At 74.6% G+C, this 54407-nt stretch carries 58 protein-coding genes and 1 pseudogene (2 of these 59 running past the window's edge); 31 read left to right on the top strand and 28 right to left on the bottom strand.

Going from position 1 to position 54407, the window contains the following annotated elements:
- A protein-coding gene (locus NFX44_RS01640; protein WP_262281665.1) for a helix-turn-helix transcriptional regulator crosses the window boundary here: on the top strand, positions 1–802 show its 3' portion. Its footprint begins 44 nt before the window's first position; only the last 802 of its 846 coding nucleotides appear in the window; its start codon lies off the left edge, out of view; it ends in the stop codon at positions 800–802.
- Between the two features lie 42 nt (positions 803–844).
- On the opposite strand, the gene NFX44_RS01635 is transcribed toward NFX44_RS01640, so the two are convergent.
- The 4 genes from NFX44_RS01635 to NFX44_RS01620 all read right to left on the bottom strand — a co-directional run bounded on the left by NFX44_RS01635 (position 845) and on the right by NFX44_RS01620 (position 4612).
- A complete protein-coding gene (locus tag NFX44_RS01635; protein WP_262281664.1) occupies positions 845–2053 on the bottom strand; it encodes an ABC transporter permease in 1209 nt (402 codons plus the stop codon).
- Entirely contained in the window at positions 2050–2742 is a 693-nt protein-coding gene (locus NFX44_RS01630) for an ABC transporter ATP-binding protein (RefSeq protein ID WP_262281663.1), read from the bottom strand. Before NFX44_RS01630 ends, NFX44_RS01635 begins: the two co-directional genes overlap by 4 nt.
- Entirely contained in the window at positions 2739–3881 is a 1143-nt protein-coding gene (locus NFX44_RS01625) for a peptidoglycan-binding protein (protein WP_262281662.1), read from the bottom strand. The genes NFX44_RS01630 and NFX44_RS01625 overlap by 4 nt, the downstream gene beginning before the upstream one ends.
- 176 nt (positions 3882–4057) lie before the next feature.
- On the bottom strand, positions 4058–4612 hold the full coding sequence (locus NFX44_RS01620) for a hypothetical protein (RefSeq protein WP_262281661.1): 555 nt from the start codon (positions 4610–4612) through the stop codon (positions 4058–4060).
- Between the two features lie 132 nt (positions 4613–4744).
- Here NFX44_RS01620 and NFX44_RS01615 point away from each other — a divergent pair, with 132 nt between their 5' ends.
- The 4 genes from NFX44_RS01615 to NFX44_RS01600 all read left to right on the top strand — a co-directional run bounded on the left by NFX44_RS01615 (position 4745) and on the right by NFX44_RS01600 (position 8201).
- Entirely contained in the window at positions 4745–5401 is a 657-nt protein-coding gene (locus tag NFX44_RS01615) for a response regulator transcription factor (RefSeq protein ID WP_262281660.1), read from the top strand.
- Entirely contained in the window at positions 5398–6651 is a 1254-nt protein-coding gene (locus NFX44_RS01610; RefSeq protein ID WP_262281659.1) for a HAMP domain-containing sensor histidine kinase, read from the top strand. The genes NFX44_RS01615 and NFX44_RS01610 overlap by 4 nt, the downstream gene beginning before the upstream one ends.
- Positions 6652–6819: 168 nt before the next feature.
- Positions 6820–7527 carry a hypothetical protein gene (locus tag NFX44_RS01605; protein WP_262281658.1) on the top strand — a complete coding sequence of 236 codons (708 nt, stop codon included), beginning with the start codon at positions 6820–6822 and terminating at the stop codon, positions 7525–7527.
- A gap of 269 nt (positions 7528–7796) precedes the next feature.
- Complete coding sequence (locus NFX44_RS01600; protein WP_262281657.1) at positions 7797–8201, top strand: hypothetical protein; 405 nt, start codon at positions 7797–7799, stop codon at positions 8199–8201.
- 4 nt (positions 8202–8205) lie between these two features.
- On the opposite strand, the gene NFX44_RS01595 is transcribed toward NFX44_RS01600, so the two are convergent.
- Positions 8206–8526 carry a GYD domain-containing protein gene (locus tag NFX44_RS01595; RefSeq protein WP_262281656.1) on the bottom strand — a complete coding sequence of 107 codons (321 nt, stop codon included), beginning with the start codon at positions 8524–8526 and terminating at the stop codon, positions 8206–8208.
- Between the two features lies 1 nt (position 8527).
- Positions 8528–8749 carry a hypothetical protein gene (locus NFX44_RS01590; protein WP_262281655.1) on the bottom strand — a complete coding sequence of 74 codons (222 nt, stop codon included), beginning with the start codon at positions 8747–8749 and terminating at the stop codon, positions 8528–8530.
- Between the two features lie 221 nt (positions 8750–8970).
- Here NFX44_RS01590 and NFX44_RS01585 point away from each other — a divergent pair, with 221 nt between their 5' ends.
- Entirely contained in the window at positions 8971–12321 is a 3351-nt protein-coding gene (locus NFX44_RS01585; protein ID WP_262281654.1) for an AAA family ATPase, read from the top strand.
- A gap of 82 nt (positions 12322–12403) precedes the next feature.
- Complete coding sequence (locus NFX44_RS01580) at positions 12404–13402, top strand: hypothetical protein (protein WP_262281653.1); 999 nt, start codon at positions 12404–12406, stop codon at positions 13400–13402.
- Positions 13403–13454: 52 nt separating this feature from the next.
- Here NFX44_RS01580 and NFX44_RS01575 read toward each other — a convergent pair whose 3' ends face one another.
- The 3 genes from NFX44_RS01575 to NFX44_RS01565 are packed head-to-tail and all read right to left on the bottom strand — an operon-like array spanning position 13455 to position 15902.
- Complete coding sequence (locus tag NFX44_RS01575) at positions 13455–14309, bottom strand: ABC transporter permease (protein ID WP_262281652.1); 855 nt, start codon at positions 14307–14309, stop codon at positions 13455–13457.
- On the bottom strand, positions 14306–15319 hold the full coding sequence (locus NFX44_RS01570; RefSeq protein ID WP_262281651.1) for an ATP-binding cassette domain-containing protein: 1014 nt from the start codon (positions 15317–15319) through the stop codon (positions 14306–14308). The genes NFX44_RS01575 and NFX44_RS01570 overlap by 4 nt, the downstream gene beginning before the upstream one ends.
- Positions 15320–15347: 28 nt before the next feature.
- The gene (locus tag NFX44_RS01565; RefSeq protein ID WP_262281650.1) at positions 15348–15902 is read right to left on the bottom strand and encodes an NADPH-dependent FMN reductase; all 555 of its coding nucleotides are present in this window, start codon (positions 15900–15902) and stop codon (positions 15348–15350) included.
- Positions 15903–16032: 130 nt separating this feature from the next.
- On the opposite strand from NFX44_RS01565, the gene NFX44_RS01560 reads away from it, so the two are divergent.
- Positions 16033–16533: a GNAT family N-acetyltransferase gene (locus tag NFX44_RS01560; RefSeq protein WP_262281649.1), complete on the top strand. Its 501-nt coding sequence runs from the start codon at positions 16033–16035 to the stop codon at positions 16531–16533.
- 40 nt (positions 16534–16573) lie between these two features.
- Here NFX44_RS01560 and NFX44_RS01555 read toward each other — a convergent pair whose 3' ends face one another.
- Both NFX44_RS01555 and NFX44_RS01550 read right to left on the bottom strand, forming a co-directional pair.
- On the bottom strand, positions 16574–17557 hold the full coding sequence (locus NFX44_RS01555) for an aldo/keto reductase (protein WP_262281648.1): 984 nt from the start codon (positions 17555–17557) through the stop codon (positions 16574–16576).
- 64 nt (positions 17558–17621) lie between these two features.
- Complete coding sequence (locus NFX44_RS01550; RefSeq protein ID WP_262281647.1) at positions 17622–18371, bottom strand: SDR family oxidoreductase; 750 nt, start codon at positions 18369–18371, stop codon at positions 17622–17624.
- 102 nt (positions 18372–18473) lie between these two features.
- On the opposite strand from NFX44_RS01550, the gene NFX44_RS01545 reads away from it, so the two are divergent.
- A complete protein-coding gene (locus NFX44_RS01545) occupies positions 18474–19310 on the top strand; it encodes a helix-turn-helix transcriptional regulator (protein ID WP_262281646.1) in 837 nt (278 codons plus the stop codon).
- Positions 19311–19356: 46 nt separating this feature from the next.
- On the opposite strand, the gene NFX44_RS01540 is transcribed toward NFX44_RS01545, so the two are convergent.
- A complete protein-coding gene (locus NFX44_RS01540) occupies positions 19357–20211 on the bottom strand; it encodes an aldo/keto reductase (protein ID WP_262281645.1) in 855 nt (284 codons plus the stop codon).
- Positions 20212–20352: 141 nt separating this feature from the next.
- On the bottom strand, positions 20353–21339 hold the full coding sequence (locus NFX44_RS01535; protein WP_262281644.1) for a LysR family transcriptional regulator: 987 nt from the start codon (positions 21337–21339) through the stop codon (positions 20353–20355).
- A gap of 48 nt (positions 21340–21387) precedes the next feature.
- On the opposite strand from NFX44_RS01535, the gene NFX44_RS01530 reads away from it, so the two are divergent.
- Both NFX44_RS01530 and NFX44_RS01525 read left to right on the top strand, forming a co-directional pair.
- A complete protein-coding gene (locus NFX44_RS01530) occupies positions 21388–22269 on the top strand; it encodes a serine hydrolase (protein WP_262281643.1) in 882 nt (293 codons plus the stop codon).
- 154 nt (positions 22270–22423) lie between these two features.
- Positions 22424–23410 (top strand): MBL fold metallo-hydrolase, encoded by a 987-nt coding sequence (locus NFX44_RS01525; protein ID WP_262281642.1) that lies wholly within the window; start codon positions 22424–22426, stop codon positions 23408–23410.
- A 44-nt stretch (positions 23411–23454) separates the two neighbouring features.
- On the opposite strand, the gene NFX44_RS01520 is transcribed toward NFX44_RS01525, so the two are convergent.
- Entirely contained in the window at positions 23455–23994 is a 540-nt protein-coding gene (locus NFX44_RS01520; protein WP_262281641.1) for a DUF1697 domain-containing protein, read from the bottom strand.
- 369 nt (positions 23995–24363) lie between these two features.
- Between NFX44_RS01520 and NFX44_RS01515 the strand changes: the two genes are divergently transcribed.
- Positions 24364–26487, top strand: a complete 2124-nt coding sequence (locus NFX44_RS01515; protein WP_369015316.1) for a hypothetical protein — start codon at positions 24364–24366, stop codon at positions 26485–26487.
- A gap of 110 nt (positions 26488–26597) precedes the next feature.
- Here the strand turns inward: NFX44_RS01515 and NFX44_RS01510 are convergent, their stop codons facing one another.
- From NFX44_RS01510 to NFX44_RS01490, 5 genes are all read right to left on the bottom strand, one after another.
- The gene (locus NFX44_RS01510) at positions 26598–27092 is read right to left on the bottom strand and encodes a hypothetical protein (protein WP_262281639.1); all 495 of its coding nucleotides are present in this window, start codon (positions 27090–27092) and stop codon (positions 26598–26600) included.
- A 72-nt stretch (positions 27093–27164) separates the two neighbouring features.
- Positions 27165–27728, bottom strand: a complete 564-nt coding sequence (locus NFX44_RS01505; RefSeq protein WP_262281638.1) for a heme-binding protein — start codon at positions 27726–27728, stop codon at positions 27165–27167.
- A gap of 145 nt (positions 27729–27873) precedes the next feature.
- Positions 27874–28488, bottom strand: coding sequence for a hypothetical protein (locus tag NFX44_RS01500; RefSeq protein WP_262281637.1), 615 nt, complete (start codon positions 28486–28488; stop codon positions 27874–27876).
- Positions 28489–28490: 2 nt separating this feature from the next.
- Positions 28491–29273 carry an ABC transporter permease gene (locus NFX44_RS01495; protein WP_262281636.1) on the bottom strand — a complete coding sequence of 261 codons (783 nt, stop codon included), beginning with the start codon at positions 29271–29273 and terminating at the stop codon, positions 28491–28493.
- A complete protein-coding gene (locus NFX44_RS01490; RefSeq protein ID WP_262281635.1) occupies positions 29270–30169 on the bottom strand; it encodes an ABC transporter ATP-binding protein in 900 nt (299 codons plus the stop codon). The genes NFX44_RS01495 and NFX44_RS01490 overlap by 4 nt, the downstream gene beginning before the upstream one ends.
- Before the next feature lie 132 nt (positions 30170–30301).
- Between NFX44_RS01490 and NFX44_RS01485 the strand changes: the two genes are divergently transcribed.
- The 3 genes from NFX44_RS01485 to NFX44_RS01475 all read left to right on the top strand — a co-directional run bounded on the left by NFX44_RS01485 (position 30302) and on the right by NFX44_RS01475 (position 32771).
- Positions 30302–31540 carry a sensor histidine kinase gene (locus NFX44_RS01485; RefSeq protein WP_262281634.1) on the top strand — a complete coding sequence of 413 codons (1239 nt, stop codon included), beginning with the start codon at positions 30302–30304 and terminating at the stop codon, positions 31538–31540.
- Entirely contained in the window at positions 31537–32214 is a 678-nt protein-coding gene (locus NFX44_RS01480; RefSeq protein WP_262281633.1) for a response regulator transcription factor, read from the top strand. The genes NFX44_RS01485 and NFX44_RS01480 overlap by 4 nt, the downstream gene beginning before the upstream one ends.
- A 104-nt stretch (positions 32215–32318) precedes the next feature.
- The gene (locus tag NFX44_RS01475; RefSeq protein ID WP_262281632.1) at positions 32319–32771 is read left to right on the top strand and encodes a hypothetical protein; all 453 of its coding nucleotides are present in this window, start codon (positions 32319–32321) and stop codon (positions 32769–32771) included.
- Between the two features lie 87 nt (positions 32772–32858).
- On the opposite strand, the gene NFX44_RS01470 is transcribed toward NFX44_RS01475, so the two are convergent.
- A complete protein-coding gene (locus NFX44_RS01470; protein ID WP_262281631.1) occupies positions 32859–33635 on the bottom strand; it encodes a D-Ala-D-Ala carboxypeptidase family metallohydrolase in 777 nt (258 codons plus the stop codon).
- Positions 33636–33924: 289 nt separating this feature from the next.
- On the opposite strand from NFX44_RS01470, the gene NFX44_RS01465 reads away from it, so the two are divergent.
- Positions 33925–34566 carry a hypothetical protein gene (locus NFX44_RS01465; RefSeq protein WP_262281630.1) on the top strand — a complete coding sequence of 214 codons (642 nt, stop codon included), beginning with the start codon at positions 33925–33927 and terminating at the stop codon, positions 34564–34566.
- A 32-nt stretch (positions 34567–34598) separates the two neighbouring features.
- Positions 34599–35063 carry a PPOX class F420-dependent oxidoreductase gene (locus NFX44_RS01460; RefSeq protein ID WP_262281629.1) on the top strand — a complete coding sequence of 155 codons (465 nt, stop codon included), beginning with the start codon at positions 34599–34601 and terminating at the stop codon, positions 35061–35063.
- A 2-nt stretch (positions 35064–35065) separates the two neighbouring features.
- Here NFX44_RS01460 and NFX44_RS01455 read toward each other — a convergent pair whose 3' ends face one another.
- Complete coding sequence (locus tag NFX44_RS01455; RefSeq protein WP_262281628.1) at positions 35066–35707, bottom strand: NAD(P)-dependent oxidoreductase; 642 nt, start codon at positions 35705–35707, stop codon at positions 35066–35068.
- Positions 35708–35775: 68 nt separating this feature from the next.
- The gene (locus NFX44_RS01450; protein ID WP_262281627.1) at positions 35776–37008 is read right to left on the bottom strand and encodes a serine hydrolase; all 1233 of its coding nucleotides are present in this window, start codon (positions 37006–37008) and stop codon (positions 35776–35778) included.
- Positions 37009–37074: 66 nt separating this feature from the next.
- Between NFX44_RS01450 and NFX44_RS01445 the strand changes: the two genes are divergently transcribed.
- From NFX44_RS01445 to NFX44_RS01410, 8 genes and pseudogenes are all read left to right on the top strand, one after another.
- Positions 37075–37668 (top strand): pentapeptide repeat-containing protein, encoded by a 594-nt coding sequence (locus NFX44_RS01445; RefSeq protein ID WP_262281626.1) that lies wholly within the window; start codon positions 37075–37077, stop codon positions 37666–37668.
- A 52-nt stretch (positions 37669–37720) separates the two neighbouring features.
- Positions 37721–38173: a pyridoxamine 5'-phosphate oxidase family protein gene (locus NFX44_RS01440; RefSeq protein ID WP_262281625.1), complete on the top strand. Its 453-nt coding sequence runs from the start codon at positions 37721–37723 to the stop codon at positions 38171–38173.
- A gap of 119 nt (positions 38174–38292) precedes the next feature.
- The gene (locus NFX44_RS01435; protein WP_262281624.1) at positions 38293–39435 is read left to right on the top strand and encodes a hypothetical protein; all 1143 of its coding nucleotides are present in this window, start codon (positions 38293–38295) and stop codon (positions 39433–39435) included.
- Positions 39436–39555: 120 nt separating this feature from the next.
- The gene (locus NFX44_RS01430; RefSeq protein ID WP_262281623.1) at positions 39556–40434 is read left to right on the top strand and encodes a hypothetical protein; all 879 of its coding nucleotides are present in this window, start codon (positions 39556–39558) and stop codon (positions 40432–40434) included.
- A gap of 95 nt (positions 40435–40529) precedes the next feature.
- A pseudogene (locus tag NFX44_RS01425) lies at positions 40530–41108 on the top strand (IS607 family transposase).
- On the top strand, positions 41098–42486 hold the full coding sequence (gene tnpB, locus NFX44_RS01420; protein ID WP_262281622.1) for an IS607 family element RNA-guided endonuclease TnpB: 1389 nt from the start codon (positions 41098–41100) through the stop codon (positions 42484–42486). The pseudogene NFX44_RS01425 and the gene tnpB overlap by 11 nt, the downstream one beginning before the upstream one ends.
- A gap of 55 nt (positions 42487–42541) precedes the next feature.
- The gene (locus NFX44_RS01415; protein WP_262281621.1) at positions 42542–42979 is read left to right on the top strand and encodes a nitroreductase family deazaflavin-dependent oxidoreductase; all 438 of its coding nucleotides are present in this window, start codon (positions 42542–42544) and stop codon (positions 42977–42979) included.
- A 122-nt stretch (positions 42980–43101) separates the two neighbouring features.
- A complete protein-coding gene (locus tag NFX44_RS01410) occupies positions 43102–43413 on the top strand; it encodes a hypothetical protein (protein WP_262281620.1) in 312 nt (103 codons plus the stop codon).
- Positions 43414–43419: 6 nt separating this feature from the next.
- Here NFX44_RS01410 and dacB read toward each other — a convergent pair whose 3' ends face one another.
- Positions 43420–45003, bottom strand: coding sequence for a D-alanyl-D-alanine carboxypeptidase/D-alanyl-D-alanine-endopeptidase (gene dacB / locus NFX44_RS01405; protein ID WP_262281619.1), 1584 nt, complete (start codon positions 45001–45003; stop codon positions 43420–43422).
- Between the two features lie 309 nt (positions 45004–45312).
- On the opposite strand from dacB, the gene NFX44_RS01400 reads away from it, so the two are divergent.
- On the top strand, positions 45313–45594 hold the full coding sequence (locus tag NFX44_RS01400; RefSeq protein ID WP_262281618.1) for an iron-sulfur cluster assembly accessory protein: 282 nt from the start codon (positions 45313–45315) through the stop codon (positions 45592–45594).
- A 1-nt stretch (position 45595) separates the two neighbouring features.
- Here NFX44_RS01400 and NFX44_RS01395 read toward each other — a convergent pair whose 3' ends face one another.
- The 4 genes from NFX44_RS01395 to NFX44_RS01380 form a co-directional block, all read right to left on the bottom strand.
- Positions 45596–46699 (bottom strand): beta family protein, encoded by a 1104-nt coding sequence (locus NFX44_RS01395; RefSeq protein WP_262281617.1) that lies wholly within the window; start codon positions 46697–46699, stop codon positions 45596–45598.
- A 138-nt stretch (positions 46700–46837) separates the two neighbouring features.
- Positions 46838–47401 (bottom strand): PepSY domain-containing protein, encoded by a 564-nt coding sequence (locus NFX44_RS01390; protein ID WP_262281616.1) that lies wholly within the window; start codon positions 47399–47401, stop codon positions 46838–46840.
- Between the two features lie 79 nt (positions 47402–47480).
- Entirely contained in the window at positions 47481–48755 is a 1275-nt protein-coding gene (locus tag NFX44_RS01385) for a HAMP domain-containing sensor histidine kinase (RefSeq protein WP_262281615.1), read from the bottom strand.
- The gene (locus NFX44_RS01380) at positions 48752–49444 is read right to left on the bottom strand and encodes a response regulator transcription factor (protein ID WP_262281614.1); all 693 of its coding nucleotides are present in this window, start codon (positions 49442–49444) and stop codon (positions 48752–48754) included. The genes NFX44_RS01385 and NFX44_RS01380 overlap by 4 nt, the downstream gene beginning before the upstream one ends.
- Before the next feature lie 103 nt (positions 49445–49547).
- Here NFX44_RS01380 and NFX44_RS01375 point away from each other — a divergent pair, with 103 nt between their 5' ends.
- The 5 genes from NFX44_RS01375 (at position 49548) to NFX44_RS01355 (ending at position 53595) form a co-directional block, all read left to right on the top strand.
- Positions 49548–50021 (top strand): septum formation initiator, encoded by a 474-nt coding sequence (locus NFX44_RS01375; RefSeq protein ID WP_262281613.1) that lies wholly within the window; start codon positions 49548–49550, stop codon positions 50019–50021.
- Positions 50022–50145: 124 nt separating this feature from the next.
- A complete protein-coding gene (locus NFX44_RS01370) occupies positions 50146–50550 on the top strand; it encodes a hypothetical protein (RefSeq protein ID WP_262281612.1) in 405 nt (134 codons plus the stop codon).
- A 37-nt stretch (positions 50551–50587) separates the two neighbouring features.
- Positions 50588–51370 (top strand): hypothetical protein, encoded by a 783-nt coding sequence (locus tag NFX44_RS01365; RefSeq protein WP_262281611.1) that lies wholly within the window; start codon positions 50588–50590, stop codon positions 51368–51370.
- A gap of 201 nt (positions 51371–51571) precedes the next feature.
- On the top strand, positions 51572–51964 hold the full coding sequence (locus tag NFX44_RS01360) for a cupin domain-containing protein (RefSeq protein WP_262281610.1): 393 nt from the start codon (positions 51572–51574) through the stop codon (positions 51962–51964).
- A gap of 263 nt (positions 51965–52227) precedes the next feature.
- Positions 52228–53595, top strand: coding sequence for a pectate lyase (locus tag NFX44_RS01355; RefSeq protein WP_262281609.1), 1368 nt, complete (start codon positions 52228–52230; stop codon positions 53593–53595).
- Positions 53596–53635: 40 nt separating this feature from the next.
- Here NFX44_RS01355 and NFX44_RS01350 read toward each other — a convergent pair whose 3' ends face one another.
- Positions 53636–54407: the 3' portion of a threonine synthase gene (locus NFX44_RS01350; RefSeq protein WP_262281608.1), read on the bottom strand. 416 nt of this gene lie beyond the right edge of the window; only the last 772 of its 1188 coding nucleotides appear in the window; the start codon falls outside the window, past its right edge; it ends in the stop codon at positions 53636–53638.

Below are 54407 nucleotides of genomic sequence, written 5' to 3'. Positions count from 1 at the left end.
GGCGCTGCAGCCCGGAGACGTCGGGCTGGCCACCGGCGTCCGCCGCCGCGCGCCGGGGCTGCGGCGCGAGGAGGTGGCCGCCCTCGCCACCATGTCGACCGACTACTACACCCGCCTCGAACAGCAGCGCGGCCCGCAGCCGAGCCCGCAGCTGCTCGCCGCGCTGGCCCGGGCGCTGCGGCTGACCGGCGACGAGCGCGACTACCTCTTCCGGGTGGCGGGTCACCACCCGCCATCCCCGGTATCCGCGGCGACGCACGTCGCGCCGGCGCTGCTGCGGGTGCTGGACCGGCTGGCGGACACACCCGCGCTCATCCTGTCCAACCTCGGCGAGATCCTCGTGCAGAACCGGATGGCCGAGGCACTGTTCGGGGACCGGTCCGGCCACACGGGGCTGGCCCGCAGCGAGATCTACCGGTGGTTCACCGACCCCGCCGAGCGGTCCCGGTACCCCGAGGAGGACCGCGAGCGGCAGAGCCGCGCCCAGGTCGCCAACCTGCGCGCCGCGTACGGGTCGATGGGCCCCCAGTCGCGGGCCGGTGAGCTGGTGCGGGCGCTGCAGAAGATCAGCCCCGAGTTCGCCGAGCTGTGGGAGCGGCATGAGGTCGCCCAGCGCTTCGCCGACCACAAGACGCTGATCCATCCCGAGCTCGGCCCCATCGAGCTGGACTGCCAGGTGCTGTTCACCGAGGACCAGTCCCAGGCCCTGCTCGTGCTCACCGCGCCGCCGCGCAGCGAGGGCTACGAGAAGCTGCGGCTGCTCGCCGTGCTGGGAAACGAGCGCTTCCCGGCCAGCACCTGATCGAGGCTGGTACCCGGCGCGAATCGCGGAAACGGCCGGCGCTCACGGCGTGGCGAGCGCCTCGGTCGGCGCGAGCCGCGCCGCGCGGATCGCAGGGTAGAGCCCGGCCAGCGCACCGATCAGCAGGGTCACGCCCACCCCGCCGCCCAGCGCCCAGGTCGGCACCACCGCCGGCCAGGACCGGGAGAACGCGTAGCCGGCCGTGACCCCGCTGCCCAGCAGCACCCCACCGAGCCCGCCGAGGGCGGACAGCAGCAGCGACTCGGCCAGGAACTGGGTGCGGATCTGCCCGCGGGTGGCCCCGAGCGACCGGCGCAGGCCGATCTCCGGACGCCGCTCCAGCACCGAGATCACCATGGTGTTCGCCACCCCCACGCCCCCCACCAGCAGGGCGACCGCGCCGAGGCCGAGCAGCAGCCCGGTGAACGCCTCGTCGGTGGCCTGCTTCGCGGCGAGCGCGTCCGAGGGGCGCGCCACCTTGACCTCGTTCGGCGCCTCCGGGTTCGCCGTGGCGGCGAGCACCGCGCGGACCGCCTCGACCGCGGTCTCCGACGTCCGGGTGTAGACCGTGGTCGGGTGCCCGTCGAAGTCGAGGTACGACCTCGCGGCGTCCCAGCCGACCAGCGCGGACAGGTCCAGCTCCGGCGCGAGCGGCGCCGGCGCCAGGATGCCCACCACGGTGAACCAGCGCCCGCCGAGCTGGACCTGAACGTCCGGTCCGACGGCCCCGATGCCGAGCCGCCGGGCCGTGGTGGCGCCGAGCACCACCGCCGGGTAACGGGCCGTGGCGGCGTTCAGCCAGGTGCCGCTGACCACCTCCAGTCCGACCGTGTCGCGCAGTTCCAGGTCGGCGGCACGGGCGGCGATCCCGCCGCTCTCGCCCCGCGAGATCAGGTCGGAGCGGTACACCCGCGCGTCCGACAGCAGCCCGGTGGCGGCGACCTCCCGTACCGGCCCGATCCGCCCGATCATCGCCACCGACTCCGCCGGCAGTTGGGCGTCGTCGCCGAAGAGCGTGTTGCCCGGGCCCACGGTGAGCAGGTTGGTGCCGAGTTCGGCGAGCGTGCGGTCCAGCTCCGCCCGGGACGACGCGGAGATCCCGACCACCGACACCATGGCGGCAATCCCGATGGCGATGCCCAGCGCCGACAGGAAGGCCCGCAGCGGCCGGGTGCGCAGCCCGACGCCGCCGACCCGCAGGACGTCCCGGGGGCGGAGCCGGGCGGGCGCCAGCCGGACCGGCCCCCTCATGCCGGCACCCCCACGGGCCGGTGGTCGGCCGTGATCCGGCCGTCGCGCATCTGGACCCGGCGGGGCAGGCCCGCCGCGACCTCCAGGTCGTGGGTGATCACCACGATGGTGGTCCCGGCCGCGTGCAGGTCGCGCAGCAGCGCCAGCACCCCGGCGCCGGACGCCGAGTCCAGGTTGCCGGTCGGTTCGTCCGCCAGCAGCAGCGCGGGCGCGCCCACCACGGCGCGGGCGATCGCCACCCGCTGCCGCTCGCCGCCGGACAGCTCGTGCGGCCGGTGGTCGAGGCGGTGCCCCAGCCCCACCCGGGCCAGGGCGGCCTCCGCCCGCCGCCGCCGCTCCCGCAGGGGTACGCCCGCGTAGAGCAGCCCGTCGGCGACGTTGTCGCGCACCGGCACGTTGGGGGCGAGGTGGAACTGCTGGAAGACGAAGCCGATCCGGGTGGACCGCAGCGCGGACAGCTGCCGGTCGCCGAGCGCGGCCACGTCGTGCCCGTCGATGCGTACCCGGCCGGTGGACGGGCGGTCCAGCGTGCCGATGAGGTGCAGCATCGTGGACTTGCCCGACCCGGAGGGGCCGACGATGGCGACCAGTTCGCCGTACCGGACGGTCAGGGAAACCCGGTCCAGGGCCCGCACCCCCGGGTAGACCTTGGTCACGTCGGTCAGCTCGACCACCGTGTCGCCGGTCATGTCGGCATCCCCACGGTCGCTCCCTCGGTGAGCCCCGCGCCGGAGATCTCCACCCGGCCGGAGGCGAACAAGCCGGTCTGCACGGCGACGATCCGGGTGGCAGCGCCCTCGACGAGCTGCACGCCGTACCCGCCCTCGGCCAGCGCCAGCAGCGCGGCGACCGGCACGGTCAGCACGTCGCGGCGCTCGGCGGCGGTGAACGCCACCTTGGCCGAGGCCTGGTCGAAGCCGGTCAGCGCCTTCGGGTCGGCCGCCGTCACGGTGACCTCGATCTTCGTCTCCGGGTCGCCCTGGCCGCCCGCCCCGCCGTCGGCGCCGGTCTCGATCACCGTTTCGGTGCCGGCGACGGTGCCGGGGACCTCCTTGCCGTCGGGCAGCGAGACGGTCACCTTGGCGCCCTTCTTCGCCAGCCGCTCGTCGTCGACGTCGAGGGACACGGTCACCACCCGGGTGGTGCCGGTCCAGGTCAGCACGGCCTGCCCGGGCTGCGCCGGATCGCCGGGTTCCGCGTCGTGGCTCTCCACCCGGACCGCGCCGTCGGCGTAGACCACCCGGTCCGGCTCCAGCCGGCCGGTCTCGGGCAGGCCGAGATCCTCCTGCCAGTCCCGCACCGCGTCCGCGGTGGCCGAGGTGTAGTCGTCGTCGACGGTGAACCCCGAGTAGCCGAGCGCGGCCAGGTTCCGCTCGAACTGCCGCACGTCGTCGCCGGACGTGCCCGGACCCAGGGTCCGGTACGCCGGCAGCTTCCCGTACAGCAGCACGACCTCGGCGTCGTCGACCGCGTACAGCGGCCTGCCCCGGGTGACCTGGGCGCCGGTGGCGGCCAGCCAGGTGACCGTGCCGCCACCACGTGGCGCCGCGCGGTGGCTGGCGCCGTAGCCGAGTGTCCCGTCGAAGCTCTCCGCGTCGACCAGGGTCTGCCGGGTGACCTGGGCGGTCGCCGGGGGCAGGCTGCCGCCGGCCGCCGTACCCCCGTCGCGGCCACCGGCCGCCACCGCGGCCGTGACACCGGCCGCGGCGGCGACCACCACCGCCGAGGCCACCACCAGCGGGGTACGCCCCCGGCGGCGACGGCCGCGCCCGGCGCCCGGCGGCGGGGTGGTGGTGGTCGCCGCGACCGGTGCGGTGCCCGCGCTCACCGGGCCGCCGTTGTTCGCGACCGCGGGGCTCGCCAGACCCGGCTCGCTCCTCGCGCTCGCGGGGCCGCCGTTGTTCGCGACCGCGGGGCTCGCAAAGCCCGGCTCGCTCCTCGCGCTCGCGGGGCCACCGTTGTTCGCGGCCGCGGGGGTCGCGAGACCCGGCTCGCTGCGCGCGCTCACGAGGTCCTCTTCATCAGCAGCGGCGCGCCACCCTTGCGGCACTTCTCCAGTGCGGCCCGGGTGGTCGGGTTCTCCGGGTCGATGCCGGCGCCGCCCTTGAGCTCGATGGAACCGTCGGGACCCGGGTCCGGGAAGTCCGGCACGCCGTTCTCCCGCATGCACCGGGCCAGCTGCCGGACCTTCTCCACCTGCTCGGGGTCGAGCTTGAGCGCCTTGCCGCCGCCCGGCATCAGGCTGCGGCACTGCTCCATGGCCGCCTGGACCTTCGCCTTGTCCGTGCCGGCGGGCATCCGGATGCGGAAGCCGCCGCCCTCGCCGGGTTCCGGGTCCGGGAAGTCCGGCACCCCGTTCTCCCGCATGCACTTGGCGAACTCGCGCTGCCGGTCCTCGTCGCTGACCTGGGCGATGCTGGCGCTGGGCGAGGCGCCGCCCGCCCCGCCGCCGGCCGTGGCCACCCGTTCCCCGTCCCGGTCGGCACCCGCGCAGCCGGTGACCGCCAGACCCACGAGCAGGGGCAGGACGAGCAGTGTGCCCGACATTCGTCGGCGCATGGCACAACTCCTTCCTCCCGGCCGGCGCCGATCGCCGGCCGATACGGACGAGTCGACCGCAGCGGCGGTATCCCGGGCGTAACCGCCGGCGTTAACGCCGCCGTTATCCCCGGGCGCGGCACCATGGGGGACGTGCGAGTACTGGTGGTCGAGGACGAGACGCTGCTGGCCGACTCCATCGCGGAGTGGCTGCGCCGGGAGGCGTTCGCCGTGGACGTGGCGTACGACGGGGACGCGGCGCTGGAACGGCTCGGCATCATCGACTACGACGTCGTGGTGCTCGACCGGGACCTGCCGGTGGTGCACGGCGACGACGTGTGCCGGGCGGTGGTGGACAGCGGCGCCGAGACCCGGGTGCTCATGCTGACCGCCGCCGCGGCCGTCCGCGAACGGGTGGCCGGACTGGCCCTCGGCGCCGACGACTACCTCGTCAAACCGTTCGCGTTGGTCGAACTCTCGGCCCGGGTGCACGCGCTGGCCCGGCGCGCCCGGCCGGCGGCACCGCCCAGGCTGAGCCGGGCCGGCGTGGTGGTCGACCCGGCCCGCCGGGAGGTCTACCGCGACGGCCGGTACGTCGCGCTGTCCCGCAAGGAGTTCGCGGTGCTGGCGGAGCTGGTCCGGGCCGGCGGGGCGGTGGTCTCCGCGGAGGAGTTGCTGGACCGGGTCTGGGACGAGCACATCGACCCGTTCACCAACGTGGTGCGGGTGACCGTGATGAAGCTGCGCCGCAAGCTCGGCGACCCGCAGGTGGTCGAGACGGTGCCGGGAGTGGGGTATCAGATCCCATGAAGCGACTGACCATCCGGGCGCGGCTGACCCTGGTGCACGGCGGGCTCCTGCTGCTCGCCGGCGTGGTCCTGCTCGCCGTCACGTACGTGCTGGTCGACCAGCGGATGCGGGAGCCGTTGACGGGCGTGATCGCCAAGGCCGACATCGTCAAGGCGCCGTTCGGCAAGCTCCCCACCCCCGGTGCGGCCGAACAGGTGCGGTTCCTGCTGCAGGAGGCCCAGGACGAGGCGAAGCGGAACGCCCTGGAGTCCCTGCTGACCCAGGGCGGGGTGGCGCTGCTGCTGATCTCGGTGGTCGCCCTCGGCTTCGGCTGGCTGATCGCCGGGCGGGCGTTGCAGCCGCTGCACCAGATCACCGGCACCGCCCGGCGGATCGCCGCCGCCGACGCGGGCGGGCGGGGCCTGCACGAGCGGATCGCGCTGCGCGGGCCGCGGGACGAGGTGAAGGAGCTGGCCGACACCTTCGACCTGATGCTGGAGCGGCTGGACCGGTCCTTCGACGGGCAGCGGCGGTTCGTGGCGAACGCGTCGCACGAGCTGCGTACCCCCCTGGCGCTCAACCGGTCACTGCTGGAGGTGGCGATGTCCCGGCCGGGTGCCTCCGCCGAACTGCGGCAGCTCGGGGAGACTCTGATGGCGGTCAACGAACGGCATGAACGGCTCATCGACGGGCTGCTCACCCTGGCCGACTCGGAGCAGCGGGTGGTCGACCGGACCCCGGTCGACCTCGCTGAGATCGCCGGCCACCTCCTCGACCAGGTCGCCGCCGGCACACCGGAGCTGACCGTACGCCGGCGGCTCGCGCCCGCCGCCACGGCCGGTGACCCGGTGCTGCTGGAACGGCTGACCCAGAACCTGGTGGAGAACGCGGTCCGGCACAACCTGCCGGCCGGCGGCCAGATCGACGTGAGCACCGGGACCGTCGACGGCCGCGCCACCCTGGTGGTGGTCAACACCGGGCCCGTGGTGCCCGGCTACGAGATCGAGGCGATCTTCCAGCCGTTCCGGCGGCTCCACCACGATCGGGTGGCCGCTCCCGGGCGCAGCGGCGCGCGGGACCGCGCTGGCGCCGGGCGGGGCTTCGGGCTGGGCCTGTCGATCGTGCGGGCGGTGGCCCAGGCGCACGGCGGCGGCGTGCACGCCCACCCCCGCGACGGCGGGGGACTGGTCGTGACGGTGACCCTGCCACCCCTGAGCGCGGCGGTCCCGGCCCAACCGGCGCGGACGCTGCCCGCGGCGGCGCGCGGCTGAGGAACCGCCACCGGGGCCGCCGTGAATGGATTCCGGGCGGCACACGAATGGTGGTTCACGCCGCCGAGGATTCCCGGTTTTCCTGTCGACCTCCCGTCACGGGGAGTGTTCAGGTGGTCCGTCTCCGTCGATAGCGTCAGTGCACTGGCCGTCGACGAAAGGCCGACGATGAACGACAACCCGTACCCGTTCTCGCGCCGGCGCCTGCTCGCCGGCGCGGCGGCGGCCTCGGCGGTCACCGTGACCGGCGTGGCCGCCGCCCCGACCGCCGCCACGGCGGCCCCCGTCCGCGCCACCGCACCGCTGGTCACCCGGGACCAGATCGCCACCGCGGCGCTGCGCGCACCCGACGGCACCGCGGCGGCGGTCGCCTTCCAGGCGGACTTCCACACCCGGCTGGCCGCCTGGCTGGCCTTCTGGTCGGCGAACTCACCCCGCGCCTGGAGCGCCCCGGTCCAGGTCGTCTGCCGGGTCGCACCGGCCGGCGACGCCCTCACCCTGCACGCCATCCGCTACCGGCGCGACGACGAGCTGCTCGCGGGCTTCGCGGCGGCGCGGCGGGACGCCGGCCACGTGGCGACCGTGGCCAGCCTGCACCACCATTTCCCGAGCGTGCGCGTCCGGCCGGACGGGACGGTCCGGGTCGGCGACGGGCCCGCCGGGTTCACCGGCGCGCCGGGGCAGGTCGCCTTCGCGGTCGTCGCCTGCCGCGCGCTGTGGGGCGACGGCGGCGCCACCGCCGCCCGCTGGGCGGAGCACGCCGGCCGGGCGCTCGCCCGGGCCGGGCAGCCGGCCGACGCCGCCTCGCACGCCGGCTGGGCGGCCTTCACCCGGATCAGCCTGCGCCGCGGGCTGGGCACCGAATCGTACGAGTGACCGGAGGTAGCACATGTCCCGCAACGAGTTCCGGTTCGTAGTCGACGGCGTCGACCTGACCCCCGAGCAGCAGACCCTCATCGCCGGCGAGATCCAGAAGGCCGGCCTGGCCGCCCTCGGCACCGCCAACGCCCGGCTCACAACCCGCTCACCGTCGGCCACGGCAACCTCAAGCTGCGCCCCGAGTGGTACGGCCTCTGGGTGCTCGACGGCCCGTTCGCCCAGGACCTCGGCCAGAAGATCAACGACATCGGCTTCTGGATGCAGCGGTGACCGACGCCGTCGGGCGTACCGACCCGCCGGAGCGGATGTGTCCGAGCACGCCGGCGGCGAACGCCACGGTGTTCCTCGGCATGATCACTCCGGCGGGGCGGGTCGCCTACGTCACGCCGGCCGTGCCGGCCGAGGTGGCGCTCGCCGCGGCCGGCGACTCCGGGGCCCCGGTGGAGTCCCGCTTCCGGCTGGCCGGCCCGTGCGTCACGTCGTCCTGCGGCTTCTGGACCGGCGAGCACTGCGGCCTGGGCGCGCGGATGGCCGCCTCCTACGTGGAGACGGCCGAACCGGGGGAGGAGCAGTTGCCGAAGTGTGCGATCCGGCGTACCTGCCGGTGGTTCGCCGAGCAGGGCCCGGCGGCCTGCCCGGCCTGCTCGCACGTGGTCACCGACGCGCGCTGACGGCTCAGTCGCCCGGCGGCGTGTAGTCGGTCGTCGTCCGGGTCGCCTCGTCGACCTCGGCCGGGGTCAGCAGCGGGGTGACCCGGGTCCGCAACCCGCGAGCCGCGCCGATGCGGATCGCCAGCGCTGCGGCGGTGCGGTGGTCGGGCAGGTCGCAGAGCACGTAGGTGTCGTCGTCGGCGAAGGCGAAGTGCATCGACATCAACGTGCCGCCGGCATCCTCGACCAGCTTCCGGACCACCTCGGCGCGCTTGGTGCCGCCGTCACGCGTCAGCCCGTCGATCCCCTCCGCGGTGTAGACCGACCGCAGCAGGAAGGCGGGCATGTCAACCGCCGCCCTGCCGTTGCACCCGCTGGGCGCCCTGGACCTTGGCGCGGCCCTGATCCCGTTCCGAGCCCGCGGCGCCGGTGGCGGTGTGCAACTCGTGCCGCTTCCCCGTGCGTTCCATTCCCGAGCCCTGGCGGCCCGGCGCGCCGGTGCCCGAATTCCGCCCCGCCCGCGCCGACTCGCCGCCCGGATCGTGCTTGTTCTGCTTGTGGCTACCCATGGGCCGCGGTTACCCGCTGCCTCCACCGCTAGTCCTGACCCCTGACCCGGCCACGGCAGTCGCTGACGTCGGCACGTGTCACGGCTGTGGTGCGGCAGCAGCGCTCCGGTGCGGTGGGCCGACAGGCGGGTCAGCGTGCCGCTGCCGACCAGGTGCCCTCGCTGGTCCTCGGTGTCCGGGTCCCCCGCGTTGTCGGACCGGTCGACTACCGTCGGGAGGTCATGGAGCCGCGGTTCGGCGAGGCGATCATCGGGCGGGAACACCCCGCGGCCCTGCTGCGCGCCGAAGTGGACCGGGTGACCACCAGCCACGGCGGCCTCGTCCTGGTCACGGGCGAGCCGGGCATCGGCAAGACCACGCTGGTGAGCGCGGTCGCCGACGAGGCCCGGCGGCGCGGGGCGCTGGTGCTCGGCGCGGCGTGCTGGGACTCCGACAGCGCCCCCGGTTACTGGCCCTGGGTGCAGGTGTTGCGCCGCCTGGGCCGCCACCCCGACGACTGGGCCCGGGCGCAGGATGCCGCCGGGCCCGGGCTCGCGGCACTGCTCGGCGAGGGCACCGGCGCCGAGCCGGTCGGGGAGGTGCCGGGTGACGACGGCGGCCGTGCCGAGTTCGCCCTGCACGACGCCGTGACCACCGCGCTGGTGGCCGTCGCCCAGCACCGGCCGGTCGTGGTCGTCCTCGACGACCTGCACTGGGCCGATCCGGCCTCGATGCGGCTGCTCCAGTTCGCCACCCAGCACACCTGGTTCGAACGGCTGCTGCTGGTCGGCACCTACCGGGACGCCGAGGTCGAGTCCGGCGACCACCGGCTCCGGCCGCTGCTGCTGCCGCTGACCGCCAAAGCCACCACCATCACGCTGACCGGCCTGGCCCGCGACGAGGTGGCCGCGCTGATCCGCCGCACCGCCGGCCGCGACCCGGCGGACGACCTCGTCGACGAGGTGCACCGGCGCACCGGCGGCAACCCGTTCTTCGTCGAGCAGACCGCCCGGCTGTGGCACACCGACGGCCTGGCCACCACCATCGCGCCCGGCGTGCGGGCGGCGGTGCGCCGACGGCTCGACCAGTTGCCCGCCCCGGTGGTCGAGGCGCTCACCGTGGCCGCCGTACTCGGCCGGGACTTCCACCGGCAGGTCCTCGCGGCCTGCGTACCCGGTCCCGTCGCGCAGGTGGACCGGCTGCTCGACCGCGCGGCCTCCGCCCGGCTCGTGCTGGCCCGGGGCGGCGGCCGGTTCGCCTTCGCCCACGACCTGGTCCGAGAGACCCTCTACGACGGGTTGGGCGACGCCGAGCGGCGTGCCCGGCACGCCGCCGTGGTCCGCGCCGTCGACCGGTCGGCGGCGCTGGCCGAGCGGCTCATCCCGGCCGACCTGGCCCGCCACGCCTGGCTCGCCGGCGCCGACCTCGACCCGGCGCGCACCGTCGAGCTGCTGGTCGCCGCCGCCCGGGACGCCGGCGGCCGGCTGGCCGTGGAGGAGTCGGTGCAGCACTTCCGGCGCGCGCTGGAGGTCGCCGAGGAGCCGGCCCGCCGGGTCAAGCTCATGCTGGAGCTGGCCCAGCAGCTGCAGCACGTCGGCACGCCGGACGAGGCCGAGCGCCTGCTCGTGGACGCGGCGGCGCTGGCCCGCCCGCTGGACGAGCCGGCCGTGCTGGCCCGCGTCGCGCTCACCGCGCACCGGCAGGACGCGGCGGCCCACCGCCGCACGGGCGCCGCCGAGCTGGTGCGCGAGGCGTACGGGCGGCTGATCGGTGAGCCCGAGCCCGGCCGGGGGACGAGCGCACTGGTCACCGACCTGATCACCGCCACCGAGACGCTGGCCCGGCACGGCCGCGACGACGAGGCGCTCACCTTCAGCCTGTGGGCCCGGCACGACACCACCTGGGGGCTCGGCACCGCCGAGGACCGGGCGGTGGTCACCGCGGAGATCCGGGAGGTGGCCCGCCGCACCGGCGACCGGGAGACCGAGCTGTGGGCCACCTCGCTGCGCTGGGTCGCGCTGCTGGAGCTCGGCGACCCGCGCTTCCACGACGAGCTGACCGCGTTCGTCACCGGCTGCCGGCAGGGCGAGGTCGCCCGCCAGCGGATGGCCGCGGCCATCGACAGCGGCATCATCGCCGGGTTCCGCGGTGACTTCGCCGCCGCCGAGGCGCACTTCGCCGAGATGGACGGGTACGGGGAGTGGGAGCACTCCGACCACGCCTTCATGGGTCAGCACCTGCGCTGGTGCCTGCTGCTGCTCCGGGGTCGCCTCGCCGAGGCGGAGGCCCTGCTCGACGAGCCGGTCGCGGCCGGTCACCCGCAGCGGGAGCTGCTCCGGGCCATCACGGCCGCCGAGCGGGGCGACGCGGGCACCGCCGTGCGGCTCACGGCCGGGATCGAGGCGGCCGGCACCACGTACCCGCGGCCGGTGTCGCCGCTGTGGCTGCGGCTGCGGGCACAGGCGGCGGCCGCGAGCGCCGATCCCCGCCGCTGCGCCGAGGTGCGGGTGGCGCTGGAGCCGCACCGGGGCCGGTGGATGGCGGCGTTCTTCGGCTGCGACATCAGCGGCCCGGTCGACCTCTGGCTGGCCGCCGTCGACGCCGCCGAGCAGCGGTGGGACGACGCCGTGGCCGGCTACGAGGCCGCCCGCGACGCCGCCGACCGGATGGGTGCCCGGCCGTGGTCGCTGCTCAGCCGGGCCGGGCTGGTGGCCGCCCTGACCGCACGCGGGCGGCCCGGCGACGCGGCCACGGCGGTCCGGCTGCGCGCCGACACGGCGGCCGAGGCGCAGGCAGTCGGCATGACCCAGGTCCTGCACCGGCTGGGCGAGGTGGAGGCGCTGACTCCCGGCACTCCGGAAACCGTGGGACGACCACCGGACGCGGACGTCGGCGTTCCGGCGCGGGCACCGGCCGGAGCTGCTCACGTCATCGCGGTGCTGGCCGGAGCGGGCCACCTGGCCGCGGCCGGTTCCGGCGTCGTGAGCGGTGACCGGGCCGGTACGGCCGACGCCGACGCCGAGCCCGAGTTCCGGCGGGACGGGGCCGTGTGGCGGCTCGCGTACGGCGGCACGGTGGTGCACCTGCCCGATGCGAAGGGCCTGCACGACCTGCGGCTGCTGCTGGGCCGGCCCGGCGTCGACGTGCCCGTGGTCGAGCTGCTCGACCCCGCCGCCGGGCCGGAGCTGGTCGCCGCCCGGCGACTCGGCGGTGACCCGGTGCTCGACGACGAGGCCAGGGCCCGCTACCGGCGCCACCTGCAACGGCTCGACGACGAGATCGACCGGGCCGCCGCGCGCGGCGACGACCGGAAGGTGGCAGCCCTGGACGCTGAGCGCACCGCGTTGCTGGCCGAGCTGCGCGCCGCGGCCGGGCTGGCCGGGCGCACCCGCCGGCTCGGCGACGAGGCCGAGCGGGCCCGCAAGGCGGTGACGGCCCGGATCCGTGACACGCTGCGCCGGCTGGACGAGCGGCATCCGGCGCTCGCCGAGCATCTGCGCGCCACCGTCTCCACCGGCAGCTCCTGCCGCTACCTGCCCACCGAGCCCGTGCCCTGGCGCCTCTCCGAGGCTGGTGAGGCGGCCAGCCGCTGAGCCCACGGCCCGGGATCGACAATGATCAACTACCAGCCCGGCCGACCCCCACGACCGGGTCCGAGGGGCATATGATCCGCCGATGTTCCGGAACCCCTTCAGCCGTGGTCAGCGGCCGGTCGAGCCGGTTGTCGACCTGGACCGAGCCCTCGACGACCTGGAGCTGCGTGCAGCGCGGGACAAGGCGTCCGCCGACTGGCGTGCCGCCCGCGACGTGATCGAGGCCGCCGGCTCCGACTGGGAGCGCCGCGCCCGCCGGGTCTCGGTCCTCAGCGACGCGGCCGCCGACGACACGTGGCTGGACGCCTGGCTGGCGTCCGCTCCCGACGATCCGACCGCCGCCGTCCTGCACGCCGCGACGCTCGCGGAACAAGCGGGCCGCGCGCGGGGTTCAGCCCCGGCCAGCGACACCACCCGGGAGCAGTTCCAGGGTTTCGCCGACCTGTCGGCCCAGGCCGCGGTCGCCGCGCGCCGGGCCATCGCCCTCGCGCCCCACGATCCGGTGCCGTGGATCGACGTGCTGTGGGCGATGTTCTCCGACGGCCGCTCGCGGCAGGCGGAGTTCCACCAGGCGTTCACCGAGGCCCGGCATCGTGACCCGTTCAACCTGGGGGTCCACCTGGCGGCGGTGAGTTTCCTCTGCGAGAAGTGGTACGGCTCGCACGACGAGATGTTCGGCCTGGCCCGGGCCGTTGCGGCCGCCGCGCCGCCCGGGACCGCGGTCACCCTGCTGCCCCTGTTCGCGCACTTCGAGTACGCCATGCGCGAGTTCAACTGGGGCACCCCCACACCGGAAGGGGTGCTGGCCTGCCGCCGGTACTTCCAGCGCCCCGAGGTGCGGCAGGAGTACGACGCCTGCGCGGCGAAGTGGCGAGCGGCAGGCCCGCCCCGGCACGGCGACGCGATGGTGTGCCGCAACTGGCTCGCCCTCGCCTACTCGCTGTCCGACCGCCGGGACGAGGCCAAGGCCATGTTCGACGAGATCGGCCCGTACGCCACGAGCCCCGTGTGGGCCTACTTCTTCGGCGGTGTCAAGCACGGCTTCGTGCACAACTGGCGGTGGGCGAACCGCGTCCGGTAGGGCCGGGACGGCGGGGGTGTCGCCGCGGCGACACCCCCGCCGTCCCGTCTGATCAGCGGCGGTTGTAGCGGTACATGGTCAGCGTGCCGAAGACGGCCACGAACCCGGCGCTCCACAACAGCAGCCACATCGTGTTCGTCGCGTCCGTCGACCCGGCCATGGCGGCGCGCACGGCCGCGACCAGGTGGGTGACCGGGTTGGCCTTGACGAACGCCTGGAGCCAGCCCGGCATGGTGGCCGGGTCGACGAAGACGTTGCTCAGGAAGGTCAGCGGGAACAGCACCATCATGCTGACCCCCATGACCGACTTCTCGCTGCGCAGCACCAGGCCGAAGAACGTCCACACCCAGGAGAACGCGAACGAGAAGATCACCAGCAGGCCGATGCCGGCCAGGACGCCGACGGGCCCGCCGGCGGGCCGGAATCCGAGCGCCAGCCCGACGCAGAGGATGACCACCGCGGCGAGCACGTAGCGCAGCACGTCCCCGAAGATCATGCCGACCAGTGCGGCGGGCCGCCAGACCGGCAGGGTGCGGATGCGGTCGAAGACGCCCTTCTCGATGTCGTTGTTCAACCCGACACCGGTGTACATGGTGATCATCACGACGCTGGTCACCATGATGCCGGGCAGGAAGAACTGCAGGTAGTCCCGCGGGCTGTCGGCGAGGGCGCCGCCGAACAGGTACGTGAACATCAGCACCATGATGATCGGGAACGCGGTCACGTCGAACAACTGCTCGGGCACGTGCTTGATCTTCAGCATGGCCCGCCAGCCGAAGGTCAGCGACGCGGCCAGCGCGCCCGGCCTCGGCGGTCGCTCGCCCGGGGCGAGGACCGTGGCCAGCGCCTCGGCGGACGGCACGTAGACGGACGGCGGGCGCCCGGTCGTGGTCGCGGTGTCGCTCATCGGGCCGCCTCCAGTTCGTCGTCCCGCTCGTCGGCCCCGACGGCGGGGTGGTCGGTCAGGGCCAGGAACACCTCGTCCAGGCTCGGCTGGCCGAGGGAGAAGTCGTCCACCACGATGCCGGCCCGGGCCAGCTCGCCGAGGGCGCGCGCGGCCTGCTCGCCGGCCTCCAGGTCGGTGCCGTCCTCGCCGACCCGGGCGGTCAGCGCCACCGGGTCCGCCGCGAGCTGCACCGGCACGCCCAGCGCCGTCCGCAGCACCTGCTCGGCCCGGGGTCGCTCCCCGGCGTCGCGCAGTCGCACGTGGACGGTGCCCGAGCCGACCGACGACTTGAGCTCGCCCGGGGTGCCCTCCGCGATCACCCGGCCGTGGTCGACCACCGCGATGCGGCCGGCGAGCTGATCGGCCTCGTCCAGGTACTGGGTGGTCAGCAGCACGGTGGTGCCGTGGGCGACCACCGCCCGGATGATCTCCCACACCTGGTTGCGGCTGCGCGGGTCCAGCCCGGTCGTCGGCTCGTCGAGGAAGAGCAGGTCCGGGGTGTTGAGGATGCTCGCCGCGATGTCGATCCGCCGCCGCATCCCGCCCGAGTACTTCTTCACCTGCCGCCCGGCCGCCTCGGTCAGCCCGAACGCGGCGAGCAGGCGGTCGGCCCGCTGCCGTGCCGCCGGCCGGCCCAGGCCGAGCAGCCGGCCCAGCAGGACCAGGTTCTCCGCGCCGGTCAGGTCCTCGTCGAGCGAGGCGTACTGGCCGGTCAGGCTGACCCGGGCGCGGACCGCGTCCGCCTCGGCGACGACGTCGTGGCCGAAGACGCGGGCCCGCCCGCCGTCCGGGCGCAGGAGCGTGGCCAGCACCCGTACCGCGGTGGTCTTGCCGGCGCCGTTCGGCCCGAGCAGGCCGTAGACGGTCCCGGCGGGGACCTGGAGGTCCAGGCCGTCCAGCGCGCGGGTCGAGCCGAACGACCGGACCAGGCCGTCGGCCTCGACGGCCAGGCCGGTGTTCCGGTTACTCATGATCACTACCTCTCTTCGTCGGTCCATCTCAGGAGACGTACGGGCGCGCCGCGCGGCCCTCGCGCAGCGCCAGGCCCCACCAGCACAGCTCGTCGAGGAGCACCCGGGCGTCCTGCCGGAGCCGCTCCTCGGCCCGCCCCGTCGGCTCGCCGTCGAGCAGGTCGACGCCGACGCTGTCGCGCACTGTCGTCGCGTGCAGGGCGGTGAACACGGTCCGGAGCTGGTCGACCGCGTGCAGGCCGACCGAGCGGCAGCCGTACGACACGAACCCGACCGGCTTGGCCTGCCACTCGTCGTAGGCGTAGTCGATCGCCTGTTTCAACGACGCCGGGAAGCTGTGGTTGTACTCCGGGGTGACCACCACGAACGCGTCCGCCCGGTTCACCTCCCGCGCGAACGACCGCATGGCCGCCGTGGGCTCGGCCGGCAGGCTGGCCGGGAAGTCGTACCCGGCGAGGTCGAGCACGGTCACCGCCAGCCCTTCGCGGCGGCGTGCCTGCGCGACGAACCAGCGACCGATCCGGTCGCCGATCCGTCCCTCCCGGGTGCTGCCGATGATCACGGCGAGCCGCAACGGCGTCATGCTCCCCTCCCGCTGGTGTCGGGCCTCAGCCCGCAGGCGCCAGACGCGGACCGGCGGCCCGCCAGATCGGATCTGGCGGGCCGGTGTCGGGGGCGGCTGCTTCAATCGGCGCCGGGGAGAGGGGGACGGCATGACCGAGGTACGCCTCGCGCGGTGGAGCGCCGACGACCTGGAGCTGCTGCGGCAGCTCAACGCGCCGGAGGTGCGGGCGCACACCGGCGGCCCGGAGACCGACGAGCAGGTGATCGCCCGGCACGAGCGCTACCTGCGCGGCCCCGGCCCGCGCGGCGGGCACATGTTCACCGTCGGGTTGCCCGACGGGACGAAGGTGGGCAGCGTCGGCTACTGGGCGCGGGAGTGGCGCGGCGAGCCGGTCTACGAGATGGGCTGGGCGGTGCTGCCGGCGTACCAGGGGCGGGGGCTGGCGAGCGCGGCGGTGGGCGCCCTGATCGCGGAGGCCGCAGCGCACGGCGACCGGCGTTTCGCGCACGCCTACCCGTCGGTGGACCACCCGGCGTCGAACGCGGTGTGCCGCAAGGCCGGGTTCACGCTGCTCGGCGAGACGGAGTTCGAATACCCGCCGGGGCACCTCATGCGCTCCAACGACTGGCGGATCGAGCTGACCGGGTGACCCGCAGCGGGGCGGGCCGGCCGGCCCGCCCCGTCGCGCGTCAGCGGGCGGTGTCCAGCCGGGTCCGCTGCTCCGGGGTCAGCTCCAGGTCGACCGCCGCGAGGCTCTCCTCCAGCTGCGCCACCGAGGAGAACCCGACCAGCGGGATCGCCGGCACGTCCCCGCCCGTCAACCAGGCGAGCACCACCTGGTTGACGGTCGCCCCGGTCTCGTCGGCGACCGCGCGCAGCGCCGCGAGCCGGCCCGGGACGCTCGGCAGGGCGTACCCCTCGCCGAGCCGTTCCGCCTTCGCGTAGGCGCCCTTGAGCAGCGGCGAGTACGCCACCAGCGTGAGCTGGGGCTCCGCCCGCAGGTAGCTGGCCAGGTCCGGGCCGACCCAGCCGACGTCGCCGTCGGGATCCAGGTCGCTCGGCAGGTCCAGCCGCGGGGGCAGGTAGCTGCGGTGGTACTGGAGCACCTCGTACCCGGGCAGGCCGGCCGCGGCGGCGAGCGACCGGGCCCGCTCGACCCGCCAGGCGCGGTGGTTGCTGGCGCCGAGCAGCCCGACCGTGCCCTCGGCCACCAGCTCCGCGAAGCCGTGGACCGTCTCCTCCAGCGGCACGGTCCGGTCCTCGATGTGCGCGTAGAGCAGGTCGAGCTTCTCCACGCCGAGCCGTTCGCGGCTGCGCTCGGCCGATTCGCGGATCACCTTGGCGGACAGGCCCTCGGCGTTGTCCAGGTAGCTGGTGCCCGGGGCGAGGGGACGGGCGCCGAGCTTGGTGGCGATGACCACCTCGCCGCCGATCCCGCGGCTGCGTCGCCAGCGGCCGAGCAGCTCCTCGCTCTCCCCGCCCTGGCCCCCGTTCTGCCAGAACGCGTAGTTGTCCGAGGTGTCGATGAACGTGCCGCCGGCCTCGACGTACCGGTCGAGGATCGCGTACGAGGTGGCCTCGTCGGTGGCGGTGCCGAACAGCATCGCGCCGAGGCTGAGCACGCTGACCTCGCGCCGGGTGGCCGGGTCGGTGCCGATGGTGCGGTAACGCATGGGTTCCCTCCCCGTCAGAACGTTGCCGTCACCCTCCACCTTCGAGTGCGCGCGAAGTCAAACCTCACCAGGGGAGCACCCCGTAGCCGCCGCCGGCGTCCATCTGGTAGCCCCAGAGCAGGCCGCTCGGCCCGTCCGCCGGGAGGGTGGCCAGGTGCACGCTCACCTCGGCGCCCTCCTCGGCGGTGCGGAAGCCGCTGTGGTGATTGAGGTCCGTGGCGCAGTAGCCGGGGTTGGCGGCGTTCACCTTGATCGGGGTGTCCCGCAGCTCCTTGGCGTACATGGCGGTGACCATGTTCAGCGCGGTCTTCGAGGTCGGGTAGGGGATCGAGGTCAGCGCGAACAGGGCGCCCTCCGGGTCGGTCATCACGGCGATCGAGCCGACCTCGCTGGAGACGTTCACGATCCGGGCGGCCGGGGCCCGGCGCAGCAGCGGCAGCAGCGCGTTGGTCACCGCGACCACGCCGAACACGTTCGTCTCGTACACCTCGCGCAGCGAGTCGAGGGTGGTCTCGCTGGGCAGCCCGGCGCCGTCGGCCCGGATGATGCCGGCGTTGTTGACCAGCACGTCCAGGTGGCCGTACTCCCGCTCGACCAGCTCGGCCGCGGCGGCGACCGACGCCGCGTCGGTGACCTCCAGCGGCACGAAGTGGGTGTCCGCCCCCTCGGCGCGCAGCTTGTCCGCCGCCTCGCGGCCCCGCGCGGCGTCCCGCGCGCCGACCAGCACGGTCATCCCGCGCGCGCCGAGCTGCCGGGCGGTGGCCAGGCCGATTCCCTTGTTGGCCCCGGTGATCAGGGCGATCGTCGTCGTCATGCCGTCGAGGCTGCCGCCGGGCGCCCGGCGGCGGGAGAGACCCGCCGAGGCTGGTACCGGCGGTACCAGCCTCGGGAGCCGGCCGTGCGGCAGGCTGGGGGCATGAGCACACTGCGCCGCGACGAGCTGGCGGGGTTCCTGCGCACCCGCCGCGCCCGGTTGCGCCCCGCCGAGGTCGGCCTCCCCGAGGGGGTACGCCGCCGCACGCCGGGCCTGCGCCGCCAGGAGGTGGCCCAGCTCGCCGGGATGTCCATCGACTACTACATCCGGCTGGAGCAGGGGCGTGGGCCGCACCCGTCCCGGCAGGTGCTGTCCGCGCTGGCCCGGGCGCTGCTGCTCAGCCGGGACGAGCGGGCGTACCTGTTCCGGGTCGCGGGGGAGAGCCCGCCGGACGCCGTCGGCCCTTCCCGGGAGGTGCCGGCCGGGCTGCGGCACCTGCTCGACGGCATGACGGAGACGCCCGCCTACCTGGTCGACGCTGCGTACGAGGTGCTGGCCTGGAACCGGCTGGCCGCCTGGTTCGTCGGGGACCTGTCGACGGTGCCGGCCGGCGAGCGGAGCATGGTCCGCTGGATGTTCGGCCGGACGGTGCCCGAGTCGTACTGGGCCGACCCGGAGGTGCTGCGCTTCGCCCGGACCACGGTGGCCGACCTGCGGGCCGCGTACGGCCGCTATCCGGCCGACCCGGCCCTGGCGGGGCTGGTGACCGAGCTGCTCGGGCTTTCCCCGCGGTTCGCCGCGCTCTGGGCCGAGCACGAGGTGGGGGAGCGGCGCCCGACCGTCAAGCGGGTCGCCCATCCGGAGCTGGGGCCGCTGGAGTTCGAGTGCCGGGTGCTGCACGTGCCGGAGACCGACCAGCGGCTGATCGTCTACGTCCCCGAGCCGGGGTCGCCGACGCAGTCCGCGTTCCGCCGGGCCGCCGAGCGGGTCGGCTCCTGAGCCCGCGACCGGGGCCGGCGGCCCGGCCCCCGGTCGCGGTGGCGGCTCAGTCCGGGATGTAGTCGAAGGTGTCCGGGTTCGGCCCCTGCCGGCCCGCCCCGCCCCGGTTCAGGCCGTCGATCCGGTCCACGGTCGCTCCGTCCAGCTCGAAGTCGAAGATCCGGAAGTTCTCCTCGATCCGGCTCGGCGTGGTCGACTTCGGGAACACGATGTCGCCGCGCTGCACGTGCCAGCGCAGCACCACCTGGGCGGGGGTCCGCCCGACCTCCTCGGCGATGTCGACCACGGTCGGGTCGTCCAGCACCTTGCCCTGGGCGATCGGGGACCAGGCCTCGGTGAGGATGTTGTGGGCCCTGCCGTAGGCGCGTACGTCCTCGTTGCCGAAGTAGGGGTGCACCTCGATCTGGTTGACCGCGGGTGCGATGTCCGCCTCGGCGGCCAGCCGCTCCAGGTGGGCCACCTGGAAGTTGGAGACGCCGATCGACCGGACCCGGCCGTCGCGCTGCAGCTCCTCCAGCGCGCGCCAGGTGGCCACGAAGTCGCCGTCGTAGCGGGTCGGCAGCGGCCAGTGGATCAGGAACAGGTCGAGGTAGTCGAACTTCAACTCGGCGAGGGTCGACTCGAACGCCTTGCGGGCGTCGTCCGGCCGGTGGAAGGCGTTGCTCAGCTTGCTGGTGACGAAGACCTCGCTGCGGTCCAGCCCGGAGGTGCGCACAGCCTGCCCGACCTCGGCCTCGTTGCCGTACATCTCGGCCGTGTCGATGTGCCGGTAGCCGACCTCCAGCGCCGTGCTGACGGCCTGCACGGTGTCCTTCGGGTCGATCTGGAAGACCCCGAAGCCGAGCTGCGGGATGGTGTTGCCGTCGTTGAGCGAGATGTCGGGAACGCTGTTCGGGGCCATGAAGCCTCATCTCCGATCGTCCGGGGTGCCCGGGGGAACGCTTCCACGCGCGGCGCCGGGCCTTGCCACCCGGCTTCTCTACCCGCTCGACCCGGCTCGTCACGGCCGCCGTCGGGGTGATCTGCGCCGCCATCGGCCCGTTCAGCCCGCCTGCGGCTGCTCACCGGGGCCCTGGCCGGCCTCGAAGAGCACCGGCCAGGGCCGGGCGGCCGAGGCGAGCGCCGCGGTCGCCGGTGGCGGCTCCACGGTGGCCAGCACCTCGGCCGCGAGCTGCCCGAACATCGGGGCGGCGGGGTGCCCGGCCCGCGCCGGCCAAGCCGCCGAGGTCCGCTTGACCAGCGGCGCGTCGACCAGGGGCCGCCAGGCGATCCGCGGCTCGCGGCGGGCCACCGGCTCCGGTTCCAGGGCGACCGCGCCACCGGCCAGCAGCAGCCCGAACAGGAACTCCGGGTTGCGGGCGGGCCGGACCCGGGCCGGCACGAAGCCGTGCCGGCGGCAGACCGCCAGCAGGTGCCCGTGCCAGCCGGGCGCGGTGGCCGGCGGCGCGGTGATCAGGTCCAGGCCGGCCAGGTCGGCCAGCCGCACCTCGCGGGCCCGGGCCGCCGGAGCGGCCCGGGGCAGCAGCACCCCGACCGGCGCGTCCACGGCGGGGCCGAAGCGCAGCCCCGCCTCCTCCACCGGGTGGTGCAGCAGGCCCACGTCGAGCCGCCCCTCGGCCAGCATCCGCCGCTGCTCGGCGCTGGTCAGCTCGTGCAGGTCCAGGTCGAGTCCGGGCGCCCGCCCGGCGAGCCCGTCGAGCAGCGCGCGCAGCGTCACGGCCGGGGTCTCCGGGGGTACGCCGGCGCGCAGCACGCCGAGCGCGCCCCGGCGGACCTGGTCGACCAGGTTGCGCAGCCGGCGCTCCCCGGCGAGCAGCTCGTCGGCCTCGCCGAGCAGGAGCTGGCCGGCCGTGGTGAGCCGGACCTGGCGCTGCGACCGGTCGAAGAGGGTGGCGCCCAGCTCGCGTTCCAGCCGCTGGATCGACTGGCTCAGCGGCGGCTGCGCCATGCCCAGCACCTCGGCCGCCCGCCCGAAGTGCAGCTCCCGGGCCACCACCACGAAGTGCCGCAGGTGTCGCAGCAGGTCCACGACGGGCACCCTACGCCCGCCCGGGTCGCCGCTGGTTAGCGTGTCGGGGTGAGCGGGGAGCGGATCGAGGAGATCTTCGGGCGGGCCGGGATCAGCGGCTGCCTGCACGTCGAGGACGTCGACGCGCCGGGGCGGGAGGTGGCGCTGCGGGCCGACGAGCAGGTGGTGATCGCCTCCGTGTTCAAGATCCTGCTGGTGCTGGAGTTCGCCCGGCAGGCCGTCGCCGGCCAGCTCGACCCGGTCGAGCGGGTGCTGGTCGGCGCGGCGGACCGGCTCGGCGGCTGGGGCGTGGCCGGCTGCGCCGACGACGTCGAGGTGTCCCTGCGCGACCTGGCCTACTTCGCCATGTCGGTGAGCGACAACACCGCCGCCGACCTGCTGCTGCGCCGGGTCGGCCCGGACGTGCTGCCGATGCTCGCCGCCGAGCTGGGCCTGCCGCGTACCCGGATCGTCGGCGGCCCCCGGCAGCTGGTCGAGACGATGCTCGCCGACGTGGGCGCCCGCACCGAGGCCGACTTCGCCCGGATCTTCCCCACCCTGCCTCCGGAGCGGGTCCGGGCCATGCGGGTGTTCGACCCGGAGCACACCACCTCCAGCACGGCCCGGGAGCTGACCCGGCTGCTCGGCCTCATCTGGCGGGACGAGGCGGGGCCGCCGGCCGCCTGCGCGATGGTCCGCGACCTGATGGCCCGGCAGCTCTTCTGGACCCGGCTCGCCGCCGGCTTCCCGCCCGGCGTCCGGGTCGCCGGGAAGACCGGCACCCTGCCGGGCCTGCAACTTGAGGCCGGGGTCGTCGAGTATCCCGACGGCGGCCGGTACGCGGTAGCGGTTCTCGCCCGCACCGAGCGGCTCAGCACCCGCCGGATCGACGTGGACCTGGCCATGGGCGAGGCCGCCCGGGCCGCCGTCGAGGCGGTGCGCGCCGGCTGATTTCCCGGCCGGGGCCGGCCCGCGCCGACGGTCGTGACCTGGGCCGATATCCGAACGCGTATCGCGCCTTCCGCCGGACGATCTTGGACACCGCCGGGCGGCCGGTGGTGGGGTGGACGGACCGATCAACCTGTCCCGCCGGGGAGGACGCCTCATGCTCGACAAACGCCCCTACGACCGCCGCCGCTTCCTGCTCGATGCCGCCGTCGGCACCGCCGCCGTGTCCACCGCCGGCCTGGTCGCCGGCGCATCCGCCGCTCCGGCCCAGGCCGCCACGGCCGCCCCGGTTGCCGCCGGGCCCCGGCGCTCCGGCGCGGTCAGCTTCCGCTGGTGGGGTACGTCCGGCTGGCGGATCGACATCGGCGACCGTACGGTGCTGGTCGACCCGTACCTGAGCCGCTACGACACCGGCCTGTTCACGGGCGCGTTCAACGAGAACACCCCGCTGAAGGTGGACACGGCCGTCGTCGACCGGCTGGTGGACCGGGCCGAGAACATCCTGGTCACGCACACCCACTGGGACCACTTCAACGACGTCCCGCACATCGCCGGGCGCACCGGCGCGCGGGTCGTCGGCACGCTGACCGCCTACCATCTCGGTCTGGCGTACGGGCTGCCGAGCGGGCAGCTCGCGCCGGCCCGCGGCGGCGAGGTGCTCGACTTCGGCGCGTACACGGTCGAGGTGGTCAGCTCGCTGCACAGCCGCAACGCCGCCTGGTCGATGGCCTTCCCCGGGGTGCGGGTCAGCCGGCCGCTGAGGCCGGAGAAGATCTCCGACCTGCCCGAGGGGGACACGTTGGCGTACCAGATCCGCGTCGACGGCGGCCCGTCGGTGTTCTTCATGGGGGCCAGCGACTTCGCCGAGCGGAACCTGGCCGGGCTGGCTCCGGACGTGGCGATGGTGGCCTCCGCCGCGACCACCGCCACGGCCGACTACGTGCCGCGGCTGATGGCCGCCCTCGATTATCCGAAGGTCGTGGTGCCGGTGCACTGGGACAACTTCGAGACGCCGCTGACGAACCCGCCGGCGGTGGCGCCGAACGACCGCAAGCGCCTCGACGACCTGATCGCCGCAGTGCGGAAGGTGTCGCCGCGCAGCCGTGTGCTGGTGCCGGAGTACCACACGGCGTACCACTTCTGAGGATCGGTCGCGGAGGGGCCGGGCCACGGGGCCGGTCCCTCCGCTCAGCCGGTGGTCAGGTCGCGCAGGGCCAGCACCGACTTCCAGTTCCGGGTGGTCGCCACCACGCCCAGCTTCTTCTCCAGCTGGGCGTTGGTGAACTTCGTCCGCCCGTAGCCGCCGTCGGGGAAGTGCAGGTGCACCTCGCGGCCGTCGACCGTGAACTCCAGGTTCTCCCCGGCCGGCGCGGCCAGCTCCTTGACCCGGGCCGGGCTCGGCGCGGCCGAGAGGAACGCCACCAGCATCCGCGTCGGGTCGTCCTGCTTCCGGGCGTACGGGCTGGCCGCGGCGACCGCCGCCAGCTCGTCGCCGCTGCGCACCAGCACCGGCACGCGCAGGTCCAGCTCGTCGGCGAGCCGGCGGGCGATGCCCTCGGCCAGGAGGTCGTCCTTGGTCGGCGGGCTACTGAAGACCACGTTGCCGCTCTGCAGGTAGGTCTTGACGTCCTCGTGCCCGAGGTCGGTGACGATGCGGCGCAGGTCGGCCATGGCGAGCCGGGTGCTGCCGACGTTGACACCGCGCAGCAGGGCGGCGTAGCGGGTCATGGTGCCTCCTCGCGCCGGCGTCACTCGACGACCAAGCCTAGAGCGTGCCGGGGCCCCGGACCCGAACGGTGGTGGCTTCGGCCCGGTCGGGACAAGATGGACGGCCGTGTGGACGCCGGCCCCTCAGCCGATCCGCCGGCCCGGATCGGCCGGCCGCCGGCGGGGGTCACACGTGCGGTCAGCTGACTCGCCTTCGTGACGAATTTGTGACCTGCGGCCGCCTCCCCCGCCACCGTCGCAAGTGGTTGCCTGAAGACAAAATTCCCCTGGTCAGCCGCCGCCTCGGCAGCGCCGGCGAGGGGCAACTGCACACCCGACGGCGGTGGCCGGAGCTGATCACCGCCTCACGGCAGGAGGCACCACGTGCGAATGCGACGACCGAGCCGGATCGCGGCCGCGGTGGCGGGCGTGACGGCGCTCGCCTTCACGGTCTCGGCCCCGGCCCAGGCCAACGACCACGAGAACCTTCCCGGCGAACCGACCATCACGCTGCCGATCAACGACAGCGCGGCGGGCGGCACCTACAACCAGGACTTCACCCGGGTCTACGCCAACACGACACCGGACGGCACCCCGGTCTACATCTACGTCCCGGAGGGCACCCCGCTCGACGGCACCGCGCCGGTCGGTGTGGCCAGCCTCGACCCGCAGTTCGACCACAACCCGGGCGACGCGTTCACCCCCTGCGCCACGGCCACCGCGGCGCAGTTCGCGCTCACCCAGGCGCAGATCGACTACGTCGGGGACAAGCTCGCCGACCAGATCGTCGCCGTGGACGAGGAGCACTTCGGCCCGATGGACGCGGCCGACCCGGACGAGCCGGCCAGCGACTCGCTGGTCATGGTGCTCTACAACATCCAGGACGACGCCTACTACGACTGCGCGCAGACGTCGTACACGGCCGGCTACTTCGCGCCGGACTTCATCGACAGCGTCGGCATGAACGTGATCGTGGTCGACGCCCTGGACTGGGCGAACCGGGTCGGGCCGAACGACTCGCCGTGGCGGGACGCCAACCCGGCCAACGACCGCCCCGAGCTGTACGAGGGCACCGTCGCGCACGAGCTGCAGCACCTCCTGCACAACTACAGCGACCCCGGCGAGCTGTCCTGGGTCGACGAGGGCCTGGCGGACTTCGCCATCTTCCTCAACGGCCTGGACGCCGGCGGCTCGCACCTGACCAACCAGCAGGTCTTCTACGAGGAGACCTCGCTGACCCGGTGGGGCAGCACCCTGGCCAACTACGGCGCCTCGTTCACCTACTTCCAGTACCTGTGGGAGCAGGCCGGCGGCAACGGCGACGGCACCTACACCCCGGACAAGCAGTACGACGGCAGGGCCGGTGACCTGCTCATCAAGAAGATCTTCGAGGAGCAGGCCGACGGCATGGCCGGCGTGCAGAACGCCATCGACGACTTCAACGCGGCGACCGGCGCGCACCTGCGCAGCGCGGCCGACCTGTTCCGCGACTGGTCGGTGGCGGTCTACCTGGACGACGAGGACTCGCCGATCTACGACATCAAGGCGTTCGACTTCGGCGACCCGGCGGACACCAGCTGGACCATCGACATCGCCGACGACGTGTTCTGGTCCGGTCGGGGCCGCTACCAGGGCGCCACCCCCGAGGCCAAGTGGGCACGGCTGAAGAACCGCCAGGACACCACCGCCGTGCCGTTCGGCATGTCGGTCGAGCGGTTCCGCAACCCCGGCCCGACCGTGGCGCTGGCCTTCGACGGCGACGACGAGACGGTGATCCCGCCGCACACCGGCACCACCCACTGGTACGCCGGCTACGAGAGCCAGAACGACAACATCCTCGACGTGTCCACCTCCGGTGCGGTGACCTCGCTGGACTTCTGGAGCTGGCACTTCATCGAGGAGGGCTGGGACTACGGCTTCGTCGAGGCGCTCGTCGGCGGCAACTGGGTGACGGTGCCGCTGCGCACCGACGCCGGCCAGGTCGTCACCACCAACGACGACCCGCACGGCAACAACGAGGAGGGCAACGGCCTGACCGGCACCTCCGGCGGCCAGTACTTCGTCGACGACCCGGTCTACCAGCACCTCACCGCCGACCTGCCGGCCGGCACCACGGACGTGCGGTTCCGGTACTCCACGGACGCCGCGTACATGGACACCGGCTGGTTCGTCGACGACGTCCGGGTCAACGGCGCCGACGCGACCCTCACCTCGGCGGCGGGCAACTGGTTTGCCACCAGCGGCGTGCAGGACAACAACTGGACCGTCCAGGTGGTCAGCCACTGCGACCTCACGCCGGGCGTCACCTCGCCGGGCGAGACCACCGACGGCGCGGGCAACTGGGTCTACCGGTCCACCGGCGACCAGTTCACCGCCAGCGGCCTGCGGACCAGGTGCGCCAACGGCAACCAGGACGACTTCGCCGTCCTGATCTCCAACCTGCCGACCGGTGACCTCACCTACCTGGACGCGGACTACACCTTCCGGGTGACGAACACGGGCAACGGCAAGTAGCTCGGCCCTCCCGTTCGGGCCGGGTCACCATCCCGAGCGTCCTTCACCTGAACAGTCGACCGCCGCCGTCGCCACCTGGCGCGATCGCGGGATCGCTCATCGCGCCGGGGTCAGGAGTCCCGGTAGAGGGGCAGGCCGAGGGCGACGCGTACCTTGTCGGCCTGCGCGCCGCCGTCGTGCGCGGCGGCGGCGCGGATCTCACGCATCAGCACCGCGGCGCTGCCGGCCTTGGCCGCGAGCTGCCAGTGCCGCAGCGCCACCTCGTTCTCCTTGAGCAGCGCGGCGATCGGGGCCTGCGCCTTCGCCGGCCAGACGGTGGTGCGGAGCTGCTCGGCGTGGGCGGCGTTGGTGCTGGCGACCGTCCCGGCCAGGCCCCGCACGGTCCGCCACGGCCGGCCGGCCTTCAACGCCGCCTCCAGCTCCTCCAGCGCCGTGTTGTACGGCGCCACGACGGCCAGGTACCGGCCCTTCGCCTCCTTGGCGGTGAGCGGGGCCGGCGCGGTCGGCGAGGGGCCCTCCCAGGCCGGCAGGACGGTCGTCTCGGCGCCGCCGCCGCAACCGGCGAGCAGCAGCACCAGGACCAGGGCGGCGGACCAGCGGCGCACGGGGTCTCCCATCCGGCGGGCAGCGGGGTCACCGAGTCTAAGGGTGGCCCGGGCGGCCGTGCCGGCCGCCGCCTAATCGGCGACCGGGAGCACGACCTCGTTACGCCGCAGGAACCAGGGCTTCCACGGCGGGTCGAAGCGGGCGTACCGGACGGCGCCGGTCGGGGTCAGGCCGGCGGCGGTGACCGCGCGACCGAGCGCCGTGGCCCGCCGCTCGAACGTCCGCGCGGTCCACCGGCCGGAGAACCGCATCGCCGCCGCGAGCTGCCCCGCGATCTCCCGGGTGGTGACCAGCGGGTCCGCCGGCTCGGGCAGCGTGGCCGGGGTGAACGCCGCCGGCATCACGAACTGCACCAGCCAGCTTCCCGGCCGGTCGCCCTCGATCTGCAGCACGGGGACCGTCATGGCGATCCGCTCCGAGCCGGCCGGTCCCGGCATGGCGGGAGCGGCCACTGGGACGGCCCGGCGCGACCGGTTCGCCCCGGAGAGGTACCGCGCCAGCGGCCGGAACGCCGCGCTGCCGGCGGACTCGAACGACCCGGCGACGCGGACCTCGGCGACCAGGTGGGCCGGGTAGCGGCGCAGCTCGAACCCCGGGTGACGGGCCACCACGCGGTACGGCTGCCGCTCGGTCATCGCACCCTCCCGCCCTCGGTGGTCCCACCGCCGACGCTACCGCCGCACGCCGTCCCGGTCCGGCGGACCGGGGACCAGCCGCCAGTACTGCCGCTTCCGCTCGTCCCGGACCACCACCCCGAGCCGGGCCAGCTCATCGCGCAGCTCAGCCGCCTCGCCGGCCCGGCCGGCGTCGACCGCCCGCTGCCGGGCCCGCAGCAGCGCGTCCGCCCCGGCCGGCAGCCCCGGCAGGCCCTCGACCCACCGCCGGTACGCCGACCCGTACGGGTCCTGCTCGACCCAGGGCCAGCCCTGCCCGGTGAACGCCGCGCGCCGCGCGCAGCCTCTCCCCGCTCAGGTCGGACGGCTCCCGGGCCAGCTCGCCGCCGTCGGCGTCCAGCAGCACCAGCGCCTTCCCGTCGTGGAACACCCCGGTGACCCCGGCCCGGGCGACGTCCCGGCCGTGGCCGTCCCGGTGCAGCCGGACCGAGGCACGCCCGACCGTCACGGTCAGCCGCTCCCGGGTGCCGAGCAACGCGAGCACCAGGCCGGCCAGCGCGACCACCCCCGCCCCCACCGGGTACGACCGCTCCGGCGGCCACCGGTGCAGCAGCGCGAACCAGCCCTGGAAGGGGAACCAGGGCAGGTCGGCCACCCAGCCGGACGCGGCGGTCAGCGCCGCGCCCAGCCCCGCCCCCAGCAGCGGGAACCCGGCCCACATGAGCACCAGCTCGCCGGCGCCGCCGCTGACCACGACGGCCTCGCCGGACCCCCGCGCCACGGTCAGGACACCTCCCGCCGCAGCGTGCGGACCAGCCCGGCGGCCAGCGGGACGAGCAGCCAGACGGCCAGCGACACCCCGAGCCGCCCCCACTGCCCGGCGGTCATGTCGGGGGTGAGCAGGGGTTCCATGGTCACCGAGGTGTCCAGCCACCGCGCCGGCTCGCGCAGCGCGCGGATCATCGCGGCGAGGACGCTCCACACGGTCGGCAGCAGCAGGTAGGTGACGATCGCCAGCGGGGTGTTCAGCAGCAGCAGACCGAAGCCCGCGCCCATCAGCACGTTCGCCACCTGAAACACCGCCGCGTACGGCAGCAGGTGCCAGTCGAAGGTCCAGGTCCCGGCTCCGCCGGTGGCCCGGGCGGCCAGCGTGCCGGCGGCCGCGACGGCGAGGCTGACCAGCACCGAGGCCAGCGCGGCGAGCACCACCGCGGCGAGCTTCGCGGTGACCACCCGCTCCCGGCGGGGCACCAGCGCAAAGGTGGTCAGCGCGGTGCGCTGGGACCACTCCGCCGTGATGGACAGGATGCCGAGCACCGGCAGGAGCAGCCCGACCGGGAACAGCGACGGTGTGAAGAAGGCGGTGAACGTCTGATCCGCGTCCTTCAGCACGAAGACCTGCACCGTCACGATGACGGCCGCGACCAGCCCGATGGTGACCAGGAGCCAGCGTCCGGCCCGGGTGTCGGCGAGCTTGCGCAGCTCCACCGCGGTCAGCCGGGCCAGCGAGGGACCGGCGGCGGTGGAGCCCCGCAGGGTGGGGGCGGGGGCGGTGACGGCGGTCATCGGACGGCCTCCTTCGTGGACGCGCCGGCGGTGAGGGTGAGGAAGAGCTGTTCGAGGCCGCCGCTGCCGGCCGGGCGCAGCTCGGTGAGGACCAGCCCGGCGTCCGCCGCGGCCTGGCCGACCGACTCCGGCTCGGCCCGGACGACGTAGCCGCCGTCGGTGCCGACGGTCGCCGGCAGGCCGGCCCGGTCCAGGGTGAGCCGCAGGGCGTGCTGGTCCCGGGCGCGGACCAGGGTGCCGGCGCCGGCCAGCAGTTCGTCCTTGCCGCCCTGGGCGACCACCCGGCCGGCGCCGATCACCACGAGCCGGTCGGCCACCGCCTCCACCTCGCGCAGCAGGTGCGAGGAGAGCAGCACGGTGCCGCCCCGGTCGGCGAAGTCGCGCAGCAGGCCGCGCATCCAGAAGATGCCCTCCGGGTCCAGGCCGTTGGCCGGCTCGTCGAGGATCAGCACCCGGGGGTCACCCAGCAGCGCCAGCGCCAGGCCGAGCCGCTGCCGCATGCCCAGGGAGTACGCCCCGACCCGCCGCCGCGCCGCCGTGTCGTTCAGCCCGACCAGGTCCAGCTTCGCGGCGACCTGCCCGCGCTCCACACCCATGGTGCGGGCGGCCAGGGTCAGCGCCTCCCGACCGGTCCGCCCGGCGTGCTGCGCGGAGGCGTCGAGCAGGACCCCGATCTCCCGCCCCGGGTTGGGCAGCTCCCGGTAGGGCCGCCCGGCCACCGTGGCGCCGCCCGCACTGGGCGTCGTCATCCCGCAGATCATCCGCATGGTGGTGGACTTGCCGGCGCCGTTCGGGCCGAGGAAACCGGTCACCGTGCCCGGTTCGCAGCGGAACGAGACATCCTCGACGGCGGTGTGCGGGCCGTACCGCTTGGTGAGGTGGTCGACTTCGATCATGCCGTCGAGCCTGCCGGGGCCACCCGGTCGCCCGCTGCGGCCGGCGGTCGGGAGCCGCCGATACCTCGGTCTATCCGCAGGCGTCGACTTTGGTAGCTGTCGGGGCCGCGACGGGCTTCCTAGCATGGGTGGATGAGCAGCGCCGTCGTACCCGATCACCCCTGGTTGCTGCCGGGATCTCTGGCGCCCACCGCGCGGGTGCCCCGGCGCACGCCCCGGGACTGGCTGGTCGACAGCCTGGCCTTCCTGTTCTCGGTGGCCTGGGTGCTGCTCTCCTACGCCGACTCGATGCGGCCCGAGCCGGAATTCGCGCTGAACCTCGGGCCGGGCTGGCTGAACCAGCTGGACCTGGCCATCGGGTTGCTGGTCAGCGCGGCCCTCTGGCTGCGCCGGCGCTGGCCGGTCGGGCTGGCCGTGGCCGCCGCGCCGCTGGCCCTCTTCTCGGTCACCTCCGGGATCGCGCTGCTGATCATCCTGTTCACGCTCGTGGTGCACCAGCGGCTCGCGGTGGCCCTGGCGCTGGTCGGCTGGCACCTCGTGACGACGCCGCTCTACCTGGCGATCCGCCCCGACCCGGTGCTGCCGTTCTGGGCGGCCGTGGCCTGGACCCTGCTCTTCATCGGCGGGACGGTGGCCTGGGCGCTGTTCGTCCGGGCCCGCCGCCAGCTCGTGCTGTCGCTGCGCGACCGGGCCGAGCGGGCCGAGGCCGAGCAGCAGCTCCGGCTGGACCAGGCCCGCCAGCTCGAACGCACCCGGATCGCCCGGGAGATGCACGATGTGCTCGCGCACCGGATCTCCCTGCTCAGCCTGCACGCCGGCGCTCTGGAGTTCCGCCCGGACGCGCCCCCGGAGGAGGTCGCCCGGGCGGCCGGCGTGATCCGGGCCAGCGCACACGCCGCGCTCCAGGACCTCCGCGAGGTGATCGGCGTGCTCCGCACCGAGCCGTCCGCCGAGGCCGCCCCCGAGCGCCCGCAACCCACCCTGGGCGACGTCCCCGCCCTGGTCGCCGAGTCCCGGACCGCCGGCGTACGGGTCAGCGTTGTGGACGAGGTCGCCGACCGGGCGGCGGTGCCGGCGGCGGTCGGGCGCAGCGCGTACCGGATCGTGCAGGAGGGACTCACCAACGCCCGCAAGCACGCACCCGGGGCGGTGGTGACCGTCCGGCTGGCCGGCGGCCCCGGCGACGGCCTGGCCGTGGAGATCCGCAACCCGTGGCCGGTCGGCGAGGCCGGCTCGCCGATCCCCGGCACCGGGACCGGGCTGGTGGGCGTCGCGGAACGGGTCAGCCTGGCCGGCGGCCGGCTCGACCACGGGCGGGACGCCGGCGGCGACTTCCGGCTCACCGCCTGGCTGCCCTGGGCCCCCGCGTGACCGCCGAGCCGCCCGTCCGGGTGCTGATCGTCGACGACGACGCGCTGGTCCGGGCCGCGCTGTCGATGATCCTGGGCGGGATGCCGGACGTGCGGGTGGTCGGCGAGGCCACCGACGGCGCCGAGGTGCCCGCCGCGGTCGCCGCGTACGCCCCGGACGTGGTGCTCATGGACATCCGGATGCCCCGCGTCGACGGGCTGGCCGCCACCGAGGCGCTGCGGGCGGCGCCGGACCCGCCCGAGGTGCTGGTGCTGACCACCTTCGACGCCGACGAGCAGGTGCTGCGGGCGCTGCGCGCCGGGGCGAGCGGCTTCCTGCTCAAGGACACCCCGCCCGCCGAGATCGTGGCGGCGGTGCGCCGGGTCGCGGCCGGCGAGGCGACCCTGTCCCCGGCGGTCACCCGCAAGCTCATCGCGCACGTGACCGCGCCGGTGCCCGCCCGGTCGGCGGACGACCGGCGGGAGCGGGCGCTGCGGCGGCTCGACGACCTGACCGAGCGGGAACGGGAGGTCGCCGTGGCGCTCGGGCGGGGCCGGAGCAACGCGGAGATCTCCGCGGAGCTGTTCATGAGCGTGGCGACCGTGAAGGCGTACGTGTCACGCCTGCTCACGAAGCTCGATCTGAACAACCGGGTCCAGGTGGCGCTGCTGGTGCAGGACGCCGGGCTGGTGTGACCGCCGGACGGGATTGAACTCCTGCCGGCGCGGGGCCGTACCAGTGGTCGAGGATGTGGTGCGGCCGGTCCGCCGCACCGCTGCCGAGCTGCGGGAGGCCTGCCGTGCGAGTTGGTGAGCAGTCGACGGATCCCATCGATCAGATCCTGGGTGAGGTGCCGGTGCCGGCGCCGCTGACCCCCGAGGACGTCCGCCTCGCGGTCCGGGCGGTGGTGGTGCACGCCGCCGAGGAGTGGCCCGCCGGACCGAAGTGCCGCAACGACGGGTCCGCGTACCCCTGCCGGCTGCACCGGTGGGGGCGGCGCGTGCTGGAGATCCACGGCCTCAACGAGCGCCAGATCGACGCGCTGGTGCGCCACGGGAACCCGTTCGTGCACGTGCCCTTCCCGTTCGTGCTGTCCGGGCCGTCAGCCGGCCGGCCGACGGCGCCCCCGTCCCCGCGCGGCCCGGCCGGCCGGGTCGCCGCACCTCCGGTGCGGCCCGCTCTCCGGCCCGGCGGTACCGGCCGGCCCGTGGCGCCCCCCGCCACCCGGCCGCGCTGGCCCCGGGCGAGCTGACGACCGTTCAGCGCCCCCGGGGCTGCCGACGGCGGCCCGGCGCAGGGAGCCCCCACCCCTGCGGCCGGGCCGCCCTCGACCATCGGCTCAGCTCACCCCGCAGTTCGGGGCGGACCAGGTGGTGGTGTTCGCCGACCGGTCCCGGTTGTTCTCCCGGCGGGAGTCCACGTGGACGTGGTCGCTGTGCCCCGGGTAGCCGGGGCCGAAGAGGCCGCTGAAGCCGTGACTGCGGGCCGACTGGGCCACCTGGCACAGCGTCCTGCTGCGGGAGACCACGTCGGCCGCGGTGCCGTAGAGGTGCTGGCTGTCCGAGGCGCCACCGACCTGCTGGTTGCAGGCGATGCTGCGGAAGGCGCTGTTGACGTAGAGCGGCGTGTCACCGAGGCTGCGGCGCAGCGCCTCCAGCTTCCACATGGTGCGCACCGCGTTCTCCCGGGTCGCGGTCGACGAGAGCGGACCCCCGCTCCACCCGCCCTTGCCGCAGCCGTTGTCGAGTTCGGCGTAGCTGAAGTGCTTCGGCGTGCAGTCGTTGTCCTGGAGGTCGTAGATCTTGGCGAAGGTCTGCGGGCCGGCGACGCCGTCGGCGGGCAGCCCGTACGCGGACTGGAAGCGGCGGACCGCGGCCGCCGTCTCGGGCCCGTAGATGCCGTCGACCCGGACGATGTCCCGGTACGCGGCCCAGCCCGCCACGCGGATCTGGAGTTGCCGGACGTCCTCCCCGGACCGCCCCTGGTAGAGGTTCCGGGGCCAGGTGTAGCAGCCGTCCGCGTGGGCCGCCGGCGCGGCGACGACCGTGGCGACCGCGGCCCCGGGCAGGGCCAGCGCGGCCGCGACCATGGCCCGCTTGAGCATGTTGATGCGCACTGCGTTCCTCCGAGTGGAGAGTGATGTGGGGTTGTGCCGGGACATCGACCGGTAAGTCCCGTACTTCCACCGTCGCAGCACTCCTGATGGTTCGTGGCAAATAACCGGAATTGCTCTCACATTAGGCCGTGACTGGGTATTAGCTGTGGATTGCGGTGATTGTGAAACACCCATTCGCGCCGGGAACCGCGTGTCCGTGACGGAACCCGTCAAGGGGCCCCACCGAGGGTGATGTCCCCTCGCCCTCGCCGCCCGGTAACGTCTGCCTCCGAGGCGGGGGAGGTGGGCGTTGGCGCGTGGTGGCGTCTTCTGCGTCGAGGGGCAGTGGCACCGGGACCTCAACGAGCGCGGCTCCGTCCTGCCCACCCTCGAACTGCTCGAACGGCTGGGCCGGATCCGTTTCATCCACAAGGACGCCGCCACCCGCGACGAGCTCTTCTACTTCCTCGACCGCTGGCTGCTCAAGCAGTACGCCGACTTCCGGGTCGGATTCTTCGCCATGCACGGCGAGCCGAGCCGGCTCTGCCTCACCGACTGGGACTCCGTCGAGCTGGCCGACGTCGCCGAGCGGATGGCCGGCCGCTGCGAGGGACGCCGCCTCTACTTCGGCAGCTGCTCGGTGCTGCGCGCCTCCGACGCCGCGCTGCGCGACTTCCTCGACGTCACCGGGGCCGCGCTGGTCTGCGGCTTCACCCGCGAGGTGGACTGGGTCGAGTCGGCCGCGTTCGAGACGGTGCTGCTCGACGTGCTGGCCAACGGGCAGCGGCACAACGCCGCCGAGCTGCGGATGGGCTCGGCCCACTGGGCGCCGCTCGCCTCGTACCTCGGTTTCCGGGTGATCTACGCGAACGGCCGCGCCTGGCGGGCCAGCGTGCGGCCGCGAGTGCCGGCGCAGGTCTCGCCGCGCCGCAGCGCCGGCCGTCCGCGGTGAGGCACGCCCGGCCCGCCTGGTAGAACCGAGGCATGGCACGCAGCATCGCGAGCAACACCCGGGTCGACCGGGACGCCCTCACCGAGTTCCTCCGCCCCCGGCACCGGGTCGTGCTCATGACGACCCGCGCCGACGGCCGCCCGCAGTCCTCCCCGGTCTCCTGCGGGGTCGACGCCGAGGGGCGGCTGGTGATCTCCACCTACCCGGAGCGGGCCAAGGTGACGAACATCCGCCGCGACCCCCGGGTCTCCGCGTGCGTGCTCTCCGACGACTGGAACGGGCCGTGGGTGCAGGTCGACGGCACCGCCGAGGTGCTCGACCTGCCGGAGGCGCTCGACCCGCTGGTCGACTACTTCCGCAGCATCTCCGGTGAGCACCCGGACTGGGACGAGTACCGCGAGGCGATGGTCAGGCAGGGCAAGTCGCTGATCCGGGTGACCATCGAGAGCTGGGGGCCGATCGCCACCGGCGGCTTCCCCGCGCGGCTGGCCGACTGACCTCAGTACGCGGCGGTGAACCGGGCGTTGCCGAACCGCGGGTTCTCGATCTCGTCGACGATCGCCACCGCCAGGTCCTCGTAGGTGAGCACCGACCGGCCCTGTGCGTCGGTGACCGGCTGGTCGGTGCCGGTCCGGTAGTGGCCGGTCCGCTCGCCCGGGTGGAACTCCAGCGGCGGCGGCGAGACGTACGTCCAGGTCACGCCGTCGGCCGAGGAGCGGTAGAAGTCCAGGGCGTCGGCCTGGCCCTGGGCCGAGTCCCGGTACTCCTCCGGGAAGTCCGGCTCGTCCAGGTACCGGGTGCCCTTCGGGGTCAGCAACGTCGCCCCGCCCCCGATGTGGATCACCCGGGGCGGGTCCGGCAGCTCGCGCAGCGTGTCGACCAGGGTCCGGGCCGCGTCGCGCCACAGCTCCCGCTCCCCGCCGCCGATGGCCACCACGAACACGTCGGCGTCCGCGGCCAGTTCCCGTACGCTCCGGGCCGAGGTCGCGTCACCGGTCACCGTGCGGACCCCGGGCGGCAGGTAGCTGGTCGCCTCCGGGCGGCGCACCGCCGCGGTGACCCGGTGCCCCCGCTCGACCGCCTCGGCGGCGATCCGGGAGCCCGCGGTGCCGCCGGCGCCGAACACGACGATGTCGCTCATGCTCCCCAGGCTAGGGAGCGGGCCGCCCGACCGGTGCCGTTCCGAGGAACCGGCCGGGCGTCGGGTGGTCAGTCGACCAGGGCCGAGTAGACGAGCTGGCGCAGCTGGGGGCGGAGCGGATAGGTGCTCGACGGCATGAGCTGGGTGAAGAGCAGCGCCGTGACCTCCTCCACCGGGTCCACCCAGAAGGCGGTGCTGGCCAGGCCGCCCCAGTAGTACTCGCCCACGCTGCTCGGCACCCGGGACGGCACCGGGTCGAGCATCACGGCGAAGCCGAGCCCGAAGCCGACCCCGTCGAGGATCGTCTCGGCGAAGCCCTCCGGGGAGAACGAGGCCAGGTCCCGGTTGCCGGGCAGGTGGTTGCGGGTCATGAAGCGCACCGTGCGGGGGCCGAGCAGGCGGACCCCGTCCAGCTCGCCGCCGCGCAGCAGGAACTGGGTGAACCGGTGGTAGTCGGCGGCCGTGGAGACGAGCCCGCCGCCGCCGGAGAGGCACTCCGGCGCGCGGAGCGCGTAGCGGCCGATCGCCTCGGCGCGGACCGCCTGACCGGTGGCCGGGTGCGGCGCGTAGAGCGCGGCCAGGCGCTTGGCGTCCGGCTCGTCGACCCACCAGCGGGTGTCGGTCATGCCCAGCGGACCGAAGATCCGCTCGGTGAAGAACGCGTCCAGCGACTGCCCGGAGACCACCTCGACCAGCCGGCCCAGCACGTCGGTCGAGACGCCGTAGTTCCAGCTGGTGCCCGGCTGGAAGAGCAGCGGCAGGCGGGCCATCCCGCGGGTCGCCTCGGCCAGGTCGGCCCCGGCCGGCACGCCCAGGTCGAAGCCCGCCGCCCGGTAGAGGCCGTCGACCACGTTGACCTGGGCGAAGCCGTAGGTCAGGCCGGCGGTGTGGGTGAGCAGGTGCCACACCCGGACCGGCTCGACCGCCGGCACCGTGTACGGCTTGAGCACCGAACCGCGGTCGTAGACCCGCACGTCGGCGAACTCCGGCAGCCAGCGGCTGATCGGGTCGTTCAGCTCGAACCGGCCCTCCTCCCAGAGCATCATGGCGGCCACCGAGGTGATCGGCTTGGTCATCGAGTAGATGCGCCAGAGGGTGTCCGGCTCGACCGGCGCGCCGGCCTCCCGGTCCCGCAGCCCGTAGGTGGCGGAGTGGGCGATCTCGCCCCGGCGGGTCACCACGATCTGCCAGCCGGCGAGCCGGCCGTCGTCGACGTACCTGCCGAAGTGCTCGTCGATCCGCGCCAGCCGGGCGGGGTCGAAGCCGATGCGGGCCGGGTCGGTGCTCACTGCGACGCTCACGACGCCGAACCTACCGGCCGGTACGGCGGGCGGGAAGTGTCGGCCGGACACACTAGTCTCGGGCGCATGCCGGAAGCCGCCGAGGACGTCACCTACCGCCACCAGGACTGGTACGCCGAGGAGCTGGTCGACCGGCACTTCGTCCGGTGCGAGTTCTTCCACGTCGACCTCACCGAGGCGGTCAGCCAGGGCGCCACCTTCACCGAGTGCGTCTTCGGCAACGTGGCCCTCAACTCCTCCCGGCACACCGACTCGGCCTTCACCCGCTGCACCTTCAAGCGCTGCAACCTCTTCGAGGCCGAGTTCACCGGCTGCAAGCTGGTCGGCAGCAGCTTCGAGCAGTGCGACCTGCGGCCGCTGCGGGTCGAGGGCGGCGACTGGTCGTTCGTCGCCCTGCCCGGTGCCGACCTGCGCGGCGTACGCATCACCGACGCGCGCCTGCGTGAGGCCGACCTGACCGGCGCCGACCTGACCGGCGCGGTGCTCACCGGCCTCGATCTCTCCGGCGCCCAGTTGCACGCCGCCAAGCTGAGCCGGGCCGACCTGCGTGGCAGCGACCTGACCGCGCTCGACCCGACGGCGGTCGAACGGGCCGGCGCGCTCGTCGACGCCGAGCAGGCCGTCGTGCTGGCGCAGGCGCTCGGCTTCGAGATCCGCTGACCGGCGCGGAAAAACGCCGCGGGTTGTCAGGTATTCCGGGCAGGCTGACCGCATGACATGGTGGTCCGACCTGGTGACGTCCGAGCCCGACTTCGCGGCGCGGGTGCGCGCCCGCTTCGCCGTCCGCAAGCACGGCACGATGGCGACCCTGCGGCGGGACGGCTCGCCGCGGATCAGCGGCACGGAGTTCGACTTCGCCGACGACGGGCAGCTCCGCCTGGGCAGCATGGCCGGCGCGTTGAAGGCGCTCGACCTGCGCCGCGACCCGCGGGTGGCGCTGCACAGCCCGACCGAGGACACCCCGGAGGACGACCCGACCGCCTGGGGCGGGGACGCGAAGATCGCCGGGCGGGCGCACGAGGAGCCGGCGGGCGAGAACGGCTCGCACCTGTTCCGCATCGAGGTGACCGAGGTCGTGCTCACCCGGGTCGGCGATCCGCCGGACCATCTGGTGATCGAGAGCTGGCATCCCGACCTCGGCCTGCGGCGGCGCGAGCGGCGCTGACCGGTGCTGTCGGGAAGATGCCTCCGGTCGACGGCTTCTCGAAGATCGAGGTGTGTGTCATCCTCCCTGCGGCGGGCCACGGGGACGGCCGCCGGCGCCGGTGGCCGAGGGAGGGGTCGGTGGCTGAGGACGAACTCACGCAGACCGGAATCCGGGTCGGGGGGTGGCTGCCGGCCGTACCGGCCGAGCCGGCCCGCGCGGCGGAGCCGCCGCCCGGACCCTGGCGGCTGGCCGGCGACCCGGACGCCCCGCCGCCCGCGCCTTCCGCCCCACCGGCCCCGGACCTGCCCGGCCGCGCCGACCCGGCCGTGCCCCCCGTTCCACCGATCCCGGACGTGCCCGGCCGCGCCGACCCGGCCGCGCCACCCGCGGCGGCGGCCAGGCCCGCCGCGCCGGTGCGGCACACCGCCCCCGAAGGCGTCACGGCCCGGTTCGCCGGGCTGGTCGGTCCGGCCGCGGCCAGGGTCCGCACCGCGGTCGGCGTCGCGCCCGACCAACCCACCCGGGTCGGGGTGGCCCGCGCCCGGCGTCGCCGGCGGCGGATGATCCTCGCCGGGGCGGCGCTGACCGCGCTGGTGCTGGTGCTGGCGTACGCCGGTCGGGGCGCGGAACCCGACGGCCGCCCGACCGTGCCGGCGGCCGCGCCCACGGCCCCGGCTCCGGCGCCGACCGCCGCGCCGCCGACCGTGGTGCCGGTGACCGGGAACCCGGCCCTGCCCGGCGGGCCGCTGCTGAACCTCGACCAGGAGCCGGTGCCGCCGTCGGTGTCCTTGACCGTGCTCGGCCACCGGGACTGGCTGCACTGGGGCGGCACCGGCGCGGCGAGCATCCAGCGCAAGCAGCGGGGCACCGGCGAGATCGGCGAGCTCGGCGGCGACCGCCTGGAACACAACGCCGGCGCCGCCGCTCTCACCTGGACGGACGGCACGCCGACGGCCCGGCAGGACGGGACCCGGTCCGGAGTCTTCCAACGTGGCGCGGGGAAGAGCTTCGCGCTGAGCGTGGCCGGCAGCGGCGACCTGCGGACCGTCCGGCTCTTCGTCGGCGCGTTCTCGGCCGGCGCCCGGCTCGACGTGCGGCTCTCCGGCGGCGGCGACCCGGCCGTCCGTGAGGTCGCCCTCGCGGCCGGGGACCGCTTCTTCCAGTACGTCGTCCATTTCCGGGCGCCGCGCGGCCAGCGGCTGCTGATCACCTGGCGGGCGCTCACCGTGGTGGGCGCGGAGAACGACGGGGTGACGGTGGAGGCCGTCACGGTGAGTTGAGCCGCCGTCGCTACCGATTGGTAACGAACTGGAAACTGCCCCCCGCCGACATATGGCGCACCGCGGCCCATGATGGAAACGTGAACCGGCGGCCGGAGCGCGGCGGTGAGCGGAGGTTCGGTGGGGCAGCAGGACCACGGTCGGGTCGGTGACCGGAAGTCGTACCCGCACGGGCAGACGCGGTCGGCGCTCCGCCGGCTCGCACGGGCCCGGCAACGGCGGCGCTGGCTGCTGGAGGCGCTGGCCGCGTTCGCCTGCCTGGCCGCGCTGGTGGCCTACCTCGGCACCGAGCGGCACGACACACCCCGCGAGGAGAGCGCCGTGCTGCCCGTCGCGCCGACCGGCCGGCCCGTGCTGCCGCCCCCGGGCGGCACGCAGCCGGGGGCCGTCACGCCCGGGCTGCGCCCCCGCCAGCGCCCACCCTCGCCCAGCCCGTCGCCGTCCACACCCGCGGTGCCGCCGACGCTGACCGTGAGCCAGGCCGACGTGCCCGCGCGGGTCGACCTCAGCGCGGTGGGCGCGGTCGACTGGGTCCAGTGGGGACACCTCGGCGCCCGGACGACGGTGCGCAAGCGGCACGGCTCCGGCGACATCCGCGACGAGGGCGGCCGGGGCCGCCGGCAGAGCTACAGCAACAACCCCGAGGCGTACGCCTGGCGCGACGGCGCCCCGGTCGCCTCGGCGGACGGCACCATGTCCGGCGTGTACACCTGCGACCGGGGCAGCGGCTTCACGCTGGCCGTGGCCGCGGACGGCCAGCCCCGCACCGTGCACCTCTATGCCGGCCTGTGGATGGCCCGCGCCCGCCTCGACCTGCGGATCTCCGGCGGCGGGCCGGCCAGCACGGTCCGCCTGGAGGACCCGCACACCGTGCGGACCGCCGACTTCACCATCCGGTTCCGCGCCCCGGCGGGCGCGAAGCTGCTGATGAACTGGACGGTCGAGGAATCACTGGGGGACTGCGGGAACGTCAGCCTCCAGGCGGTCGCGCTGCGCTGACCGCGATCGTCCGGTGCCAGGCGGCCGCCGGGGGCAGACAACAGGTAGTGCGGCAGTGATCTCTAGTGCCCTTTAAGACTTTTATGGTGGGAGGCGTGAATTTGAAGGAGTGGGCGGCGTCCCAGGGCGCCGCGTATGTGACCGCGCGGCGGCAGTACGCGGCGGGGGACGTTGCCTGTTCCGACGTATCGGATGGGCCGGCTCATCATGGTGGCTGAACCTCTCGCCGCGGCGGCTCCCAGTGGTGGGCAGACGGTGGTGTACGCCGGGTCTCGTCGGCTGACCAGCGGTTTGGGGTGGACCGGCAGGTGGCGCGGGTGACTGTGTGGGCGACTGGACAGCAGTTGGCGGTGTCTCGGGTGGTGACCGAGGTCGGGTCCGCGCTGAACGGACATCGCAAGAAGTTCCTCGCCCTGCTGCACGACCCGACGGTGACGGCCATCGTGGTAGAGCACCGGGACAGGTCCGCTCGCTTCGGCACCGAGTTTGTCGAGGCGGCCCTGGCCGCTCAGGGCCGTCGGCTGCTCGTGGTGGACCCGGCGGAGGTGGACGACGACCTGGTGCGGGATGTCACTGAGATCCTGACCAGCCTGTGTGCCCGTATGTATGGGCGTCGGGGCGCCGCCGAGCGGGTTCGGCGGGCCGTCGCGGCGGCAGCGGGCAATGGTGATTGATGTGATGGTGGTGCAGGCGTACCGGTTCGCCCTGGACCTGACGCCGCGTCAGGAACGAGCGGTGCTGGCGCACGCGGGTGCGGGTCGGGTGGCGTACAACTGGGCGCTTGCCCGGGTGAGGGCGGTTATGCAGCAGCGTGCTGCTGAACGCTCCTACGGCATCGCGGAGTCGGGCTTGACGCCGGCGATCGGGTGGTCGTTGCCGGCGTTGCGCAGGGCGTGGAATGCGGCCAAGCCGGACGTGGCGCCGTGGTGGGCCGAGTGCTCCAAGGAGGCGTTCAACACCGGCCTCGACGCGCTGGCCCGCGGGTTGAAGAGCTGGTCCGATTCGCGTACGGGTAAGCGGGCGGGGCGGCGGGTGGGGTTTCCGCGGTTCAAGTCCCGTCGCCGCAGCACGCCGTCGGTGCGATTCACCACGGGCGCGATCCGGGTGGAGCCGGACCGCAAGCACGTCGTGCTGCCCCGGCTGGGCCGGCTCAAGCTGCACGAGTCCGCCCGCAAGCTCGCCCGCCGCCTGGAAGCGGGCACGGCCCGGATCATGTCGGCTACCGTGCGCCGTGACGCCGGGCGGTGGCATGTCGCGTTCACCGTTGAGGTCGACCGGGTCAAGCGCATACCCGCGCGTCCGCAGGGGGTGCTCGGCGTGGACGTCGGGCTGAAGCACTTGGCGGTGCTGTCCACCGGCGCACTCCTGCCCAACCCGCGCCACCTTGAGGACGCGGCCCGTCGAATGCGGCGTCTCGCCCGGCGCCTGTCACGACGTGTCGGCCCGGATCGGCGTAGCGGCCAGCAGCCCTCGAGGCGGTGGGAACGCGCGCGCAGACAGGTGGCCCGGGCGCACGCGCGGGTGGCGAACCTGCGCCGCGACGGCCTGCACAAGCTCACCACCCGCCTCGCCGGCGAGTACGGCACCATCGTGGTCGAAGACCTCAACGTGGCCGGCATGCTCCGCAACCGGCGCCTCGCTCGGCGCATCGCCGACGCCGGCTTCGGCGAGCTACGCCGGCAGCTGGCGTACAAGACCACATGGAACGGCGGCCACCTCGTGGTGGCTGACCGCTGGTATCCCTCCAGCAAGACCTGCTCGGCCTGTAGCACGGTGAAAGCCAAGCTGGCCCTGTCCGAGCGCACCTTCACCTGCATCACCTGCGGCCTGGTCCTCGACCGGGACGTCAACGCCGCACGCAACCTCGCCGCGCTCGCGCGTGAGGCGACAACCGCCGGGAGTGGCCCGGTGGCAGGACGTGGAGCCGACTGTAAGACCCGCCTCGGCGGGCCGGTGGCCGTGAAACGTCAACCCGGAACCGCACAGGTGGGTAAGGCCGGGACCGTCCCGCATGGCGGGACTGCCAATCACATGCTCACCAGAGCACACTGAAAGGTAACGGTAGCGTGGGCCCGGCGGGCCGAGCGACGATCCGGGAGGGACACCGATGCCCACGAGCGAGCAGGTGCTGGACAGCCCCGAGGGCTGGGTGGCCGAGCACATCCGGCGATACGTCGAGACCGGCGGCGCGGAGGGCCACGAGTGGCGCCCCGGCGTCTTCACCCTGCTGCTGACCACCCGTGGCCGGCGCTCCGGCAAGCTGCGCCGCACCGCCCTGATCTACGGCCGGGACGGCGACGCCTACCTCGTGGTGGCCTCGCAGGGCGGCGCGCCGCAGCACCCCGCCTGGTACCTCAATCTGCTCGCCGATCCCGAGGCGCAGGTGCAGGTCGGGCCGGACACCTTCCCGGTCCGGGCGCGCACCGCGACGGCGGAGGAGAAGCCGCGGATGTGGCGCACCATGACGGCTGCCTGGCCGGCGTACGACGAGTACCAGACGAAGACCGACCGGGAGATCCCGGTGGTGGTGCTGGAACGCCTCTGACGCCCAGGCCGGGAGGTGCGGGCGAGACCCGGACGCGGGGACAGTTTGTCCGTCGCGGCCGGCGCCGGCCGCCGTAGGTTTCCGCTGTCACCGTCCGACCATCCGCTGTGGAGGCTCGACCGATGAGCAGCAGTGCCCGCGTCGTCCGTTCCCTTCCGCCGTCCGACGGCGACGTGCTGCGGGAGATCCCGCTGCCGCCGTACGTGACCGGCGAGGACGCCCAGTTCGCGGTGCGGGCGGTGGTGGTGCACGCGCCACGGCGCTGGTCCGGCGGGACGATCTGCCGGAACGACGCGAGCCCGCACCCGTGCCGGCTGCACCGCTGGGGTCGGCAGGTGCTGGCGCTGCGCGGCCTGCCGCCCGCGGAGATCGACGCGCTCATCGAGCGCGGCGACCCCGCCGCCGAGCCGGGTCCGCCCCGGCCCGGCGCCTGAGCGGGGTCAGCAGACCGCCGGCTTCACCCAGGAGCACTCCAGGCCCTCGGGCACCCGTGGCGAGTCCGGAGCCGTCGGCACCGCCACCCGTGCCGTGGTCGTCGCCTTCGCGCTGTACGAGGCCAGCGCGATGGCGATCTGGTCCTCCAACCCCTTGACCGACGAGGTCAGGTAGTTGTTGAGCACGACGGAGAAGGCCAGCACGTGCCCGTCGGCGTCGGTGGCGTAGCCGGACAGGCTGGACGCCCCGGTCAGGCTGCCGGTCTTGGCGTGCACGTTGTTGGCGGCCGCGGTGCCGGCCATCCGGCTGCGCAGCGTGCCGCCGACGAACCGCTGCGGATTGCCGGCCACCGGCAGGGCCGCGTACCAGGTGTCGAACCAGGGTTCGGCGCGGACCGCCGAGAGCAGCGCGACGAACTGGGCGGGCGGGATCATGTTGCGCCGGGACAGCCCGGAGCCGTCGCGCTGGCGCAGCGTCCCGGTGTCCATCCCGGAGTCGCCGACGTACTCGCTGATCGCGGTCAGCCCGGCGGCCCAGGTGCCGGAGCCGGAGAGCACCCGGCCCAGCTCCTTGGTGAGCACCTCGGCGTGGCCGTTGTTGGAGAGCTTGAGGAACGGCACCATGAGGTCGGCCAGCGGCATCGAGTCGTGCCGGGCGACCGGCTGGGCGTCGTCCGGGGTGGCCTGGCCGAGGACGGTCCTGCCGAGCACCCGGACCCCGTGCCGGCGCAGCGCGGACCGGAAGACGTCCGCGGCGTACCCGGTGGGTTCCCAGACCGTCATCCAGTCGCTCTCCTCGGCCTGGCCGACCGCGATCTGGCCGGTCACCACGATGGTGTTCCCACCGTGCTCGCGCTCGAAGGAGATCGTCGTCTCGCCGGTGGCGACCGTCTGGGCCCGGTTGTCGATGCGCAGCCATTCGTTGGCCGGCGTCATGGTGACCTTCGGCCGCGCGCCGGCCTGGGCGCCCGGCGCGGCGTGCACGATCACCGTGCCGGCGTCGTAGTCGGTGTCCGGGGCGACGGTCAGCGCGGAGACCTGTGCCGCGTAGTAGTAGGACTCGTCGTCCCAGGTCCAGTCCGGGCCGAGGCGGGTCCGGTCGTAGCGGGTGTCGTCCGCGACCAGGTTGCCGGTCACCACCCGTACGCCCGCGGCGGCCACCTGGGCGGCGAGCCGGTCGTAGTCCTCGGCCAGCATGGTCGGGTCGCCCCCGCCGCGCAGGTAGAGGTTGCCGGAGAGCAGCCCGGCCCGGCGGACCCCGTCGCCGGCCACGTCGGTCGTGAAGCGGTGCCCGGGACCGAGCAGTTCCATGGCCGCCGTCGAGGTGAGCAGCTTGGTGTTCGAGGCGGGAACCAGCCGCCGGTCACCGTTGCGGTCGTAGAGGGTCTCCCCGGTGGTGGTGTCGACGACGACCACGCCCGCCTGGGCCCCGGCCAGCCGGGAGTCGGCGAGGATCGCGTCGATGGTCGCGTGCAGCCGGGTCTGCGCGGGGGTGGGCGCTTCGGCCGTGGCGGTGGACGCGCCGGCGGTGGCCGCGGTGGCGACCAGCGCCAGCACCGCGAGCGCCCGGGGGAAGAGACGACGATGCATGTGTCGATGCTGCCATGGAGCTTTCCTCCAGAGAAGACTCCACGGCGAAAGTTATTGACGAACCCGGTGGATTACCCGCCCGACCGGGGAAGAAACATTCCCGGCCGCCGTCGTCGCCCGCCCGATGTCGACTGACCCGGCTCTATTTGACGGATGCCCGGGCAGGGGGCACCGTAGGCCTTGAGGGGCGTTCGACCTGCCCTGGTTTGCACGGCGAAGCCTGATTCGCCTTCCCGGGGTCCCGACCGGCCGCGCGGGCGCCGCATCGAGCCGCCCGCGATTCCCGAAGCAGACACGAGGAGTTCCGCCATGCTGACCATGACCGACAACGCCGTCCTGGTGATCCGCGACCTCGCCAACCAGCAGGACGTCGCCGAGGAGGGCGGCCTGCGGATCGCCGCCGACACCGACGCGGGCTCGCTCTCCATCGAGCTGGTCGAGCAGCCGGCCCAGGGCGACCAGGTTATCGACGACCAGGGGGCGCGCATCTTCCTCGACGCCGACGCCGCCGAGCTGCTCAACGACACCTCCGTGGACGCCACGGTCGACGACGAGGGCGTCGTGCAGTTCGGCTTCACCGACAAGGAGTGACTCAGCCGGCGCGGCGGGTTTCCCCACCGCGCTGCGGTCGGCCGGCGCGCCCCCGCTCGGGGACGTCCTGGCCGGCCCGCCACGGCACGCCGCGCTGCTCCCGCTCCGGCCGGAGCAGCATGGCCAGCACGTGCGCCAGGTGGTGCGAGGTGCTCCAGGCGATCCAGTTCGCCGGGGAGCCGGCACCCGCGCCGCGCCGCGCCCGACGCACGATCTCGTGGTCGCCCCACGAGAAGCTCGCGCCCGCGGCCGGCCAGTGCGGGGCCGCGACGAGCGTGCGGCACAGGTCGGCGAAACGGTCGTCGCCCCGGCCGCCCCGGCGCGACCACCGGTAGACCCACCACGCCCCGCTCGCGGTGTAGCGCAGCGTCGGCAGCCGGTCGCCGGACCCGTCCGCCCCGGGCACCGCGCAGCCCACGCCGTAGTCGCCGTAACCCACCCCGAGGTCGGCCAGGCGCTGCCAGAGCTGCCAGTCGAAGCGGTCCAGGCGTACCGGCTCGTCGGTCGGGAGCCGGGTGAGCGTCGGTGGCATCCCGCCGGCCGCCACCGTCACCGAGCGCCAGGCGTGCCGCCGGGCCCACTCCACGAGCCGCCCGAGCCGGGGTTCGGCCACCCGGACGTCGGCCGGGCAGCACACGTCCCCCGCGTCGACGAGCAGGTCGCACTGCTCCGGCACCAGCCGGGCCAGCCGCCACACGCGTTCCAGCGCTGCGGTTGTCGCGTCCGCGCCGGCCCGGTCCTGCCCGGTCCGCAGCCGGACCACGGCCCGCCGCGCGTACTCCCGGGCGGCGACGCCGTGCGCCACCAACCGCCGGTCGCCCTCCGCGAGGCCGATCACCGGCACCAGGGGCACACCCCAGCGGGCCAGCTCACTCTCCGCCGATTCCGGCAGCGTCGACACGTCGACGGCGGGAAGGAGCCCGGCCGGCAGCCGGCCGAGCATGTCCACAGTGCACGGATCCACCGCGTGGACGTCGATGACCGGGGCGAGCAGCGGAACGGAGCCGTCGTCGAGATGGGCCAGCGCCTCCAGCTCACCCCGGCGACCGGCCAGCACTGGGCGGTAGACCGGTTCCGCCGCCCGACCGCCGTGGGCGGGCACCATACTTCAATGTAGCGACCCGATCGCGTTCCGCCACAGGCTTTCCGGACCCCGTCGACGATCCATCCGTCCTGGTGACGGCCGGGCGGCGCGGGTCGGGGCCGGGCGGAAGCCCACCCGCCCGGCCCCGCCCTCCGGCACTCAGTCGTCGCCGCCGGACCGGTCGCCGCCGTGGTCGTCGGACCGGTCGTCGCCGTGGTCGTCGTCCCGGTCGCGCGTCCGGCTCCCGTCGGCCGTCCGCCGCTCGACCTCGACCACGGTGCCGTCCGCGCGGTCGACCTTGATCTCGTAGGTCGTCCCGGCGCGGACGATCTTCACGCTCCACACCGGACGGGTGTGCTCGGTCTCCGCCTCGATCTCCACGATCCGGCCCCCGCCGAGCAGGGCCAGGGCGGTCCGGCCGGCCTGCCGCCGGTCCACCGCCCCACGCGGCGCCGGGTCCGGGGCGCCGCGCGTGGGGGCCGTGCCGGCGGTCGCGGAGTCGTCCGCTCCGGGGTTGTCGTCGGCCGTCCCGGGGTTGTCGTCGGTGGTGCCGGGGTTGTCGTCGGCGGTGCCGCCGGCCGGGTCGGTGACGTCGGCGGTCACGGCGGCCGGCGCGGTGGCCGGACCCGACCCGTCGGCCGTGGTCACGCCGATCGCCGCGCCGGTGACCGCCAGCACCGCGGCCCCGCCGACCGCCGCCAGGACCAGGGAAGTTCGTCGCATCGTCTCCACCTCTCCTCGTTGTCCGCCGAGGATCGGTCCGCGACGGCTAGCGCCGCGCTACCGGAGGTCCAACGCCCGGTTAAGGCCGCGCCGGCCCCAGCCGGAGCGTCACCACGGCTCCGCCGCCGGGTCCGCCGCCCAGCTCCAGCCGGCCGCCGCTGGTCCGGGCGGCCCGGTCGGCGATGTCCAGGCCCAGACCGGTCGACCCGGCCCGGCTGGCGCCCCGCCGGGCCGACCCGGCCGGCAGACCCGGGCCGGCGTCCGCCACGGTCAGCGCCACCCGCCCGGCGTCCCGACCGAGCCGGACGGTGAAGGGCGTGCCGTCCGGCGTGTGCGCGAACACGTTGCCCAGCAGCGCGTCCACGGCGGCGGCCAGCTCGTCACCGGCCACCCGTACCGGCAGCGGCCCGGGTGCGAGGTCGAGCGTCACGGTCCGCCCGGTGTCCTCGGCGAGCACCGACCAGAACGCCACCCGCTCGGCGACGACCGCGGCGGCGTCGCAACCGCCGCCCCCGGCCGGCGTACTGCGCCAGCGGGCCTGCCGGATCACGCCGGTCACCGCTCGTTCCAGGCCGTCCACGGCGCTGGTCAGCCGGGCCGCGTCGTCCGGGCCGCGCAGCGACTCGGCCTCCAGGCGCAGCACGGTCAGCGGGGTGCGCAGCCGGTGCGACAGGTCGGCCACCTGCTCGCGCTCCTCGCGCAGCAGCACCTGGATCCGCGCGGCCAGGTGGTTCAAAGCGCCCGCGACCTCCCGCAGCTCGGCCGGCCCGGCCGGCTCGACCCGGGCGTCCAGCTCGGCGTTGGCGAGCCGGTGGGAGACCGCGCCCAGGTCGGCGATCGGCCGGACCAGGGTGCCGGCCAGCCGATCGGCGACGGCCAGCCCCACCAGCACCAGGAGCGCGCCCAGCAGCGCCAGCACGAGCCAGGCCCGGGCCACCCCGGCGGTCAGCTCGGCGCGGGGGACCACCGTGCGGATCACCGCTGTCCCGTCCGGCCGGCCCTGGACCGCGATGACCACCTCCCGGCCGGCGGCGGACTCGACGGTCAGGCTCTGCCCCCGCGCGGCGAGGGCCACCGCCGGGGTACGCGGCACCCGCGCGCCGAGCACGGTGCCGTCGGGCAGGAACACGCTCACCTCGCGCCCGGAGTCGGCGGCGAGATGGTCGACGGTCAGCCGGACGGTGTCCGGGTCGGCCGTGCCGACCACCGCCACCAGGCCCTGCGCGTCGGCGGCGGCCCGGACGGTCGCCCGGTCCGCGGCGACGGTGCGCACCAGCACGGCCAGCGGCACCAGGAACGCGACCATGACGAGCACCCCGACGGCGGCGACCAGCAGCGCGAGCCGGCCCCTCACCGGCTGCTCCCCGGCCCGTCCAGCCGCACCCCGACGCCCCGGACGGTGTGCAGGTAGCGCGGTTCCTGGGCGCTCTCGCCGAGCTTGCGCCGCAGCCAGGACAGGTGCACGTCGACGGTCTTGTCGGCCCCGCCGTACGGGATCCGCCAGACCTCGGTGAGCAGCTCGCGCTTGGTGACCACCTGTCCGGGCCGGCCGGCGAGGTGGTGCAGCAGGTCGAACTCGCGGGGCGTCAACTCGACCGGCGTCCCGTCCAGGGTGACCTGCCGGGCCCGCGGGTCGATCCGCAGCCCACCGACCACGAGCACCGGGTCCGTCCCGGCGTCGGCGGTCGAGCGGCGCAGCACGGCCCGCACCCGGGCGTCGAGCTGGGCCGCGGTGAAGGGCTTCACCAGGTAGTCGTCGGCGCCCGCGTCGAGCATCCGGACGATCTCGGCCTCGTCGTCGCGGGCGGTCGCCACGATGACCGGCACCGCGCTGACCGCGCGCAGCATCCGCAGCAGCTCGCCGCCGTCCAGATCGGGCAGTCCCAGATCGAGCACGACGAGGTCGGGCCGGTCGTCCAGCGCGTCGCGCAGCCCGTCCAGCGCGGTCGAGGCGGCGGCGACCGCGTGCCCGCGCTCGCGCAGGGCCCGGAGCAGCGTGCCGCGGATGGTCAGGTCGTCCTCGATGAGCAGCAGCCGGGCCACGGTTGGCAGGCTAGCCGCTCCGGCCGCCCGGACCCGCCCTCGTTAACCCCGCTTTAGCGTTCCCCGAAGCCCCGCACAACCCGGGATCGGGGAGACTCGGGGCATGGGCCGTCGTCCGATCCTCGCCGTCGCCGGGTGGCTGGCCACCACCGCCGCCGCCACGCTCGTCGGGATGGCCGCGGTCCAACTGGTCGGCAGCGGCATCACCGGCACCCCGGGAGGCGTACGCGACCCGCGGGAGGTTGCCCGTGCGCTCGCCTCGCCCGCGCCGGTGGCCACGACGCCGGGCACGGGCCCCACGGCGGGCGCGACGCCGACGGCCACTGCGGCGAGCCGCCCGCCGGCCACGAGCGGAACCGCGCGCACCTTCCGCACCGCCGGAGGGACAGCGCTCGCCGAGTGCGTGCCGGACGGGGTACGGCTGGTGTCCTGGTCCCCGGCGCAGGGCTACCGGGTGAAGGACTTCGACCGGGGGCCGGACGACCGTGTCGAGGTGCGCTTCGTCGGCCCCGACGGGGAGCACGAACTGCGCCTGCGCTGCCGTGGCTCCGAGCCGGTCGCCACCCCGGACGACTGATGTTTTCCCAGCTCAGGGGGGTTAACTGTCCTTGATCGGACAGCACCGTCGCTGGTTGGTGGACGGTGGGCCGACATAGCTTCGGGAGCATGCCGCCGCCGCACCGGCGGCAGGAAGGACCCCCATGTCCAGCTCCAGATCGAGGCGGGGCCCGGCCGGCCAGCCCGCCGCCGACATGGCGGAGATCGCCCGTGCCGACAGCGAGATCAACTCCTGCACACCGGTCGGTCTGCCGGCCACCGCCCGCGTGCTGTTCGCCGTGATCGACGCGAACGGCACCCTGATCCGGGGGCTCGGCGCCACGTCGGCCACCCGGTTGGCCACCGGGATGTACCAGGTCGGCTTCGACCAGGACGTCGCCGGCGCCGCGTACATCGGCACGGTGGGTCTGATCGCCCCGGGCGGGCTGGCCCCGCAGGGGGCGATCACCGTGGCGCCCCGAACCGGCATCCCCAACGCGGTCTTCGTCGAGACGTACGCCGCGAGCGGCCACACCGACCGCCCGTTCCACCTGGCCGTGCTCGCCTGACCCACCGCAGGCCGCCGATCTGTGGCAGCATCGCGCGGTGCGTCCCCACCGCCTGTTCGCCGCGGCCGCCATCCTGCTGGCCCTCGCCCACCTGGTCGGGCGCTGGTACGCCCAGCCGCTGCTCCCGGCCGCGCAGGCCCTCGCCTGGTGCGCCGCGGCCGGCGCCGCCCTCACCGCGCCCGAGCTTCCGCCGCGCGCCCGGTACGGGCTGGCCGTCGCGGCAGCCGCCCTCGCGATCGCGGCCGTGCCGCTGCACGGGGAGCCGACGTTCGGGTGGACCATGGCGCCACCGGTCGAGCCGGGGTGGATCCCGGTGCAGGCCGTGCGGGGCGTGGCCGGGATCGGGCTCGCGATGGCGGTGTCCGCCCTGCCGAGGCGGGCGCCGGACCGCCGCCGCACGGCGGCGGCCGTGGTGCTGGTGGTGCTGGCCGGCCTGCTGGCTGCGGCCCGGGACTCGGCGGTCCTCCTGCCCCCGTACGTGCTGGCGCCCGACCCGGTCGACGTGCTGCCGTCGTACCTCGTGCTGGTGGTCCTGGCCGTCGTGGCGCTGGTCCGGTCGGGGTCGGTGCCGGTGACCCTGGGCCTGGGCCTGGCGGCGGTGGCCGCGCTCGGCGTCTCGCCGGCGGCCGTGGCCTGGGGCGGCGAATCCGGCCCGGGGCTGACCTTCCACAGCGCGGCGGCGTACCAGGTCCGGATGACCGGCGGTGGGATCTGGGCGAACCTGCTGGGGTTCGTCGCGGCGGTGCTCGTGCTGGCCGGATGCCGCTGGACCGAACTGACGCGCACACGAGCGCACGGCGCCGCCCGACCTGGGTCGTAACGTCGCCGCGCTCTGGCCGTCTCCCACCACCGCAGCCGTACGGCGGTACGAAAGCGGGGACCTGGCTCGACCGGCCGGGCGTGCACCGGTCTTGTGAGCGCAGATGCCCGTCCAGAGGGGATCCAAACCCCGCACGGGTGGGGAATTCCACCATTTGCGAGTCCCGGCGTGAGCGGCGCGGGGACCGGGTATGAGCGGGCCATGGAGCATTTCACGATCGCGACAGTCGCCGAGAAGAGCCCCGACTTCCGCCGCGTGCTGTGGACCGGCCAGCACACCCAGTTGGTGATCATGACGATCCCGGCGGGCGGGGAGATCGGCGAGGAGGTCCACGAGGGCATCGACCAGATCCTGACCTTCGTCAGCGGCACGGGCGAGGCGCGGGTGGCCGGGGAGAAGAAGGAGGTCGTGGCGGGCGACCTGGTGGTCGTGCCGGCCGGCACGAAGCACAACTTCGTCAACACCGGCCCCAACCCGCTGGTGCTGTACACGGTGTACGGGCCGCCGGAGCACGCCGACGGGGCGGTGCACCGGACCAAGGAGGAGGCCGACGCGGCCGAGGAGGCCGGGGAGGACGAGCCGCCCACCTCCTGACGCACACCCGCTCCCCGCGCTCCACCACCGTGTCGTGGTGGAGCGCGACGGCGTGAGCTGCAACATTCCTGCACGTCGCAGCCATTGACGTCGATCTCTGCACGAGCCTAGCCTGCTGGTACGGGAAAGCCCTTTCCTGGGCCTCGTCACCCCGTTACCGGAGTCCGGGCCTCCGGCGGGGCGCACCGACCGTCGCGACCGCGGCCAGGCGTCGGCCCTCCAGCCGTGGCGGTCCACCACCACGTGCCTCAAGGAGGACCACCGTGCAGACCTCACGTGCCAGGCTCCGACGCCCGCTGCTGCTCGCGGCGTGCGCCGGAGCCACCGTTGCGGCGCTCGCCGCCGGGACGGTGACGTCGGCCTTCGCCGCCACCGTCTTCTCCGACACCTTCTCCGACGGCGACGCCGCCGGCTGGTCCAAGTCCGGCGGGACCTGGGCGGTCGCCGACGGCGCGTTCACCCAGTCCAGCACGTCCAGCGAGTTGGCCCGCCAGTTCGCCGGCCAGACCGCCTGGACCGACTACCAGGTGCAGGCCCGGGTGCGGCCCACCGGATTCGGTTCGTCCGGCGCCCTGGTCGGGATCGCGGCCCGGGCCAGCAGCAGCACGAAGATGTACCGGCTGGCGCTGCTCGGCTCGGGCCGCGCCGAACTCCAGGCCGTCAACGGCAGCCAGATCACCTCGCTCGGCTCTGCGGCGGTCGGCGCGGCCACCGGCACCTGGTACACGCTGAGGATCGAGGCCAGCGGCAGCACCATCCGCGCCTACGTCAACGGCGCCCAGGTCGGCGGTGGCAGCAACAGCCTCGTGGGCGCCGGCCGGATCGGGCTGGTCACCGCCTACGCGGCCGGCAGCTTCGACGACGTCGCCGTGGACTCCTCGGTCAGCACCCCGACCACGCCGCCGACCAGCACCCCGCCGGGCTCGCCCACCCCGACCCCCACCGGCACCGCGCCGCCGCCGGCCTCGTGGCCCACGCCCACCGCCAGCGTCAAGGTGGACGCCACCATCGGAGTCTCCGGCACCTTCGACGGCGCGATGAAGCGCTACTACGGCATCGGCGACGGCGGCCAGTCGGAGAGCCAGGACCCGATGTTCGAACTGGCCGCCGGCGCCACCCTGCGCAACGTGATCATCGGTGCGCCGGCCGGCGACGGCGTGCACTGCGAGGGCGACTGCACACTGCTCAACGTCTGGTGGGAGGACGTCGGCGAGGACGCCGCCACCTTCCGCGGCGGCACCACCTACACGGTCGACGGCGGGGGCGCCCGGTCGGCCAGCGACAAGGTGTTCCAGCACAACGGCCCCGGCACCGTCCACATCCGCAACTTCCGGGTGGAGAGTTCCGGCAAGCTCTACCGGGCCTGCGGCAACTGCTCCACCTCCTACCAGCGCCACGTGGTGATGGACAACGTCACCGCCACCGGCACCAAGGTGCTGGCCGGCATCAACACCAACTGGGGCGACACGGCCCGGTTCAGCCGGATCACCATCCTCAACGACCCGAACCGGTCCACCCGGATCTGCGTCAAGTACCAGGGCGTGCCGAAGGGCAGCGAGCCGAAGGAGATCGGCGAGGGCGCCGACGGGGTGAACTGCCTCTACTCCGCCTCCGACATCACCTACCGGTAGGGCGGTCCGGCGCGGGCGCCCCGCCGCCGGGGCGCCCGCGTCACACCGTCGGCACGCCCGAGACGTCCACCGTCTCCGGGTACTTGATGCCGGCGCCGGTGTTCAACACCACCACCCGCTCGCCGGGGCGGATCCAGCCCCCGGCCCGCAGTTGCCGGGCGGCGGTCAGGCAGGCCGCGCCCTCCGGGCAGAGCAGCAGCCCCTCCCGGGCGGCGAAGTCGCGCAGGTCGGCGAGGATCTCCGCGTCGTCCACGGCGATCGCGGTGCCGCTGCTCTCCCGCAGCGCGGCCAGGATCAGCTCGTCGCCGAGCGGGGCCGGCACGGTGATGCCGAACGCCAGGGTGTGCGCGTCCGCCCACGGGGTGGCCCGGGGCTCGCCGGCCGCGAACGCCCGGACGATCGGGGCGCAGCCGGTGGACTGTACGGCGACCAGGCGGGGCAGCCGGTCCTCCACCCACCCCAGCTCCCGCAGCTCGTGCAGCGCCTTGTGGATGCCGATCAGCCCGACGCCGCCCCCGGTCGGATAGATGATCACATCGGGCACCTGCCAGCCGAGCTGCTCGACGATCTCGTACCCCATGGTCTTCTTGCCCTCGAGGCGGTACGGCTCGCGCAGCGTGCCGGCGTCGAAGATCCGCCCGCCCGACTCGGCGACCAGGCTGGCCACCCACCGGCCGGCGTCGCCGATCAGGCCGTCCACGAGCCGCAGGTCCGCCCCGGCGGCGACGCACTCCCGCCGGCAGATGGTGGGCGCGTCGAGCGGCATGGCGATGGTCGCGTCCATCCCGGCCCGGGCCGCGTACGTCGCCCAG

Source organism: Micromonospora sp. MA102, assembly GCF_025460765.1.
GTDB lineage: Bacteria > Actinomycetota > Actinomycetes > Mycobacteriales > Micromonosporaceae > Micromonospora > Micromonospora halotolerans.
This window is presented reverse-complemented; position numbering and strand designations above follow the sequence as displayed.

Bases quoted from the DNA above. Each gene is read 5' to 3' on its own strand.
- NFX44_RS01635 (WP_262281664.1), bottom strand. From the start codon at position 2,053: ATGAGGGGGCCGGTCCGGCTGGCGCCCGCCCGGCTCCGCCCCCGGGAC.
- NFX44_RS01630 (WP_262281663.1), bottom strand. From the start codon at position 2,742: ATGACCGGCGACACGGTGGTCGAGCTGACCGACGTGACCAAGGTCTAC.
- NFX44_RS01620 (WP_262281661.1), bottom strand. From the start codon at position 4,612: ATGCGCCGACGAATGTCGGGCACACTGCTCGTCCTGCCCCTGCTCGTG.
- NFX44_RS01610 (WP_262281659.1), top strand. From the start codon at position 5,398: ATGAAGCGACTGACCATCCGGGCGCGGCTGACCCTGGTGCACGGCGGG.
- NFX44_RS01605 (WP_262281658.1), top strand. From the start codon at position 6,820: ATGAACGACAACCCGTACCCGTTCTCGCGCCGGCGCCTGCTCGCCGGC.
- NFX44_RS01595 (WP_262281656.1), bottom strand. From the start codon at position 8,526: ATGCCCGCCTTCCTGCTGCGGTCGGTCTACACCGCGGAGGGGATCGAC.
- NFX44_RS01590 (WP_262281655.1), bottom strand. From the start codon at position 8,749: ATGGGTAGCCACAAGCAGAACAAGCACGATCCGGGCGGCGAGTCGGCG.
- NFX44_RS01585 (WP_262281654.1), top strand. From the start codon at position 8,971: ATGGAGCCGCGGTTCGGCGAGGCGATCATCGGGCGGGAACACCCCGCG.
- NFX44_RS01580 (WP_262281653.1), top strand. From the start codon at position 12,404: ATGTTCCGGAACCCCTTCAGCCGTGGTCAGCGGCCGGTCGAGCCGGTT.
- NFX44_RS01575 (WP_262281652.1), bottom strand. From the start codon at position 14,309: ATGAGCGACACCGCGACCACGACCGGGCGCCCGCCGTCCGTCTACGTG.
- NFX44_RS01570 (WP_262281651.1), bottom strand. From the start codon at position 15,319: ATGAGTAACCGGAACACCGGCCTGGCCGTCGAGGCCGACGGCCTGGTC.
- NFX44_RS01565 (WP_262281650.1), bottom strand. From the start codon at position 15,902: ATGACGCCGTTGCGGCTCGCCGTGATCATCGGCAGCACCCGGGAGGGA.
- NFX44_RS01560 (WP_262281649.1), top strand. From the start codon at position 16,033: ATGACCGAGGTACGCCTCGCGCGGTGGAGCGCCGACGACCTGGAGCTG.
- NFX44_RS01555 (WP_262281648.1), bottom strand. From the start codon at position 17,557: ATGCGTTACCGCACCATCGGCACCGACCCGGCCACCCGGCGCGAGGTC.
- NFX44_RS01550 (WP_262281647.1), bottom strand. From the start codon at position 18,371: ATGACGACGACGATCGCCCTGATCACCGGGGCCAACAAGGGAATCGGC.
- NFX44_RS01545 (WP_262281646.1), top strand. From the start codon at position 18,474: ATGAGCACACTGCGCCGCGACGAGCTGGCGGGGTTCCTGCGCACCCGC.
- NFX44_RS01540 (WP_262281645.1), bottom strand. From the start codon at position 20,211: ATGGCCCCGAACAGCGTTCCCGACATCTCGCTCAACGACGGCAACACC.
- NFX44_RS01525 (WP_262281642.1), top strand. From the start codon at position 22,424: ATGCTCGACAAACGCCCCTACGACCGCCGCCGCTTCCTGCTCGATGCC.
- NFX44_RS01520 (WP_262281641.1), bottom strand. From the start codon at position 23,994: ATGACCCGCTACGCCGCCCTGCTGCGCGGTGTCAACGTCGGCAGCACC.
- NFX44_RS01515 (WP_369015316.1), top strand. From the start codon at position 24,364: ATGCGACGACCGAGCCGGATCGCGGCCGCGGTGGCGGGCGTGACGGCG.
- NFX44_RS01505 (WP_262281638.1), bottom strand. From the start codon at position 27,728: ATGACCGAGCGGCAGCCGTACCGCGTGGTGGCCCGTCACCCGGGGTTC.
- NFX44_RS01495 (WP_262281636.1), bottom strand. From the start codon at position 29,273: ATGACCGCCGTCACCGCCCCCGCCCCCACCCTGCGGGGCTCCACCGCC.
- NFX44_RS01490 (WP_262281635.1), bottom strand. From the start codon at position 30,169: ATGATCGAAGTCGACCACCTCACCAAGCGGTACGGCCCGCACACCGCC.
- NFX44_RS01485 (WP_262281634.1), top strand. From the start codon at position 30,302: ATGAGCAGCGCCGTCGTACCCGATCACCCCTGGTTGCTGCCGGGATCT.
- NFX44_RS01460 (WP_262281629.1), top strand. From the start codon at position 34,599: ATGGCACGCAGCATCGCGAGCAACACCCGGGTCGACCGGGACGCCCTC.
- NFX44_RS01455 (WP_262281628.1), bottom strand. From the start codon at position 35,707: ATGAGCGACATCGTCGTGTTCGGCGCCGGCGGCACCGCGGGCTCCCGG.
- NFX44_RS01445 (WP_262281626.1), top strand. From the start codon at position 37,075: ATGCCGGAAGCCGCCGAGGACGTCACCTACCGCCACCAGGACTGGTAC.
- NFX44_RS01440 (WP_262281625.1), top strand. From the start codon at position 37,721: ATGACATGGTGGTCCGACCTGGTGACGTCCGAGCCCGACTTCGCGGCG.
- tnpB (WP_262281622.1), top strand. From the start codon at position 41,098: ATGGTGATTGATGTGATGGTGGTGCAGGCGTACCGGTTCGCCCTGGAC.
- NFX44_RS01415 (WP_262281621.1), top strand. From the start codon at position 42,542: ATGCCCACGAGCGAGCAGGTGCTGGACAGCCCCGAGGGCTGGGTGGCC.
- NFX44_RS01410 (WP_262281620.1), top strand. From the start codon at position 43,102: ATGAGCAGCAGTGCCCGCGTCGTCCGTTCCCTTCCGCCGTCCGACGGC.
- dacB (WP_262281619.1), bottom strand. From the start codon at position 45,003: ATGCATCGTCGTCTCTTCCCCCGGGCGCTCGCGGTGCTGGCGCTGGTC.
- NFX44_RS01400 (WP_262281618.1), top strand. From the start codon at position 45,313: ATGCTGACCATGACCGACAACGCCGTCCTGGTGATCCGCGACCTCGCC.
- NFX44_RS01395 (WP_262281617.1), bottom strand. From the start codon at position 46,699: ATGGTGCCCGCCCACGGCGGTCGGGCGGCGGAACCGGTCTACCGCCCA.
- NFX44_RS01390 (WP_262281616.1), bottom strand. From the start codon at position 47,401: ATGCGACGAACTTCCCTGGTCCTGGCGGCGGTCGGCGGGGCCGCGGTG.
- NFX44_RS01375 (WP_262281613.1), top strand. From the start codon at position 49,548: ATGGGCCGTCGTCCGATCCTCGCCGTCGCCGGGTGGCTGGCCACCACC.
- NFX44_RS01370 (WP_262281612.1), top strand. From the start codon at position 50,146: ATGTCCAGCTCCAGATCGAGGCGGGGCCCGGCCGGCCAGCCCGCCGCC.
- NFX44_RS01360 (WP_262281610.1), top strand. From the start codon at position 51,572: ATGGAGCATTTCACGATCGCGACAGTCGCCGAGAAGAGCCCCGACTTC.